51 protein-coding genes and 2 rRNA genes (2 of these 53 only partly in view) are annotated in these 55302 nt (G+C 62.3%); 24 read left to right on the top strand and 29 right to left on the bottom strand.

Going from position 1 to position 55302, the window contains the following annotated elements:
- The 3 genes from ACMGGN_RS16615 to metG form a co-directional block, all read right to left on the bottom strand.
- Positions 1-550 carry the 5' portion of an RnfABCDGE type electron transport complex subunit D gene (locus ACMGGN_RS16615; RefSeq protein ID WP_281870390.1) on the bottom strand. Its footprint begins 422 nt before the window's first position, so 550 of the gene's 972 nt are visible here — the first part of the coding sequence; its start codon is at positions 548-550; the stop codon falls past the left edge of the window.
- An 8-nt stretch (positions 551-558) separates the two neighbouring features.
- The gene (locus ACMGGN_RS16610; RefSeq protein ID WP_115273721.1) at positions 559-1107 is read right to left on the bottom strand and encodes an Rnf-Nqr domain containing protein; all 549 of its coding nucleotides are present in this window, start codon (positions 1105-1107) and stop codon (positions 559-561) included.
- A 92-nt stretch (positions 1108-1199) separates the two neighbouring features.
- A complete protein-coding gene (metG, locus tag ACMGGN_RS16605) occupies positions 1200-3245 on the bottom strand; it encodes a methionine--tRNA ligase (RefSeq protein WP_115273722.1) in 2046 nt (681 codons plus the stop codon).
- A 156-nt stretch (positions 3246-3401) separates the two neighbouring features.
- Between metG and apbC the strand changes: the two genes are divergently transcribed.
- Positions 3402-4496, top strand: coding sequence for an iron-sulfur cluster carrier protein ApbC (apbC, locus tag ACMGGN_RS16600; protein WP_414156136.1), 1095 nt, complete (start codon positions 3402-3404; stop codon positions 4494-4496).
- A gap of 200 nt (positions 4497-4696) precedes the next feature.
- Here the strand turns inward: apbC and ACMGGN_RS16595 are convergent, their stop codons facing one another.
- Positions 4697-4906 carry a cold-shock protein gene (locus ACMGGN_RS16595; protein WP_012273869.1) on the bottom strand — a complete coding sequence of 70 codons (210 nt, stop codon included), beginning with the start codon at positions 4904-4906 and terminating at the stop codon, positions 4697-4699.
- Between the two features lie 330 nt (positions 4907-5236).
- Between ACMGGN_RS16595 and dcd the strand changes: the two genes are divergently transcribed.
- Complete coding sequence (gene dcd, locus ACMGGN_RS16590; RefSeq protein ID WP_012313046.1) at positions 5237-5803, top strand: dCTP deaminase; 567 nt, start codon at positions 5237-5239, stop codon at positions 5801-5803.
- A gap of 98 nt (positions 5804-5901) precedes the next feature.
- The gene (locus ACMGGN_RS16585) at positions 5902-6129 is read left to right on the top strand and encodes a hypothetical protein (protein ID WP_046787747.1); all 228 of its coding nucleotides are present in this window, start codon (positions 5902-5904) and stop codon (positions 6127-6129) included.
- Positions 6130-6142: 13 nt separating this feature from the next.
- Here ACMGGN_RS16585 and pdeM read toward each other — a convergent pair whose 3' ends face one another.
- The 11 genes from pdeM to ACMGGN_RS16530 all read right to left on the bottom strand — a co-directional run bounded on the left by pdeM (position 6143) and on the right by ACMGGN_RS16530 (position 18041).
- Entirely contained in the window at positions 6143-6802 is a 660-nt protein-coding gene (pdeM, locus tag ACMGGN_RS16580; RefSeq protein ID WP_115273724.1) for a ligase-associated DNA damage response endonuclease PdeM, read from the bottom strand.
- Positions 6799-9252: a ligase-associated DNA damage response DEXH box helicase gene (locus ACMGGN_RS16575; protein WP_414156135.1), complete on the bottom strand. Its 2454-nt coding sequence runs from the start codon at positions 9250-9252 to the stop codon at positions 6799-6801. Before ACMGGN_RS16575 ends, pdeM begins: the two co-directional genes overlap by 4 nt.
- Before the next feature lie 68 nt (positions 9253-9320).
- The gene (locus ACMGGN_RS16570; RefSeq protein WP_046787744.1) at positions 9321-10436 is read right to left on the bottom strand and encodes a succinylglutamate desuccinylase/aspartoacylase family protein; all 1116 of its coding nucleotides are present in this window, start codon (positions 10434-10436) and stop codon (positions 9321-9323) included.
- Between the two features lie 97 nt (positions 10437-10533).
- On the bottom strand, positions 10534-12195 hold the full coding sequence (locus ACMGGN_RS16565) for an ATP-dependent DNA ligase (RefSeq protein ID WP_204919909.1): 1662 nt from the start codon (positions 12193-12195) through the stop codon (positions 10534-10536).
- Positions 12192-13208 carry a ligase-associated DNA damage response exonuclease gene (locus ACMGGN_RS16560; protein ID WP_115273727.1) on the bottom strand — a complete coding sequence of 339 codons (1017 nt, stop codon included), beginning with the start codon at positions 13206-13208 and terminating at the stop codon, positions 12192-12194. The genes ACMGGN_RS16565 and ACMGGN_RS16560 overlap by 4 nt, the downstream gene beginning before the upstream one ends.
- A gap of 106 nt (positions 13209-13314) precedes the next feature.
- Positions 13315-13653, bottom strand: coding sequence for a hypothetical protein (locus ACMGGN_RS16555; protein ID WP_115273728.1), 339 nt, complete (start codon positions 13651-13653; stop codon positions 13315-13317).
- 108 nt (positions 13654-13761) lie between these two features.
- Complete coding sequence (locus tag ACMGGN_RS16550) at positions 13762-16203, bottom strand: penicillin acylase family protein (protein WP_414156134.1); 2442 nt, start codon at positions 16201-16203, stop codon at positions 13762-13764.
- Between the two features lie 173 nt (positions 16204-16376).
- Entirely contained in the window at positions 16377-16580 is a 204-nt protein-coding gene (locus ACMGGN_RS16545; RefSeq protein WP_012313055.1) for an SEC-C metal-binding domain-containing protein, read from the bottom strand.
- A gap of 7 nt (positions 16581-16587) precedes the next feature.
- Positions 16588-17064: an LEA type 2 family protein gene (locus ACMGGN_RS16540; RefSeq protein WP_119688369.1), complete on the bottom strand. Its 477-nt coding sequence runs from the start codon at positions 17062-17064 to the stop codon at positions 16588-16590.
- Between the two features lie 2 nt (positions 17065-17066).
- Complete coding sequence (locus tag ACMGGN_RS16535; RefSeq protein ID WP_046787738.1) at positions 17067-17543, bottom strand: YchJ family protein; 477 nt, start codon at positions 17541-17543, stop codon at positions 17067-17069.
- Between the two features lie 3 nt (positions 17544-17546).
- Positions 17547-18041, bottom strand: a complete 495-nt coding sequence (locus ACMGGN_RS16530; protein WP_046787737.1) for a DUF6231 family protein — start codon at positions 18039-18041, stop codon at positions 17547-17549.
- Positions 18042-18200: 159 nt separating this feature from the next.
- Between ACMGGN_RS16530 and ACMGGN_RS16525 the strand changes: the two genes are divergently transcribed.
- The 3 genes from ACMGGN_RS16525 to ACMGGN_RS16515 all read left to right on the top strand — a co-directional run bounded on the left by ACMGGN_RS16525 (position 18201) and on the right by ACMGGN_RS16515 (position 19989).
- A complete protein-coding gene (locus tag ACMGGN_RS16525; RefSeq protein WP_115273730.1) occupies positions 18201-18893 on the top strand; it encodes an OmpA family protein in 693 nt (230 codons plus the stop codon).
- Positions 18894-18980: 87 nt separating this feature from the next.
- Entirely contained in the window at positions 18981-19694 is a 714-nt protein-coding gene (locus tag ACMGGN_RS16520) for an OmpA family protein (RefSeq protein ID WP_046787736.1), read from the top strand.
- Positions 19695-19713: 19 nt separating this feature from the next.
- The gene (locus ACMGGN_RS16515; RefSeq protein WP_012313061.1) at positions 19714-19989 is read left to right on the top strand and encodes a DUF1145 domain-containing protein; all 276 of its coding nucleotides are present in this window, start codon (positions 19714-19716) and stop codon (positions 19987-19989) included.
- A 16-nt stretch (positions 19990-20005) separates the two neighbouring features.
- Here the strand turns inward: ACMGGN_RS16515 and ACMGGN_RS16510 are convergent, their stop codons facing one another.
- Positions 20006-20470, bottom strand: coding sequence for a CopD family protein (locus ACMGGN_RS16510; RefSeq protein WP_046787735.1), 465 nt, complete (start codon positions 20468-20470; stop codon positions 20006-20008).
- A 98-nt stretch (positions 20471-20568) separates the two neighbouring features.
- On the opposite strand from ACMGGN_RS16510, the gene dinG reads away from it, so the two are divergent.
- From dinG to ACMGGN_RS16480, 6 genes are all read left to right on the top strand, one after another.
- Entirely contained in the window at positions 20569-22713 is a 2145-nt protein-coding gene (gene dinG / locus ACMGGN_RS16505) for an ATP-dependent DNA helicase DinG (RefSeq protein ID WP_115273732.1), read from the top strand.
- Positions 22714-22794: 81 nt separating this feature from the next.
- Positions 22795-25062: a beta-galactosidase gene (locus ACMGGN_RS16500; protein WP_414156133.1), complete on the top strand. Its 2268-nt coding sequence runs from the start codon at positions 22795-22797 to the stop codon at positions 25060-25062.
- Between the two features lie 107 nt (positions 25063-25169).
- On the top strand, positions 25170-26315 hold the full coding sequence (locus tag ACMGGN_RS16495) for a serine hydrolase domain-containing protein (RefSeq protein WP_046787732.1): 1146 nt from the start codon (positions 25170-25172) through the stop codon (positions 26313-26315).
- A 99-nt stretch (positions 26316-26414) separates the two neighbouring features.
- Positions 26415-27398: an OmpA family protein gene (locus tag ACMGGN_RS16490; RefSeq protein WP_414156132.1), complete on the top strand. Its 984-nt coding sequence runs from the start codon at positions 26415-26417 to the stop codon at positions 27396-27398.
- A 19-nt stretch (positions 27399-27417) separates the two neighbouring features.
- Positions 27418-28065, top strand: coding sequence for a pyridoxamine 5'-phosphate oxidase (pdxH, locus tag ACMGGN_RS16485; RefSeq protein ID WP_046787730.1), 648 nt, complete (start codon positions 27418-27420; stop codon positions 28063-28065).
- A gap of 200 nt (positions 28066-28265) precedes the next feature.
- Positions 28266-28730, top strand: coding sequence for a glycine zipper 2TM domain-containing protein (locus ACMGGN_RS16480; protein WP_012313068.1), 465 nt, complete (start codon positions 28266-28268; stop codon positions 28728-28730).
- A gap of 77 nt (positions 28731-28807) precedes the next feature.
- Here the strand turns inward: ACMGGN_RS16480 and ACMGGN_RS16475 are convergent, their stop codons facing one another.
- The 7 genes from ACMGGN_RS16475 to ACMGGN_RS16445 form a co-directional block, all read right to left on the bottom strand.
- A complete protein-coding gene (locus tag ACMGGN_RS16475; protein ID WP_174142045.1) occupies positions 28808-30415 on the bottom strand; it encodes an NAD(P)/FAD-dependent oxidoreductase in 1608 nt (535 codons plus the stop codon).
- A 103-nt stretch (positions 30416-30518) separates the two neighbouring features.
- Positions 30519-31193, bottom strand: coding sequence for a COG3650 family protein (locus tag ACMGGN_RS16470; RefSeq protein ID WP_115273736.1), 675 nt, complete (start codon positions 31191-31193; stop codon positions 30519-30521).
- Positions 31194-31416: 223 nt separating this feature from the next.
- On the bottom strand, positions 31417-32118 hold the full coding sequence (locus ACMGGN_RS16465) for an ABC transporter ATP-binding protein (RefSeq protein WP_046787727.1): 702 nt from the start codon (positions 32116-32118) through the stop codon (positions 31417-31419).
- The gene (gene livG, locus ACMGGN_RS16460; protein WP_039604710.1) at positions 32119-32886 is read right to left on the bottom strand and encodes a high-affinity branched-chain amino acid ABC transporter ATP-binding protein LivG; all 768 of its coding nucleotides are present in this window, start codon (positions 32884-32886) and stop codon (positions 32119-32121) included.
- Positions 32883-34139, bottom strand: a complete 1257-nt coding sequence (locus ACMGGN_RS16455; protein ID WP_012313073.1) for a high-affinity branched-chain amino acid ABC transporter permease LivM — start codon at positions 34137-34139, stop codon at positions 32883-32885. Before ACMGGN_RS16455 ends, livG begins: the two co-directional genes overlap by 4 nt.
- Positions 34136-35059, bottom strand: coding sequence for a high-affinity branched-chain amino acid ABC transporter permease LivH (gene livH / locus ACMGGN_RS16450; protein ID WP_008097482.1), 924 nt, complete (start codon positions 35057-35059; stop codon positions 34136-34138). The genes ACMGGN_RS16455 and livH overlap by 4 nt, the downstream gene beginning before the upstream one ends.
- Before the next feature lie 186 nt (positions 35060-35245).
- A complete protein-coding gene (locus tag ACMGGN_RS16445) occupies positions 35246-36361 on the bottom strand; it encodes a branched-chain amino acid ABC transporter substrate-binding protein (protein WP_012313074.1) in 1116 nt (371 codons plus the stop codon).
- 359 nt (positions 36362-36720) lie between these two features.
- Here ACMGGN_RS16445 and ACMGGN_RS16440 point away from each other — a divergent pair, with 359 nt between their 5' ends.
- Both ACMGGN_RS16440 and ACMGGN_RS16435 read left to right on the top strand, forming a co-directional pair.
- Entirely contained in the window at positions 36721-37035 is a 315-nt protein-coding gene (locus ACMGGN_RS16440) for a DUF2288 domain-containing protein (protein WP_046787726.1), read from the top strand.
- A 160-nt stretch (positions 37036-37195) separates the two neighbouring features.
- The gene (locus tag ACMGGN_RS16435) at positions 37196-38083 is read left to right on the top strand and encodes an NAD(P)-dependent oxidoreductase (protein WP_196997594.1); all 888 of its coding nucleotides are present in this window, start codon (positions 37196-37198) and stop codon (positions 38081-38083) included.
- On the opposite strand, the gene ACMGGN_RS16430 is transcribed toward ACMGGN_RS16435, so the two are convergent.
- A complete protein-coding gene (locus tag ACMGGN_RS16430; RefSeq protein WP_414156131.1) occupies positions 37983-40247 on the bottom strand; it encodes a putative bifunctional diguanylate cyclase/phosphodiesterase in 2265 nt (754 codons plus the stop codon). The genes ACMGGN_RS16435 and ACMGGN_RS16430 overlap by 101 nt on opposite strands.
- A 201-nt stretch (positions 40248-40448) precedes the next feature.
- On the bottom strand, positions 40449-43295 hold the full coding sequence (rapA, locus tag ACMGGN_RS16425; protein WP_281870399.1) for an RNA polymerase-associated protein RapA: 2847 nt from the start codon (positions 43293-43295) through the stop codon (positions 40449-40451).
- A gap of 130 nt (positions 43296-43425) precedes the next feature.
- Between rapA and ACMGGN_RS16420 the strand changes: the two genes are divergently transcribed.
- From ACMGGN_RS16420 to ACMGGN_RS16390, 7 genes are all read left to right on the top strand, one after another.
- Complete coding sequence (locus tag ACMGGN_RS16420; protein ID WP_174142079.1) at positions 43426-44121, top strand: M949_RS01915 family surface polysaccharide biosynthesis protein; 696 nt, start codon at positions 43426-43428, stop codon at positions 44119-44121.
- A gap of 108 nt (positions 44122-44229) precedes the next feature.
- Positions 44230-44559 carry a hypothetical protein gene (locus ACMGGN_RS16415; RefSeq protein WP_046787722.1) on the top strand — a complete coding sequence of 110 codons (330 nt, stop codon included), beginning with the start codon at positions 44230-44232 and terminating at the stop codon, positions 44557-44559.
- Between the two features lie 78 nt (positions 44560-44637).
- Positions 44638-44799 carry a hypothetical protein gene (locus ACMGGN_RS16410; protein ID WP_174142042.1) on the top strand — a complete coding sequence of 54 codons (162 nt, stop codon included), beginning with the start codon at positions 44638-44640 and terminating at the stop codon, positions 44797-44799.
- A 135-nt stretch (positions 44800-44934) separates the two neighbouring features.
- Entirely contained in the window at positions 44935-45051 is a 117-nt protein-coding gene (gene ccoM, locus ACMGGN_RS16405) for a cytochrome c oxidase subunit CcoM (RefSeq protein ID WP_008097462.1), read from the top strand.
- A gap of 180 nt (positions 45052-45231) precedes the next feature.
- Entirely contained in the window at positions 45232-47220 is a 1989-nt protein-coding gene (locus tag ACMGGN_RS16400; RefSeq protein ID WP_346640839.1) for an FUSC family protein, read from the top strand.
- Positions 47207-47413 (top strand): DUF1656 domain-containing protein, encoded by a 207-nt coding sequence (locus ACMGGN_RS16395; RefSeq protein ID WP_119688376.1) that lies wholly within the window; start codon positions 47207-47209, stop codon positions 47411-47413. Before ACMGGN_RS16400 ends, ACMGGN_RS16395 begins: the two co-directional genes overlap by 14 nt.
- 11 nt (positions 47414-47424) lie before the next feature.
- Positions 47425-48291, top strand: coding sequence for an efflux RND transporter periplasmic adaptor subunit (locus tag ACMGGN_RS16390; protein WP_414156130.1), 867 nt, complete (start codon positions 47425-47427; stop codon positions 48289-48291).
- A gap of 49 nt (positions 48292-48340) precedes the next feature.
- Here ACMGGN_RS16390 and ACMGGN_RS16385 read toward each other — a convergent pair whose 3' ends face one another.
- Positions 48341-49522, bottom strand: coding sequence for a GAF domain-containing sensor histidine kinase (locus ACMGGN_RS16385; RefSeq protein WP_115273743.1), 1182 nt, complete (start codon positions 49520-49522; stop codon positions 48341-48343).
- 185 nt (positions 49523-49707) lie between these two features.
- Here ACMGGN_RS16385 and ACMGGN_RS16380 point away from each other — a divergent pair, with 185 nt between their 5' ends.
- Positions 49708-50031, top strand: coding sequence for a DUF2025 family protein (locus tag ACMGGN_RS16380; protein WP_115273744.1), 324 nt, complete (start codon positions 49708-49710; stop codon positions 50029-50031).
- Positions 50032-50045: 14 nt separating this feature from the next.
- Here ACMGGN_RS16380 and ACMGGN_RS16375 read toward each other — a convergent pair whose 3' ends face one another.
- From ACMGGN_RS16375 to ACMGGN_RS16365, 3 genes are read right to left on the bottom strand one after another with little or no spacing between them, the layout of a single operon-like run.
- Positions 50046-51131: a diguanylate cyclase gene (locus ACMGGN_RS16375; RefSeq protein ID WP_115273745.1), complete on the bottom strand. Its 1086-nt coding sequence runs from the start codon at positions 51129-51131 to the stop codon at positions 50046-50048.
- A 48-nt stretch (positions 51132-51179) separates the two neighbouring features.
- Positions 51180-51305 carry a hypothetical protein gene (locus ACMGGN_RS16370; protein WP_261981954.1) on the bottom strand — a complete coding sequence of 42 codons (126 nt, stop codon included), beginning with the start codon at positions 51303-51305 and terminating at the stop codon, positions 51180-51182.
- A 49-nt stretch (positions 51306-51354) separates the two neighbouring features.
- On the bottom strand, positions 51355-52251 hold the full coding sequence (locus ACMGGN_RS16365) for a formate/nitrite transporter family protein (RefSeq protein WP_414156129.1): 897 nt from the start codon (positions 52249-52251) through the stop codon (positions 51355-51357).
- Between the two features lie 456 nt (positions 52252-52707).
- On the opposite strand from ACMGGN_RS16365, the gene ACMGGN_RS16360 reads away from it, so the two are divergent.
- Together ACMGGN_RS16360 and ACMGGN_RS16355 are read left to right on the top strand one after the other, a co-directional pair.
- Positions 52708-54244, top strand: a 16S ribosomal RNA gene (locus ACMGGN_RS16360).
- Between the two features lie 318 nt (positions 54245-54562).
- A 23S ribosomal RNA gene (locus tag ACMGGN_RS16355) occupies positions 54563-55302 on the top strand (it continues 2152 nt past the right edge of the window).
- The 16S and 23S rRNA genes sit together here, the layout of an rRNA operon.

Raw genomic sequence — 55302 nt, 5'->3', positions numbered from 1 at the left:
AGCCTGGGTGGCTGGCGAACAGCTCATCGATGGTCAGGCTACGGTTGTGCCTGAGGCCGTCGAGTGCGGTGGGCCCAGCCCACGCATCGATCTGCTCGCCATGGGCAAAGACCAACTGCAGACTGTCGCTCAAGCCTGGCGCTTGTGCCGGCCAGTGGTTCATCTGCAATGGGAAGCTCAGCAGCACGAAGGCGTACCCAACCATCGCCGGGTTGAACACGTTACGGCCGGCCCCGCCGAAAGCTTGCTTGCCCAGGCCTATGGCAACCCCCGCTGCAATCACCGGCAACCACCACGGCGCCCCGGTGGGCAGGGCGAGGGCCAGGAGCACTGCAGTGACCAAGGCGCTACCATCGCTCAGTGCCGATGTGACCGGTTGGTTGCGCAACGCCAGCGCTGCCGCCTCGCAGCAAACAGCGGTGATCGCGCACAGCCCCAGGCTCCAGAGCAGGCCCCACCCCAGTAGCCAGAACGAAGCCAGCAGGCCAGGCAGGCAGGCCAACAAGACCAGGCCCATGGCTTTGCGCAGGCGTGGGTCAGGTGGTGCCATGGTCGGGCTCATTGCGTGAATATGCCGTTGAGGCCAGAGAACGCCATACCCATCACACTGGCGCCAAGCAGGGCGATGGGTAGGCCGCGCAGTGCGCCTGGCACCTGTGCGTGTTCGCAGCGCTGACGGAGGTCGTCGAACAACGCCAGCGCCAGCCAGAAGCCAAGCCCCGCCAGAACCCCCCAGCTCAGCGTGGCCAGCCATTCGCCCTGTTCACCTATTGCCTGAAGTGTCATGCCCAGTGCCATGACATTCCCCAGTATCGGCCACATGAGGCTCTGCGTGGGCCACTGCGGGCGCAGCCTGGCAAGCGTCTGGGGGATGCCCCACGCGAGTAGCGCCTGCCAGGGCAGCAGCAGGAACATACGCAGGTCCTGCAGTTGCCAAGGCGCCACGATCCAGTGTTCAAGCAGTTGGCCGCCGGTGACTGCCAACATTATCGACAACGCGCAGGCCAGGCCGCACACATGTACGCGCAGCCGGGAGGCAGGCTGTCGGTGCAAAAGCAGGTGGCTGACCAGTGCGGCGCTGATCAGAACCAGGACATAGTCGTTCATGCAAATGACGATAGCCGTGAATCGCCTGCGCTGTCCGGCAATGCGCAAGGAGGATGAAAAAGCCCCGGCGGTGAGGCCGGGGCTGAGGGGGGTTACTTGATACGCTGGCCTGGCTTTGCGCCACTGTCAGGGCTGAGCAGGTAGATTTCTTCACCGCCAGGGCCTGCTGCCATGACCATGCCTTCGGAGACGCCAAAGCGCATTTTCCGTGGCTTGAGGTTGGCAACCATCATGGTCAGGCGGCCTTCGAGCCTGGATGGATCAGGGTAGGCCGACTTGATACCCGAGAACACATTGCGGCGTTCGTCACCGATGTCCAGGGTCAGTTGCAGCAGCTTGTCGGCACCCGGCACCGCTTCGGCCTTGACGATCAGCGCCACGCGCAGGTCGACGGCAGCGAAGGTGTCGAATTCGATCTCTGCCGACAGCGGGTCCTTGGCCAGTTCGCCATTGCCGGCCGGTGCCTGCGCCTGGCCTTCGGCTGCCAGCAGGTCTTCCTTGCTGGCGGCAATCATGGCTTCGACCTTGGCAGGTTCTATGCGGCTCATCAGGGGCTTGAACGGGTTGAGCTTGTGGCTTTCCAGGCGCGACAGGTGGTCGCTCCAGGCCAGTGGCGCGACATTCAGGAATGCCTCGGCGTCGGCTGCCAGCACCGGTAGTACCGGCTTGAGGAAGATCACCAGTTGGCGGAACAGGTTGATGCCCTGGGCACAGATCGCCTGCACTTCGTCCTGCTTGCCTTCCTGTTTGGCCAGCGACCAGGGGGCTTTGTCGGCGATCCAGGCATTGGCACGGTCAGCCAGGGCCATGATCTCGCGCATGGCGCGGCCAAAGTCGCGGGCCTCGTAGGCTTCGGCGATGCCCGGGGCAGCAGCCAGGAATGCCTCGGTCAGCTCCGGGGCTGCGTCGCCGGCAACCATCACGCCGTCATTGCCTTTGTGGATGAAGCCTGCGCAGCGGCTGGCGATGTTGACCACTTTGCCGACCAGGTCTGAGTTGACCTTTTGCACGAAGTCCTCAAGGTTCAGGTCGAGGTCATCGACGCCGCGCCCCAGCTTGGCTGCGTAGTAGTAACGCAGGTATTCGGGCTGCAGGTGATCCAGGTAGGTGCGGGCCTTGATGAAGGTGCCGCGCGATTTCGACATCTTCGCGCCGTTGACGGTCAGGTAGCCGTGCACGTTGACCGCTGTCGGCTTGCGCAGGCCCGCGCCTTCGAGCATGGCTGGCCAGAACAGGGCATGGAAGTTGACGATGTCCTTGCCGATGAAATGGTACAGCTCGGCCTTGGAGTCTTTGTTCCAGAACGCATCGAAGTCCAACTCTGGGCGGCGCGCGCACAGGTTCTTGAAGCTGGCCATGTAGCCGATCGGCGCATCCAGCCAGACGTAGAAGTACTTGCCAGGCTCGCCCGGGATCTCGAAACCGAAGTACGGCGCATCACGCGAGATGTCCCACTCTTGCAGCCCGGAGTCCAGCCATTCGGCGAGCTTGTTGGCCACCGCATCCTGCAAGGTGCCGCTGCGGGTCCACTGCTGCAGCATGGCCTGGAAGTCCGGCAGCTTGAAGAAGAAATGCTGCGAGTCGCGCAGCACCGGGGTGGCACCGGAGATGGCCGACTTGGGGTTTTTCAGTTCGGTCGGCGCGTAGGTGGCGCCGCATTTTTCACAGTTGTCGCCGTACTGGTCGTCAGCCGCACACTTTGGGCAGGTGCCCTTGATGAAACGGTCGGCCAGGAACATGCCCTTTTCAGGGTCGAAGTACTGGGTGACCGAACGGGTGGCAATGTGACCGGCGTCGCGCAGGCGCGAGTAGATCAGGCTGGACAGCTCGCGGTTTTCTTCACTGTGGGTGGAGTGGAAGTTGTCGAAATCCACCAGGAAGTCGGCAAAATCGCTGCTGTGCTCGGCCTGTACATTGGCAATCAGTTGCTCCGGCGTGATGCCTTCCTTTTCGGCGCGCAGCATGATGGCCGAACCGTGGGCGTCATCGGCGCAGACGTAGATGCACTGGTTGCCGCGCATCTTCTGAAAGCGAACCCACATATCCGTCTGGATGTACTCGAGCATATGGCCAAGGTGGATGGACCCATTGGCATAGGGCAGGGCGCTGGTGACGAGAATCTGACGTGGCTCGGACATGGTGGCTCGGCTACTTATCTGGCTCGGGGTAAATTGAAGGTGATCGGCCACTATAAAGGGCTGGCGAATATATTTCACCCCATGGACGCAACGGCTGACGATTGACGGGTTAGGATAGGCGCCTGTTCGATCAATCGTATGCCAATGGGAGCCTCCATGAGTGCCGTCACCCGTGCCGCCGTCGAAGGCGTGCTTCGTCAGTACACCGACCCTTATCTGAACCAGGACCCGGTCAGCGCCGGCTGTGTGCGTGCCATCGACATCCAGGGCGGGCAGGTCGCTGTGCAGCTGCAACTGGGGTATGCCGCCGGCTTGTTCAAAAATGGCTGGGCGCAGGTGCTGCAGACCGCAATCGAGAACCTAGACGGTGTCAGCTCGGCCCAGGTAACGATCGACTGCGTGGTCGCCGCGCACAAGGCGCAGGCCCAGGTGCCGGCCATGGCCAACGTCAAGAACGTCATTGCCGTGGCTTCGGGCAAAGGGGGCGTCGGCAAATCGACCACAGCCGCCAACCTGGCGCTGGCCCTGGCTCGCGAAGGTGCGAGGGTAGGCATTCTCGATGCGGATATCTATGGCCCCAGCCAAGGGGTGATGTTCGGCATCGCCGAAGGTACCCGCCCGCAGATCCGCGAGCAGAAATGGTTTGTACCGATCAAGGCGCACGGCGTGGAGGTCATGTCGATGGCGTTCCTCACCGATGACAACACGCCGATGGTCTGGCGTGGCCCGATGGTTTGCGGCGCGTTGCTGCAGCTGGTGACCCAGACAGCCTGGGATGGCCTCGATTACCTGGTGATCGACATGCCCCCGGGAACCGGTGATATCCAGCTGACCCTGGCGCAGAAGGTGCCGGTGGCAGGTTCAGTGATCGTCACCACGCCGCAGGACCTGGCGCTGCTGGATGCCAAGAAAGGTGTGGAGATGTTCCGCAAGGTCAACATCCCGGTGCTTGGCGTGGTGGAGAACATGGCGGTGCACATCTGCTCGAACTGCGGCCATGCCGAACACTTGTTCGGTGAAGGTGGCGGCGAGAAGCTGGCCGCGCAGTATGGTGTCGAGCTATTGGCTTCGCTGCCCTTGTCGATGCTGATCCGTGAGCAGGCTGACAGCGGCAAGCCGACGGCGATTGCCGAGCCGGAAAGCCAGATCGCCATGGTCTACCAGGAGCTCGCCCGTCAGGTGGGTGCGCGGATCGTGCTGCAGGAAGCGGCAGCACCGGCGATGCCGAGCATTACCATCAGCGAGGATTGAATAAGCGGGGGAGCCTGCGCAGCCTGCATGTTGGCGATGATGCAGCTCCACGGGCGACATGGCCCGCCGCATGAAATGCCGGGGCCGCTTTGCGGCCCTTTACGACCGGTCCGGCGCCCCGGCAAGGCAGCCCTTGCAAACGGCCATAAAAAAACCCGCCAGAAGGCGGGTTTTTTTGAAAGCGAGGAAGCTAAATCGACTTAGGCGATTTGAACTTCTTCAGCCTGCATGCCTTTCTGGCCGCGGGTAGCGACGAAAGTAACAGCCTGGCCTTCTTTCAGGGTTTTGAAGCCGTCAGCTTGGATGGCTTTGAAGTGTACGAACAGATCGTCACCCGACTGAGGGGTGATGAAGCCGTAGCCTTTCTCGTCGTTGAACCACTTAACAGTACCGTTTTGACGGTTGGACATTTTTCTGTCTCCTTGGACAAAGTTGATAACGGTCAGGAAAAACCCTGCCCGGGACTGAGCGCAAAGAGAGCAGAAAATTCAGCGTTGGGCCGATCAGGATCGTGCATCAAACTAGAGATTCTCGGTGTCACGTGCAGCACAGTGGTGTCACCTTAACCCACTTTCCGCAACCTGCCAATCACCAAGATGGCCTTTGATGAAATTCAGATCGGCGGCGGGCGCCAAGCCCCATCTGACGCGGGATGTGGTATGGAACTTTAACCTGAGCGCCGGGACCGGTAATATGCGCTTCTCGTTTTTTCACCTCGCAACTCTCAGGACACCCCCGCCATGAGCATCAAATCGGACAAGTGGATTCGCCGCATGGCGCAGGAACACGGCATGATCGAACCGTTCGTCGAGCGCCAGGTGCGCGGCGAGCACGACAGCCGGGTGATCTCGTTCGGCGTCTCCAGCTACGGTTACGACGTGCGTTGCGCCGACGAATTCAAGGTGTTCACCAACATCAATTCGGCCACCGTCGACCCGAAAAACTTTGACGCCGGCAGCTTCGTCGACGTCAAGAGCGATGTCTGCATCATCCCGCCGAACTCCTTTGCCCTGGCCCGCACCGTCGAATACTTCCGCATTCCGCGCAACGTCCTGACCATCTGCCTGGGCAAGAGCACCTATGCCCGTTGCGGCATCATCGTCAACGTCACCCCGCTCGAGCCAGAGTGGGAAGGCCACGTGACGCTGGAGTTCTCCAACACCACCACCTTGCCGGCCAAGATCTACGCCAACGAAGGCGTGGCGCAGATGCTTTTCCTCGAATCCGATGAAGAATGCGAAGTGTCGTACAAAGACCGTGGTGGCAAGTATCAGGGCCAGCGCGGCGTCACCCTGCCACGCACCTGAGCCGACGAGCGCGGGGAATTAGTTTTCGCTCGGGTACTCCAAGCTAATGAACAGTGCCGCCATGCATGATGCGTGGCGGCCCTCGTCAGGAGTTGCCCATGAAACTCGATCCCGTAATCAGTGCGAAGCTGGCTGTGCTGCAGCCCAACCAGATCGGCTTGCTGGCATGGTCCCTGCTGGCCCATCCTGCCCCGATGCATCTGGGCGGCGTACCCGGTCAGCCCGACCCGGATACCCCGCAACCGGCCCAACCTGGCGATACGCCGCCCATGGAGCCGGGTGAGCCAACCCTGCCCGACGAACCTCCACCTGCGCCGGTGGCATGAACGCTCGATGAGATCAGACTTGCAGGGCCCAGACTTGATCTGTGCCCGCAAGGTAGATGCGACTCCCTAGGCCGGGCTCGACAGTCCATCCCCCGGTGAATTCACCGAACGCCGGTAGCAGGCTGACCTGCTGGTCCATCAGGAAGCAGGGCAGCCTGAGCCGCTGACGAGCGCGCCCGCGCAAGACGAATACCGGATGCACATGGCCGCACAGCACCGGGTGATCAGGGTGTGCGACCGGTTCGTGCTGGAGCGCGAACGGTGCCAGCAGCCAAGGGTCTTCCTCCACTTCAATGTCCAGCTGGGCTGGTGGATCGCCGGCATGGCGGTCATGGTTGCCGCGTACCAGCACGATGCGCAAACCGCCGTGCTGTTCTCTCCAGGCCTGTAACTGAGCCATCGTTGCAGGCGCGTGCGCCGTTCGGGCGTGCAGGAAATCGCCAAGAATGATCAATTGTTCGCACTCACAGGCTGCCAGCAGAGCGTCCAGGCGCTTGAGCGTGGTTTGGGTGGTACCGCGCGGCACGGGTTGATGCAGCGCGCGGTAACTGGCGGCTTTGCCGATATGCACGTCAGCGACCAGCAACGCTCGCCGGGCAGGCCAATAGAGCGCGCGGTCCGGCATCAACCACAGTGTTTGCCCGCAATGCTCGATGACCAGGTGCGTACTCATGCCTTCCTGCTCGCTGCTTGTTCAAGGTCCGCGACCATGCGCGCAATGCGATCGGCCAGTTTCTCTGTGGTCAGGGTCTCACGCATGCCTTCGACCAGTAACGTGAAAGCCAGTGGCCCGGGCCATTGCAATTCACGCACATCCAGGCGCAGCTTGCTCATCCTGGCCAATTGACCTTGCAAGCGTTCGATCTCCAGTTCCTCACGCAGCACCTCATCCCGCGCCTGGCCAAGCAGCAGGTTATCGGCGTCATGCTTGCGAAACACCTCGTAGAACAGCCCGCTGGAAGCCTGGATCTGCCGGGTGCTTTTCTGCGCGCCTGGGTATCCGCCGAACACCAGCCCGGAGATCTGGGCGATTTCGCGAAAACGCCGCAAGGCCATTTCACTGGCGTTCAGGCTAGCCAGTACATCGTCCAGCAAGTGCTCGGTGGACATCGCTGCGGGCAGGTGGCCTGCCCAGTCCACAGGGGCCGGGCTAAGCAGTTCGAAGCCGTAGTCGCTGACGGCAATGGATACCGATAGCGGTTGGTTGCGGCTGACTCGCCAGGCAATCAGGTTGGCCAGACCAAGGTTGGCCATGCGGCCGGCAAACGGGTAGACAAACAGGTGCGAGCCTTGGCGTGTGGCAAGGGTTTCGGCCAGCAGCGTCTGCGTGGTAGGCAAGGCCGACCACTGGCCTTGGAGTGCGAGCAAGGGCCGCACCGTGCGCATTTCTGGATCATCGAAATGGCCGCGGGCTGCGGCGTCGAGTTTCTCCACCAGGGCATCGGCCAGTTCGCTGGACAGCGGCATGCGCCCGCCATTCCAGCGGGCTACGGCGGCTTTACGGGCGGTGCTGCGGCGTACATAAGCGGTCATGTTCTCCACCCTCACAAGCTCGAGTATCCGCCCGGCGAACACCAGGGTATCGCCTGGACGCAGGCGGGCGATGAAGGCTTCCTCGACACTGCCCAGATGCTTTCCGCCGCCGCCTTTGCTCCAATACTTGAGCTGCAGGCTGGCGTCGCTGACGATGGTGCCGATGCCCATGCGGTGGCGCCGCGCCAGGCGCTCGCTGACGACCCGCCATACGCCATCGCTGTGGGCCTCGACGCGCTGGTAATCGGGGTAGGCACTGAGCGAGCTGCCGCCGTGGCAGACGAAGTCCAGTGCCCACTGCCACTGGCTGTCGCGCAGATCGCAAAAAGCCCAGGTGCTACGTACCTCGGCGAGTAGCTCAGCGGGGCGAAAGCCGCAGCCCAACGCCATGCTGACCAGGTGCTGAACCAGTACATCCATGCACAGGCGCGGGGAGCGACGGGCCTCGATATGGCCCGCCGCAAGTGCACTGCGAGCGGCTGCGGCCTCGACCAGCTCCAGGCTGTGAGTCGGCACCAGGGTGACCCGCGACTGGCGCCCCGGGGCGTGCCCGGAGCGCCCGGCCCGTTGCATCAGGCGGGCGACGCCTTTGGCCGAGCCAATTTGCAACACCCGTTCCACGGGCAGAAAGTCCACACCCAGGTCCAGGCTGGAGGTACAGATCACTGCCTTGAGCGTGCCCTGCTTGAGGCTCAGTTCCACCCAGTCGCGGGTAGCGCGGGCCAGCGAGGCGTGGTGCAGGGCAATTTGCCCGGCCCAGTCGGGACGGGCGTCAAGCAGGGCCTGGTACCACAGTTCGGCTTGGGCACGGGTGTTGGTGAAAACCAGGCTGCTGGCGCTGCTGTCGAGCTCCCGGGCAACCTGAGCGAGCATCTTCAGGCCCATGTGCCCGGCCCAGGGAAAGCGTTCGATGGCCTCGGGCAGGAGTGTGTCGACGACCAGGCGCTTGTCCTGGCGGCCCTTTATCAGCTGGCCACCCTTTGGCACCAGTACCTCGAGCGCATGCGGCAGGTTGCCCAGGGTGGCAGACAGCCCCCAGGTCACCAGTTGCGGATGCCAGCGACGCAAGCGTGCCAGGGCCAATTGCAGCTGTACGCCGCGTTTGTTCCCGAGCAGTTCGTGCCATTCATCCACCACCACCATGCGCAGGCTGGCGAAATCATCGCAGGCATTCGCACGCGTCAATAGCAGGGTCAGGCTCTCGGGTGTGGTGATCAATGTACTCGGCAGGCGTCGGGCCTGGCGGGCGCGCTCGGCGCTGCCAGTGTCGCCGCTGCGCACGCCGACACTCCAGTTCAGGCCAAGGTCGTCCAGCGGCGCTTGCAATGCGCGTGCGGTATCGGCCGCCAGCGCGCGCATCGGGGTAATCCACACGACCTGCAATGGCGCCGGCTGACGCCCCGCGCGCGGCTTGGCGAAGGTGCGCAGTGCCGCCAGCCAGAGGGCGTAGGTCTTGCCGGCGCCGGTACTGGCATGCAGCAGCCCCGACTCGCCACGGCCGACTGCGGCCCAGGCTTGGCGCTGGAAGGCGAAGGGCTTCCAGCCGCGCATGCGAAACCAGGCATTGGCAATGTCGGGAGGGCTTGGCATGGGGCCGTCGGGTCCTTCGAAGGTTGTGCTTCTACTGACCACCGGCCCGGCGGTTTGGTTTTACCGGGTCAGTTGGCCAGCAGGTAGCCGCTGCGACACACCTGTTCACCGGCGACATGTGCGATGACCATGCCCGTCGTGGCCATGCGCCGAACGCTGCGGGCATACAGCAGGCCAGGCTGGCGGTTGTGCACGGCAGTCACCCGGTCGCTGAGCGGGTCGATGACTTCAGCGACCAGTTGCCCGGCTTCCAGATACTGACCGGGGCGGGCGTGATACACCAGCAGCCCGCCCAGCGGGGCCGATATCGGCTCGACGGCGGCCAACGGGGTCGCAGCCCGGGGCAGGGGTGGCAAGGGCACTGCAGGGCCTTCGATGACTCCGGCGTGAATCAGGTAATCGAGGATCGCCTGGCAGTCATGGCTGGCCAGGTCATGGCTGACATCGGCCTGGCCGCGCAACTCGACAGTTACCGACACGCTACCCAAAGGGATCGGGAAACGCTTGCCGAAGCGTTGCTGCAACTGCCACCAGACCAGGCTGAAGCATTCGTCGAACGACTGCCCGCCGGAGTCGGTGGCCAGCAAACTGGCCTGCGCACCCAGGTAGCGAGCCAGCGGCTCGACCTGAGGCCAGGCTTCCGGGGTGGTGTAGAGGTGTTCTACCGCCTCGAAGTCGCAGTGCAGGTCCAGGACCAGGTCGGCATCGCAGGCCAGCCGCTGCAGGGTCAGGCGCTGGGACTGCAGGGGGGTGTGTGCCGGGTGTGCATCCAGGCCACGGCGCAGGTACTCACGAATCAAGGCAAGGTTGTGGTCGGCGTCCTGGGTCAGATGGCCCTCCACCTGGTCGCCAATGCTGTCGGAAAGGTCGACGAAGTTGCGGTTGAAGTTCTCGCCGCTCTGTAATTCGAAACGACCCAGTGGTGCGTCCAGCATCACTTGCTCCAGGCCTACCGGGTTGGCCACCGGCACCAGGACGATTTCGCGGCGCAGGCGCCCTTGCTGCTCCAGTTCGGCCAGGCGACGCTTGAGGTGCCAGGCGACCAGCATGCCGGGCAACTCATCGGCATGCAGCGAGGCCTGTATGTACACCTTGGCGCCACCGCGCGGGCCGAAGTGGAAGCTGTGGAGTTGGCGAATGATGCCCGGTACGGGCGAGAGCAGGTCGTGTGTCGAATGGTGCATGGTGGTCCTGGCTGCGTGGCGAAAACGGTCTGCGACACGGGTCGGCACAAAGATAGAAGCATAATTTTAGCCAGTATGCTTCACCGTGCTGCCTTCTTCAGGCCAGCAGTGCCTGCAGGGTTGCCAGGTCATCGGCCTCCTCCACAGGTTTATCCAGGCGCCAGCGCAGCATGCGCGGAAAGCGCACGGCTATACCGCTCTTGTGCCGTTTTGACAGGGCGATGCCCTCGAACCCCAGTTCGAACACCAGGGTTGGCTTGACGCTGCGCACCGGTCCGAAGGTCTCTACCGTGGTCTTGCGAATAATTGCATCGACCTTGCGCATTTCTTCATCGCTCAGGCCCGAGTAGGCCTTGGCAAAAGGTACCAAGGCACGCTCGGGGTCGCCGGGTGGCCCGCTCCAGACCGCGAAGGTGTAGTCACTGTACAGGCTGGCACGCCGGCCGTGGCCGCGCTGGGCATAGATCAGCACGGCATCTACGCTGAACGGGTCGATCTTCCACTTCCACCACACCCCCATGTCCTTGGTCCGGCCCACCCCGTACAACGCATCGCGCTGTTTGAGCATCAGGCCCTCGACGCCCAGGCTGCGCGATCGTTCGCGCTGGATGGCAAGCGCGTGCCAAGTCTGCCCTTCGAGCAGAGGCGAAAGCAGTACCGGGGCCAAGGGATAGCTTTCCACGACACGCTGCAATTGCTGGCGGCGCTCATGTTGGGGGCGGCTACGCCAGTCCTCGCCTTGCCATTCCAGCAAATCGTACGCCTGCAATACCACCGGCGCATCGGCCAGCAGCTTCTTGCCCAGCGTCTTGCGGCCAATGCGCTGCTGCAGTAGTGCGAAAGGTTGCACGGCCAGTGCCTGGTCGTTGCCCGAATCAGGCTTCCAGACCAGGATCTCACCGTCGAGCACGACGCCGTCGGGAAGGCTCTGCGCCAGGCTGTGCAGCTCCGGGAAGCGGTCGGTGACCAGTTCTTCGCCGCGTGACCACACCCACACCTGGCCATCGCGCTTGACCACTTGTGCGCGGATGCCATCCCACTTCCACTCGATCTGCCAGGCGCTGGGCGGGCCGAGCAGGGCGTCGAACTGTTCGATGGGGGCCTGCAGGGCATGCGCCAGGAAGAACGGGTATGGTTGGCCACCACGTTGGCTATGTTCGTCGGCCGATTCAGCGGCGATCAGCTTGTGGTAACTGTTGGCTGTCGGGCGATGGCTGATGTCGGTATAGCCCACCAGGCGCTGAGCTATGCGTTTGGCATCCAGCCCCGCCAGCTGCGCCAGTGCCCGGGTGACCAGCAGCTTGGACACGCCCACGCGAAAGCTGCCAGTGATCAGCTTCAGGCACAGCATCAGGCTGGGGCGATCCAACTGTGCCCACAGTGGCGGCAGGCGCTGCTGGACCTCTTCGGCGGGCAGCCCACGCAGTGGCAGCAGATGGGCTTCGACCCAATGGGCCAGCCCGCTCTCGCTACCTTGCTGGTTTTCAGGCAGCAACAAAGAGATGGTTTCCGCCAGGTCGCCCACGGCCTGATAGCTTTCTTCGAACAACCAGCCCGGCAGCCCGGCCAATGCCGTTGCCAGCTCGCGCAGCACCCGGGTGGGCACCAACTGCCGTGGCCGGCCACCGGACAGAAAATAGACAGCCCAGGCGGCGTCCTCGGCGGGGGCTGCGGCAAAGTAGTCGCGCAACGCTTGCAGTTTGGCATTGCTGGAGGTGGTGGCATCCAGGCACAGGTAGAGCTGGGCAAAGGCCTTCATGCCTCAGCTTCCATTGCTGGAGCGTCGTCCTCGTCACCGTACTCGGTAACGAACGCTCGGGCATCGAGGCCACGTTCGCTGAGGTAGCGTACCAGCACGTTGACCGAGCCGTGGGTGACCATAACCCGCTCGGCGCCGGTCTGTTCGATGGCCCATAGCAGCCCAGGCCAGTCTGCGTGGTCGGAGAGTACGAAACCGCGGTCTACGCCGCGCCGGCGTCGCGTGCCGCGCAGCAGCATCCAGCCACTGGCGAAGGCATCGCTGTAATCACCGAAGCGACGCATCCAACTGCTGCCGGCGGCAGAGGGGGGCGCCAACACGATGGCCTGGCGCATGAGCGGGTCATTACGGGGAATATCACCGGCATAAAGGGTTTGTGGCAGGTGTACACCGCCCTCTCGGTATACCTGGTTCAGCGGCTCTACTGCGCCATGTACCAGGATCGGCCCGATGCTCGGATCCAGGCCATGGAGGATTCGTTGAGCCTTGCCGAACGCATAGCAGAACAGCACGCTGGCCTTGCCCTGCTCGCGATTGGCCCGCCACCATTCATTCACCCCCGCTAATACCTGTGCCTGGCTGGGCCAGCGGTAGATGGGCAGGCCGAAGGTCGACTCGGTGATGAATGTGTGACAGCGCACCGGCTCGAACGGAGCACAGGTGCCATCCGGCTCGACTTTGTAGTCCCCGGAGGCAACCCAGACTTCGCCGTCATGTTCCAGGCGCACCTGTGCCGAGCCCAGTACGTGCCCGGCCGGGTGCAGGCTCAGGGTGACGCCGTGGTGGCGGATACGCTCGCCGTAGGGCAGGGCCAGTAGGTCGATATCCTGGCCCAGGCGGCTGCGCAGTATGCCGGCCCCTGGGGCTGCGGTCAGGTAATGAGTGTTGCCACGACGGGCATGATCGCCATGGCCGTGGGTGATGATGGCGCGCTCCACGGGCCGCCAAGGGTCGATGTAAAAATCACCGGGCGGGCAGTAAAGGCCTTCGGGGCGGGCGATGACGAGGTCCATGGCGATGCCTGGCAAGAGGGCTTACAGGCTCAGAGCATCAGCGGGGCGTGGAAGTTCGCGTGGTGTTGGCAGCCAGCCCTGCACGTCAGGGCTGGCTGCGGGCTATTCAGCGCAGGGCCATTTTCCAGGCCGCGCCTTTGGTCTGCGCCACGCTGATTTTTTCGGCGTAGGCGATGTTCTTGATGAAGCCGCCATGCACCAGCCGTGGGGAGGTATGGAAGTAGTCCCAGGTGGTGGTGCCGTCATGGCTCTGCAGGTCTTGACTGTCGTAAGGGATTTCGAGGGTGACTGGCGACGCGGTTGCTGGCGTCGAGAAATCGCCGTCGATCATGCTGTAGCCTGCCTTGTCGTTACCGGCCCACAGCTGAATGTCAATGGTGCTGCCCTCCGGTACGGCCAGCGATGCAGGCCAGGACACTTCGATCGTGAGGGTTTCTTTGCTCATGCTGAACATCCTTTTTTGATGGGTTGACCGCACTCGCTGTCTGAACGAGCGCGGCAAGAAAGGATGCTAAGCACCGAGGCTTGAGGGATACAGATGGAAACGCTGGGCCTATCGGCCTGGCACCAGGGTCAGCCGCTGGTTGCCATAGGCCCGGGCAAAATGCTGCGGCTGTACTGGCAGGCTCATGAACCGTCCCTTGAACCAGGCATCGAGCCCATCGCTGAAATGGGCACTGGCCGGGTTACCGGATTGTCCGGTGCTGGTCAGTACCTGTAGTGGTTCTGCCTGGCCAAAGTCGACGATCATGCGGGCCGAGGCCGGCAGGCGGGTGTCGAAATCGCTGCCCCATGCATAAGGCGTCAGGGCCAGGGTGCTGAAGTCACCGCCAGCCGCCTGTGGCGATCGGCTGAGCGCATCGCCCAGGCCGTGGTAAGCAGGGGCAGGCCAGCGATATTGGTGCAATTTGCCCCATTGCCAGGCGCGACGGTCGGCACCCAGCTGGGCTGTACCTGCATCCACGGCAGCGGCCAGGCAGCGGGCCAGGATGGCCGGTTTGTCTTCCTTCTGCGCCGTGGTGCGATCATCCCAGAACGGGCTGTCTTCGCGGCCAAGCAGGTGGTCTGCCTGGGCCGAGTAGGACAGGCGCGCATTGCTGACGAACGCCTGCCAGGCAGTGCCGGATTGCGGGCCGAGGTCGTCGAGGAAGGTCTGGAGCGCCACTTCCTGTAGGAACAGCTCATACAGCGCGGCATCCGCTGATACCGGGCTCAGGCGACCATCGAACGCCTTGAGGCGGGCCAGCGCGTCGCGGGCCTTGTCGCGCTGGGCGGCTGGCAGGGTGTCGATCGCTTGCTTGAGCGGTTGGGCCATGCCAGGGGCGTCGAACATCTGCTTGAGCTTGTCGGCCAGCAGCGTCTGCTGGTCGTTTTGCAGGGCCATCAGGCTGCGGCTGTCGTGACGGCCATTGCCGGCCAGCTGGCCCAGGCGCTCGGCGCGTTCGGGGTAATACCAGGTGTTGGACAGCTGCATGCCGTAGCCGCGTGGCAAGCTGCGCTGGTTGGCATGGGCGATCCAGCCGGCCGGCGGGTCCTGGTCGTAGGGGTGCAGCATCGGGTCGGCGTAACCGTCCCAGTCGTAGCGACCCTCCCAGCCCGGAGATGGCAGCAGGCCCTGGCCCTCACGGCGGTTCGGGTAGCGGCCGCTGACTTGCCAGCCAATGTGCTCAGGTTCGGCAAACACGAAGTTGAGTGCGGCAGCCGCCACCTCGCGGGTGCTGTCAAACGCGCGTTCCACGGTTTGCGCTCGGGTCAGGTCGAACAGCGCATCCAGGCTGCGATCACCCTTGGGCTGCGGCAAGTTAAGGGCCAGACCAAGGCTGGGGCTGCCGGTCTGGGTGAGCAGGGTACCGTGGCGCGTGTCGTACATCACTTCGCGCAGCGGGCGTTGGCCACGGACGAAGAAGGTTTCGCTGCGTGCGCGAGCCGGCAACCACTTGCCGTCGGCCAGGTAGCTGACCTGGCTGCCCTGATGGCGCAGCCGTTCCAGGTACAGGTCCTGGTTGTCGGCCATCACCGCGCTGCTGCTCCAGGCCAGCTTGCCGTTGTAGCCGGCCAGGACGATGGGCAGGCCCGGCAACGACAGGCCTGCAACCTGGTACTTGCCGGTGTGGATCTGCACCGGGCTCAGGGCCCAGGCTGCGCGGCTGTCGCTTGCCAACAGGCTTTTTCCGCTGCGGCTGCGTTGCGGGCCCAGGGCCAGGTTGGCCGAGCCCGGGCTGCCGAGCAGGTTCAGGTCGGCGAGCTTCTGGCTGGCGGCTGCCAGCGCAGCCAGGCCCGGCAGTTGGCTGCTCAGGTTCAGACCCTTCAGCTTGTCTGCCTCAGCTTCAGCCAGGGGTTCGTCTGGCGCGCCAGGCAGCAGCCAGGGCAGCTTATCGCTGCCGACCTTTTGCGCCAGGGTCAGGGCGCTGAGTTCTTCCTGCAGGTTCACCGACTGGCTGAAGGCATACAGGCTGAAGATCAACGCCGAATCCTCGGGCTTCCAGTATTCCGGGCGGTAGCCGCTGCTGGCGAGGTTGGCCGGCAGTTTGTCGCGGTAGCGGAACAGGTAGGCATTGACCCCGCGGGCGTAGACTTCGAAGAAGCGCTTGAGCCGGGGCGAAGCATCGGCGTACAGCTGGGTGGCGTTTTGCTTGAGGTTGGCGGCGCGCATCAGGCGGTCGATGTCCAGCGCCTCGCTTCCGGCCAGTTCCGCCAGGCGGCCCTGGGCCAGCAGGCGCATGGCGAGCATTTGCCCGATACGGTCGCCGGCGTGGACGTAGCCGAGGCTGAACAGTGCATCATGGAAGCTGCTGCTTTCGATCAGCGGTGCGCCCATGGCGTTGCGGCGCACCGAAACATTCTGCGCCAGGCCTTTGAGCGGCTGCACGCCGGTGGTCGGTGGCACACTGTCCTGATAGCCGCCCATCTGGCAACCGGCAAGCCCGAGCATGCCGAGCAGCGTGGCAGCGGTGGCGAACCGTGGGCGGAAGGGAGGAAGGACGGGGGCGGCCATGACAAGGGCTCCTGCAAGGCGTGGCGGGGTTCGAATGGCGCTAAGGTAGTGAGCGCGCAGGCGCCGTGCAAGGTGCGGTGAAGCTTTATTTACCAGCGGTCGGTAGCTTCAAGCTGCATGAGGTGCGGGCCTGCATTTTCCTGCAACTTGAAGCTTGCCGCTTTAAGGCTTGATCAGGCCCCGTGGCACTTCTTGAATTTCTTTTCGCTGCCGCACGGGCACGGGTCGTTGCGGCCGACGTCCTTCAATGCATTGCGAACCGGCTCCTGATGGCCGTGATTGCAATGCGGGCCGTGCACATGGCCGTGGTCGTGATCGTGGTGATGATCGTGTCCGTGGTTGCAGTCGGGGCCATGAACATGGGGTTGTTGGGTCATTGCAGGGTTACTCCGGTAAGAAATCACCGGGGATTATCTCACCACTGCGCGATAAGTGCAGGTCCCGGTGGATGATCAGCCCGGTCTCGAGTTCGCCCTGCAAGCGGTAGTGCAGCGGCTGCTCGCTCTTGAGCAGTTTGGCCAACGGCTTGAGCTGGCGCCACAGATTGGTCCGCGCAGTGATCTTGAAGGTGCGCCGGGCATGCCCACCGACACTGCGCCAGACACTGGCCTGATCCTCAACCAGCATCAGGTCGTTGAGCCAGACCGAATAAGCCAGGTTACGAATGAACAGGCGGCTGTCATTGGGGTTGTCGACACGCAGGTGCAAGACGAACTCCTGCTCCAGCAAGCGCGCCTTGACTGTCTCGACCCTGACCAGGTGCACCTGCGGGTCGCGCCAGTCATCGTCACCCCATATCGCGCAACCCGCCGGCAACGTCAGCAGAGCGCTGAGCAGGAACAGGCGGGCCAGGGCGATCACGCTCAGTTACCGACGTAGCCGGCGCAGCATTTCTTGAATTTCTGCCCGCTGTTGCAGGGGCAGGGGTCATTGCGGCCAGCCTTGAGCTCAACGGTCGGGTCGATGAAGTACCAGCGCCCGTCATGCTGCACGAAGGCGGAGCGCTCGCGGTGCTGGTGATCACCCTCCAGATCGTGCCAGCGCGCCGTGAACGTGACAAAGGCATGCTCAGGCTGGCCTCCGAGCACCTCGGCGTTCTCCACCTCCAGGCCAAGCCAGGTGCTCTGGGCGCTCCAGGCCGCAATCGCGTTGCGATCCAGACCCGTCTGCTGGGCTGGCAAGGTGGTGCCTACCAGGTAATCGATCAGGCCGAGCACGTAGGCGCTGTAGCGCGAGCGCATCAGTGCCTGGGCATCCGGTGCCGGGGTGCCGGCGTGGTAGTGCCCGCAGCAGGCGTCCAGCAGGTTACCGCTGCCACAGGGGCAAACCGAGACACTCATTGATCACCACCAGTACTTGCCGAAGTTTTCAGGGTTGGCCCAGAACCTGGCGTTGAGCCAGTCGGGGACCTGCTTGTAGTCATGTAGATCATAGGTGAACAGGCTCAAGACCTGCTCGTCGCGTCGGAATTTCTCGCTGGCCGACAGGGCCAGGGCAAAAAAATCGGTCTCCTGCCAGCCACAGGCGTGCAGGTCGGCCAGCACGGCGACACGGCTGGCGTTGAGGTTGCGGATGCCACCCAGCAGTTCCAGGCCAGCGCGTTTGGGCAAATGTTCCAGGCAGTCCACCAGCAATGCCAGGTCGAAGCGTTGTGCGGCAACATGCGCTGCAAGCGCGCCTGGCTGGCACGTCTCGATCGTCACCTGCGGATGTGCCTGGGCAAACGCCTCCAGGGCAGGAAAACGCGTGCCTACCAGCAGCAGACGCTGCGGGGTGAAGCGCTCCAGCAGGGCCGCCAGGGCCTGCTGGGGTGTACGTTGGGAAAAACCGTCGGTCATTGCCAATCCTCGTTCAGGTCTTCCAAGACTAACGGGCTGTCGGCCGTGGGCAAAGCACCGTATGACCCTGTCGTGGCTTATTGCTGGCAGGGATGAGATGCGCGGTCTTTACTCCCATGGATCGGCCTTATGCCGATTCCCCCTAGGAGAAGCTACGAAATGAGCATAGTACGCACAGCGATACCCCTGGTACTGCTCACCAGTGTGTTGACTGGTTGTGCAGGTTTGCAAAAAACCGACTGGCCGAAGTGTGCTGCCGTCGGGGGTGTGGGCGGCGCTGCCCTGGGCGCCATCGAAAGCTCCAGCTGGGCTGGCTGGGGTGCGTTGCTGGGCGGTGGCCTGGCAGCTGGCTACTGCTGGGCCAACGGCGATGGTGACGAGGATGGCGATGGTGTGCCGGACAGCCGTGACAAATGCCCAGGCACTGCGCGTGGTGTTCAGGTCGACGCCAATGGCTGCCCGCCAGAGCCGGCGCCCGTGGTCGAGGAAGTCGTGGTGCAGAAGGAGGAAGTCATCGTCATCCGTGACGTGCACTTCGAGTTCGACTCTGCGCGCCTGACGGCGGCCGACAAGGAACGCCTGAACACCATTTCCACACGCCTGAAGCAGGAAGCGCCGAGCGCTCGTCTGAGCGTCACCGGCCACACCGACAGCGTGGGCTCCGACAGTTACAACCAGAACCTGTCCGAGCGCCGTGCCCACTCGGTGACCGATTACCTGGTCGAGAGTGGTGTGCCACGCGCCAGCTTCGTGTCGGTGGTCGGTGCCGGCGAAACCCAGCCTGTAGCGGACAACGCCACAGCCGATGGGCGTTCGATGAACCGTCGCACCGAGATCAAGATCGAGCGCTGACGGCGTGCGCCCGCGCCTTGAGAAGTGGCGCGGGCGCGTCTTTACTCCTGTAGGCCGGTTGCGGCCAACGACACAGGAGCATTCATCATGAGTGTCATGTCAAAGGCGGCGCTGCCGTTGCTGGTGGTTTCCAGTCTGCTGGCAGGCTGCGCCACCCACAGTGACGGCAGTGCGCCCCTCAATCAACGGACCTGGCCCATCTGCAGCCTGCTCGGTGGGCTGGCCGGCGGTGGCCTGGGCGCTATCGAAAGCTCGAGCTGGGCTGCAGGCGCTGGCGCCCTGGGTGCGATCGCCGGCGGCCTGATCTGTTACGCCCAGGATGGGGACGAAGATGAGGATGGCGTCTTCGATCGCCGTGACCGTTGCCCTGACACGCCTGCCGGCACGGCGGTCGACCACATGGGCTGCCCGCTGCCGCAGTATCCGCCCAGCCAACCTGCGCCTGAGCCCCAGCCAGAGGTGATCTCCCTCGACGATCAGGGCCAGGTGATGTTCGCATTCGACTCTGCCGACTTGACGGTGGGCAGCCAGCAACGGCTGCAAAGCCTGTTGCCCAGGCTCAGCGAGTTGGGTGTATCGCGGATCAAGGTGGTTGGCCATACCGACAATGTCGGGTCTGACAGTTACAACCAGGCACTCTCTGAGCGGCGCGCGGCCAGCGTCGCACAGTATTTGATCAGCCAGGGCCTGGCACCGCAGAAGGTAACGAGCGAAGGGCGCGGGGCTAGCGAGCCGGTGGCAGAAAACGACACCGAACAAGGCCGTGCGCAAAACCGGCGGGTGGACCTGCACCTGAACTGAGCAGCGATGGGAGCGGCAGATGAAATTCATTCTGGGCGTGGGTAAAACCCTGACCATCGCTTTCTGGGGCGTGGTGCTGTTCAACCAGATGCTGCCACAGCCGCTGCCGTTCAATCTGTTGATCAATGCCGCAGGCATCGCCTTGCTGGGGCTGCACGTTCTGGAAGTGCTGTTCTTCAACGGCAGCTTGCGTGGGCGCAGCCACCGCTGGTTCGATCGTTTGCAGATACTGCTGACGGGCATTTTCCACGTGATGTCCATACCGCGGCAGGCAGAGCTGACGCGCCGTGGCTGACCACGGCGCTGCCTCGCTATGTCGGTAGCCGCGAACTGGCCACCGCCACCACCGCCAGCCCCAGCAGGAGGTTGGCCCCGACCATGCGCCGGATCCGGCCCAGTGCCGCAGCACCTGCGGCCCAGTCTTCGGCCTGCACGGCAGCCTTCAGCTCAGGCAGCAACAGCGCCTGGATACGCATGAACAGCGCGAACATGGCGATCCCGCCCCCCATCATCACCTGTACATACCGGGGGGCTGTCTCGAAACCGTTGAAGCGCATGTGCAACATGCCGATACCACTTATCGCCAGAATGGCTACCGCCAGCCAGACCCATCTGAAGAAACGTCGGAAAACTTCCACCCAGAGCCGAAGCCGGGCTGGCCCCTCAAGGGCTGCAACCGTTGCCGGGCGCAGCACCAGCCAGGCGAAGAACATGCCGCCGACCCACACAAGGGCGGCCAGGACATGCAGTGTGTAGGGGAGGGCAAAGGCAAGCATCCGGATCTCCATGCGGCACAATGGGCAATAGCGGGGTATGATAGCCGCCCCATGCGAAACACTGAAAATATATCCAGCCCTTCGGGCGCCTGCAGACCATGATCAGCAACGAACTCAAAGCCACCATCCAGGGCGCCTACTCGCGTTTTCTCGAAGCCAAGAGCCTCAAGCCGCGTTATGGCCAGCGCCTGATGATCGCCGAAGTGGCCAAGGTACTCGGCGACATCGCCTGCGACGACGAAGGCCGCCGCGCGGGCGAGCCTGCCGTGGTCGCGGTCGAGGCGGGTACCGGTACCGGCAAGACGGTCGCCTATAGCCTGGCCGCAATCCCGGCCGCCAAGGCGGCTGGCAAGCGCCTGGTGATCGCCACCGCGACCGTGGCCCTGCAGGAGCAGATCGTCTTCAAGGACCTGCCCGACCTCATGCGTAGCAGCGGCCTGAACTTCAGCTTCGCCCTGGCCAAGGGCCGCGGCCGCTACCTGTGCCTGTCCAAGCTCGACATCCTGCTGCAGGAGGGCCATGCGCAATCGGCCACTGCCCAGTTGTTCGAGGAAGAGGGCTTTCACATCGAGGTCGACGAGCGCAGCCAGAAGCTGTTCAACAGCATGATCGAGAAGCTCGCCGGCAATCGTTGGGACGGCGACCGTGACAGCTGGCCCGAGGCCCTGGAAGACCAGGACTGGGCGCGGCTGACCACCGACCACAGCCAATGTACCGGCCGCCACTGCCCGAACTTCCAGCAGTGCGTGTTCTACAAGGCCCGCGAAGGCATGGGCAAGGTCGATGTGATCGTCACCAACCACGACATGGTCCTGGCCGACCTGGCCCTGGGTGGCGGCGCGGTGCTGCCTGACCCGCGTGACACGATGTACGTGTTCGACGAAGGCCACCACCTGCCCGACAAGGCCATCGGCCACTTCGCTCACTTTTCCCGTTTGCGCTCCACTGCCGACTGGCTGGAGCAGACCGCCAAGAACCTGACCAAGCTGTTGGCCCAGCACCCGTTGCCGGGCGATCTGGGCAAGCTGATCGAGCAGGTGCCGGAGCTGGCGCGGGAAATCCGCACCCAGCAACAGTTCATGTTCACCTTGTGCGAGCAAGTCGCCGACTTCCGTCCCAGCGAGGACGTGGAGGGGCGTGAGCGCCCGCGCTATCGCTTCGAAGGCGGCGTGGTACCCGAGCAGATCCGCGACGTCGGCATCGAGCTGAAAAAGGGCTTCGCCCGCCTCAACGACCTGTTCACTCGCCTGGCCGACCTGCTCAAGGAAGGCATGGACGGCGAGGTCAACATCGGTATCGCCAGCCATCAGGCCGAAGAGTGGTACCCCTTGTTCGGCAGCCTGGTCACCCGCGCCCAAGGCAACTGGGAGCTGTGGACCGCCTTCACTGCCGAGGACCCGCAAGACAGCCCGCCCATGGCCCGCTGGTTGACCCTGGCCGAAAGCGGCGCGCTGTTCGACATCGAGGTCAACGCCAGCCCCATTCTGGCAGCCGAAATGCTGCGGCGCAGCCTGTGGAGCGTGGCCCATGGCGCGCTGGTAACCTCGGCGACGCTGACCGCGCTGGGCAAGTTCGACCGTTTCCGCATGCGCTCGGGCCTGCCGCGCGATGCGATGACCTGCGTGGTGCCCAGCCCGTTCGTGCATGGCGATGCCGGCCTGCTGCGGGTGCCCGACCTCAAGGCCGACCCGCGCGATGCTGCGGCGCATACCGCTGCGATCATCCGCGAGCTGCCGAACATCGTCGAGGACGCCCGCGGTGCGCTGGTACTGTTCTCCTCGCGCAAACAGATGCAGGAAGTCTTCGACGGCCTGGACCGCGACTGGCGCAAGCTGGTGCTGATTCAGGGCAACCTGTCCAAGCAGGAAACCCTGAACAAGCACAAGGCGCGGGTCGATGATGGCCAGCACAGTGTGCTGTTCGGTCTGGCCAGCTTCGCCGAGGGCGTCGACCTGCCCGGTGCCTACTGCGAGCATGTGGTGATCGCCAAGATCCCCTTCGCCGTGCCTGACGATCCGGTCGAGGCGGCACTGGCCGAGTGGATCGAGGCCCGCGGTGGCAACCCCTTCATGGAAATTGCCGTACCCGATGCATCGTTGAAGCTGATTCAGGCCTGCGGTCGCCTGCTGCGTACCGAGCAGGACCGGGGCGTCATTACCTTGCTTGACCGGCGTCTGGTCACCCAACGCTACGGCAAGGCTATTCTCAATGCGCTGCCGCCCTTCCGGCGGGAGATTTCCTGAAGGCCGGAGCATGATGTGCCGGCCCGTTGTCCACCACTCTGTCGCGGGCCCATGAGGGCCTGGAAGGAGAGCCTGAGCCCTATGATCCGCCGCACCTTGCCTGCTGTTCTCACCCTGTTGTTCAGCGCCTCTGCAATGGCCGGGCAGCAGACGCTGTTCAGCTTCGTGCGCCCGGCTTCGGTCGTCAATGTGGCCACTGAGGGGGCCGGGATGCCGCAGTACAACGCAGAACAGACCGCAGAAGGCGAGGTGTTGCGGCGGGTGGTGTTCAACCCGGTCGAACGGCCGACCCTGCGGCTGAGCCCTCACAGTGGCGCATGGGATTGGTCGGCCGGGCAGTTTCTGACCTTGCGCCTGCAAAGTGCCATGGACTGGGCACTGACCGTCGATGTCACGGTGCTGGGCAGCGATGGCCGTACCCTGACCAGCCGTATCGACCTGCCTGCAGGGCCTGCGCAGACGGTCATGGTGCCGCTCAAGGCCAGTTCCCCCCTGAGCCAGGGCATGCGCGCCGGCCCACCGATGCCCTGGACCCATGAAGGGCAACGGTTGCTGCTGACCAGCAGCGCCGGTGAGGTCGATCTCAAGCAGGTGGTATCTGTCAGCTTGAGCATCCCCGGCCCCAAGGTTGCGCAGAACCTGCTGATCGAGAAGGTCGGTATTCAGGACGACGACCTTGCCTACCAGGCGGCCTACCACGCACTGATCGATGCTTATGGCCAGTCCACGCGCGGCCGCTGGCCCGAAAAGGTGGTCAACGATGAACAACTGAAAGCTGCTGACAACCGCGAGCAGCAACAGCTCAAGGCCTGGCTGGCCGAGCATCACAAGCAACAGCTGGACAGCTACGGCGGCCTGTTGGCGGGGCCGGCGTTCGACGCCACGGGTTTCTTCCGTACGGAAAAACGTGACGGCCGCTGGCACCTGGTAACCCCCGAGGGCCATCCGTTCTACTCGTTGGGCGTCAATGCCGTGGCTGCCGATGGCGGGCGTACCTATGTCGCCGGCCGCGAAGGGATGTTCGGCGTGCTGCCGGGCGAAGGTGACGCGCTTGCCGCCTTTTATGGCGAGGGCAACAACGATGATGGCAATGCATCGTCGCAGGGGCGCAACTTCAAGAAGGGGCGTTGGTTCGACTTCTATGCAGCCAACATCCAGCGCGCCCATGGCAAACCTTGCCCGGCAGGGGAGGAGGGGCAACCTGCCGCGCCCTGCCCGCCCCTTGCGCTGTATAGCGCTCGTTGGCAGGCGCATACGCTCGATCGGTTGCAGGCCTGGGGCTTCAACACCCTGGGCAACTGGAGCGACCCCGAACTCGGCCAGGCCAAACGCATGCCCTATACCCTGCCGCTGTCGATCGTCGGTGACTATGCCAGCATCAGCACAGGCATGGACTGGTGGGGGCGCATGCCCGACCCGTTCGATCCGCGTTTCGCCATGGCCACCGAGCGAGCCGTGGCCATCGCCGCCCGTGACCACCGGGATGATCCCTGGCTGATCGGGTACTTTGCCGATAACGAGCTGGCCTGGGCTGCGCCTGGCAATGACCCCAAGGCCCGTTACGGCCTTGCCTATGGCACCCTGCGTCTGACAACCGATGTGCCGGCCAAGCGTGCCTTCCTCAAGCAACTGCGCGACAAGTACCGTAACCAGCAGGGGTTGTCCAAGGCCTGGGGCATCGACCTGCAAGCCTGGGAATTGATGGAAGACCCAGGCTTCGAGGCGCCGCTGCCCAACCCCGAGCACCCTGAGATCGAACGCGATTACCAGCACTTCCAGCAGGTGTTCGCCGAAACCTATTTCAAGACCATCGCCGATTCGCTGAGCTGGCATGCGCCCAACCACCTTCTGCTGGGCGGGCGCTTTGCCGTCAGCACACCCGAAGCGGTCAAGGCCTGCGCCGAGTTCTGCGATGTGCTGAGCTTCAACTTCTATACCCTCAAACCCGATGACGGCTACGACTTCGCCCAGCTGGCGGAGCTGGACAAGCCGGTGCTGGTGTCCGAGTTCCAGTTCGGTTCCCGTGACCGTGGGCCTTTCTGGCCGGGGCCGGTGGAAGTGGCGCGTGAAGAGGATCGGGGCCCGGCCTACGGCAACTTCCTCAAGGCGGCACTGGCGCAGCCGATGATCGTCGGCGCTCACTGGTTCCAGTACCTCGACCAGCCTGCCAGCGGGCGTTTGCTCGATGGCGAGAACGGGCACCTAGGGCTGGTGGCGATCACCGATATGCCATATCCGGGTTTTGTCGAGGCGGTGCGCAAGCGTAACCGGCAGGCCGTTGGTCAGTTGAGCAGCCTGTTGCACGAAGGGAGCTCTACCACGGGCGCGCCAACCGACGAGGCGCCCTGAAAAGGGTGCTTTTCTGCGTGATCATCCAGCCTTGCCCAGTAGGCAAAACCGCCAACTACTGAAACAATGCCTCCCTTTTTCAGCAAGGTCGAACGGAGAACAGGCGGGTGCAGATCCAGGGTCACTATGAGCTGAAGTTCGAGGCAGTGCGCGAAGCGTTTGCGGCATTGTTCGATGATCCCCAGGAGCGCGGCGCGGCGCTGTGCATCCAGGTCGGTGGCGAGACTGTAATCGACCTTTGGGCGGGCAGCGCCGACAAAGATGGCCAGCAGGCCTGGCACAGCGATACCATCGCCAATCTGTTCTCCTGCACCAAGACCTTCACTGCCGTCACCGCACTGCAACTGGTCGGTGAGGGCAAGCTGGCGCTGGATGCTCCGGTGGCGCGCTACTGGCCCGAGTTTGCCCAGGCAGGCAAAGAGAGCGTCACCCTGCGCCAGCTGCTCAGCCACAGGGCGGGTTTGCCCGCCATCCGCGAGCTGCTGCCAGCAGAGGCCCTGTATGACTGGCAAACCATGGTCGATGCGCTGGCCGCCGAAACACCTTGGTGGGCGCCGGGTACCGCGCACGGCTATGCCGCCATCACCTACGGCTGGCTGATCGGCGAGCTGATCCGCCGCGCCGATGGCCGTGGCCCAGGGGAGTCGATCGTGGCGCGTACCGCGCGGCCGCTGGGGCTGGACTTCCATGTAGGCCTGGCGGACGAAGAATTCGATCGCGTGGCCCATATCGCACGCGGCAAGGGCAACGCCGGCGATGCTGCCGCCCAGCGCTTGCTGCAGGTGACCATGCGTGAGCCCGAGGCGTTGTCTACCCGTGCGTTCACCAACCCGCCGGCCATCCTCACCAGCACCAACAAGCCTGAGTGGCGCCGCATGCAGCAACCGGCGGCCAACGGTCACGGCAATGCCCGTAGCCTGGCGGGTTTCTATGCCGGCCTGCTCGACGGCAGCTTGCTCGAGTCCGAATTGCTCGATGAACTGACGCGTGAACACAGCATCGGCGAGGATCGTACCCTGCTGACCCAGACCCGTTTCGGCCTTGGCTGCATGCTGGACCAACCCACAGTGGCCAACGCCACCTTCGGCCTGGGTGCGCGGGCCTTTGGGCATCCCGGCGCAGGTGGTTCGGTCGGTTTTGCCGACCCCGAGCACGACGTTGCCTTCGGTTTCGTGGTCAATACCCTTGGCCCTTACGTGCTCATGGACCCAAGAGCCCAGCAACTGGTGCGTGTCCTTGGCACTTGCCTTTGATCGGGTAACGCGGGTATTGCGCAACCCCTTTGACTATCCTCAATGCCAACGCCTCAAGTGTGTGGGCAAAATTTCTTTCTATTTCATGGTGTATCGCTGATGTCTTCACATAAAACCTTAGCTCTCGCCCTGTGCCTGACCGCTATGACCGGCTGCGCCAGCCATTCTCAGGATGCCTCGAAGGGCGGCCTCAGCAGCTGGTGGCCATTCGGTACGGACGAGGTCGCCGAGCAGGAAGTGAAGCACGCCGTCACCGAAAAAGTCGCCAAGGCCGATGCCAAGTCCGAGAGCGCCAGCCGCTGGTGGTGGCCCTTTGGCGGTGACGACAAGCAGGCCAAGGGCCCGGTTGTACCAAAAATCGACGAAAAGGCCACCCAGGCCTGGCTCGATCAGTACGAGCCAAAACTGCGTGAAGCGATCAAGGACAGCAAACTGGAGCTGGAGCGCCGTGAGAATGTGTTGGTTGTGACCATCCCGGCTGACAGCTCCTACAACCCGGACCGTCCGAACATGCTGTTGCCTATGAGCCTGGGCCCGATTACCCGTGTGGCCAAAGCCGTCGAAGGCGACCCCAAGACTGCCGTGCTGGTGCTGGGCCACGCCGACACCAGCGGCGCTGCTGCTACCAACCAGAAGCTCAGCCTGGAGCGCGCCGCTTCCGTGTCGGCGATCTTCCGTTTGAGCGGCTTGAAGCGTGACCGTCTTTCGCTCAAGGGCATGGGCTCTGAAATGCCGCGCGCGGCCAACGACAGCGTCGAAGGCCGGTCCCTTAACCGCCGCGTGGAGATGCTGTTGACCCCGCAGAACACCATGCTTGCCCTGATGGCCAAATATCAGCGGCCAGCGCCGGCACCGGCCTCGATGGTCGCTGTCCAGGACGCTAAGGCACCCGCTACCAAGGCAGCTGTTACCAAACCAGCCGCCAAGGCAGCGGCCAAACCTGCTGCCAAAAAGCCTGCAGCCAAAGCCAAGGCACCTGCTAAAACCACCGCCAAAAAGAAAGCCGCGCCGGCCAAGCCCGCTGCCAAGAAAGCTACGGCCGAGAAAAAAGTAGCCGCCAACAGCCCTGCGAAGACCAACTGATCGTCAAGGAAACGCAGCCATGACCCAATCCCTGGCCGATATGCGCCGCGACTACACCCGTGATGGCCTGGCAGAAGCCCAGGCGCCGGGCGAGCCGTTCGCTCTGTTCCATCAGTGGTTCGCCGATGCGGTAAAGACCGAGCAGGCACCGGTGGAGGCCAATGCCATGACCCTCGCCACGGTCGACGGTGATGGCCGTCCCCATTGCCGCGTTTTGCTGCTCAAGGGGCTCGACGACCGAGGGTTCACCTTCTTCACCAACTACGACAGCGCCAAGGGCCAGCAACTCCAGGCCAACCCCTACGCTGCCATGACCTTCTTCTGGCCGGCGCTGGAACGTCAGGTGCGCATTGAGGGGCGTGTGGAAAAGGTTACGCCCCAAGAGTCGGATGACTATTACCAGGTCCGCCCGCTGGGTAGCCGCCTTGGGGCCTGGGCGTCACCGCAAAGCCGAGTGATTGCCAGCCGCGAGGCGCTCGAAGGGCTGGTGAAGGCCACTGAGGCCCGGTTCTCCGACACCCAGCCCCACTGCCCCGAGCATTGGGGAGGCTACCGCCTGCTGCCCGAGCGCATCGAGTTCTGGCAAGGGCGGGCGAGCCGGCTGCACGACCGGCTGAACTATCGGTGGGTCGATGGCCAGTGGCAGCGCGAGCGCCTGGCTCCGTGACGTTCATGGGGCTGCGCGGTAGCCCCATGTATGCTGTCACCACTTCAATGCAGTAAACCCTGACTATCCTCTGTCTAGATTTCCAGGCCCGGCTCGGAGACTGTACCGTAGCTGAACGGAAATAATTTTATGGCTTTGCTACCGTGACAGCCGTCGAGGTGCAGCGTCTAATGGACACCTGACTTATGGAGACTTTACCCATGCGTAAATCCGCTTTGCTGGTGGCGACCTTTACCACCATGTCGTTGTTGTTGGGCGGCTGTGCTTCGAGCCTGACCGGCGACAGCTACTCCCGTGATGAGGCCCGTCGCGTGCAGACCGTGCGCATGGGTACTATCGAGTCCCTGCGTCCGGTCAAGATCGAAGGCACCAAAACCCCTATCGGCGGCGGTGCAGGCGCGATTGTCGGTGGTGTTGCCGGCAGTGCCATTGGTGGTGGCCGTGGCAGTATCGTTGCAGCGGTAATCGGTGCCGTGGCCGGTGGCCTGGCGGGTTCCGCTGCCGAGGAAGGCATCACCCGCACCCAAGGTGTCGAAATCACCGTGCGTGAGGACGATGGCAGCATGCGCGCCTACGTTCAGGCCGTGCAGGAGAACGAAATCTTCCGCGTCGGTGAGCGTGTGCGCATCATGACTGTCGACGGTACCAGCCGCGTTACGCACTGACCGCGCCAAAACAAAACCCCGAACTGGCCAGGCCCGTTCGGGGTTTTTTATTTGCCTGCCCTGGCCCTGTCGCCGGCTTACAGCCCGAGCATATCCCGCGCCACGGCTTCGGCAATGCGAATGCCATCAACACCCGCCGAAAGAATGCCCCCGGCGTACCCGGCACCTTCACCTGCAGGGAACAACCCCTTCACGTTCAGGCTCTGGTAATCCTCGCCGCGGGTGATGCGCAGCGGCGAGGAGGTGCGTGTCTCGATGCCAGTCAGCACTGCGTCATGCAGGTTGTAGCCTTTGATCTGTCGATCGAAGGCTGGCAGCGCCTCGCGGATTGCCTCGATGGCGAAATCCGGCAAACTCGGCGCCAGGTCACCCAAGGTCACGCCCGGCTTGTAAGACGGCTCGACGCTACCCAGCGCGGTGGAGGGTTTGCCGGCAACGAAGTCACCCACCAACTGTGCCGGTGCCTGATAGTTGCTACCGCCCATTACATAAGCGTGCGCCTCCAGGCGCTCCTGCAGCTCGATACCCGCCAGCGGGCCGCCCGGGTAATCGCGCTCAGGGTCGATACCGACCACGATGCCGGAGTTGGCGTTGCGCTCGTTACGCGAATACTGGCTCATGCCATTGGTGACGACGCGGCCTGGTTCGCTGGTGGCAGCGACCACGGTACCGCCGGGGCACATGCAGAAGCTGTATACGGAGCGGCCGTTCTTGGCGTGGTACACCAGCTTGTAGTCAGCGGCACCCAGTTTCGGGTGACCGGCATATTTGCCAAGGCGCGCCTTGTCGATCAGCGTTTGCGGGTGCTCGATACGGAAGCCCACCGAGAAGGGCTTGGCTTCCATGAACACGCCTTTGCCGTGCAGCATGCGGAAAGTGTCACGGGCGCTGTGGCCCAAGGCAAGCACCACGTGGCGCGACTGCAGCTGCTCGCCGCTCTCCAGCACCACGCCGCTCAGTTGGCCACCGTCGATCAGCAGGTCGGTGACTTTTTCCTGGAAGCGCACTTCACCGCCCAGGGCGATGATGTCCTGGCGCATCTGCTCGACCATGCCGGTCAGGCGGAAGGTACCGATGTGCGGCTTGTTGATGTAGAGGATCTCGTCCGGCGCACCGGCCTTGACGAACTCTTCCAGTACCTTGCGGCCATGGTGAAGCGGGTCCTTGATCTGGCTGTACAGCTTGCCGTCGGAGAAGGTCCCGGCACCGCCTTCGCCGAACTGCACGTTGGACTCGGGGTTGAGCACGCTCTTGCGCCACAGGCCCCAGGTGTCCTTGGTGCGCTGGCGCACTTCCTTGCCACGCTCCAGGATGATCGGCTTGAAGCCCATCTGGGCCAGCAGCAGGCCGGCGAAGATACCGCACGGGCCGAAGCCGACCACGACCGGACGCTCCTGCAGGTCGGCAGGGGCGTGGCCAACGTACTTGTAGGTGACATCCGGCGCGACGCTGATATTGCGATCGTCAGCGAACTTGGCTAGTAGCTCCGCTTCGTTGCTGGCTTCAAGGTCGATGGTGTAGATGAACAGCAATTCGCTGTTCTTCTTGCGCGCATCGTAGCTGCGCTTGAACAGGTTGAAGCTGAGCAGTTGCTCATCGCGGATGCCCAGGCGCTGGACAATGGCTTCGCGCAGCGCTTCGTCGGGATGGTCCAGGGGCAGCTTCAGTTCGGTGATTCGTAGCATGGCAGGGTCCAGTATCCCGGCCATGGGCGGCCGGCGGCTTTACACAAACCGCCAAGTATAAGCTGTTCGCCGCCCTGACTGGCAGGATAAAAGTGCCCGGCGATCAGTTGTCGCGTGCACCGCCGTAGTAGCCGCAGCCCTGCAGGGTCTGGCCATCGATGCTCAGCTCGGCGCGCAGGTGGTGCACGGCACCGGTGGCAGTATCGACGCAACGCTGCGGGGCGACCCACAGTTCCACCTGCTGGCCGTTGGCTTCGCTGCTCAGGGTCAGGCCGCCGCCGGGCACTTCCTCTTCCAGGAAGGGCAGCGGCAATGGCTCCTTGCCAATGCGGTTGAGCACCATGCCTTTGCCACTGGCCTTGATGTCCCACTCAGGCTCATGGCCGCTGGCGCGCAGGGTCAGCTGCTTGAAGTTGGGATCTTCGCAGGCGCGGGTGGACGGGTCCAGGCGGTACAGGCGGCGCACCTCGAGCTGGCCGTCGCTGTTGGCCTGCTTGCTGCCGGTGAGGCGCCCGCGCACATCGGCGAACAGTTTGTCACCGGCGTCGTCTGCCAGGTTGGCGGCTTCCTGCAAAATGCCGGTGCCGGCCACATCCTTGATCACGAAGCGACGGGGTTCATTGCAGGGCTTGAACAGCAACTGGCCGCCCCCGGCGCTCAATTCGCCCTGCATGCGCACAGTGCCGATGTTCGGATCGCTTGGTGGGGCGGCCAGCATCTGGCAGCCGGCGAACAGGGGCAGCAGGGCGGTGAGTAGCAGGGAAGGGGTGAGGCGCATGGGACGGGGCTCCGGGATGCTTGCATGAAGTGCAGGCCACGGTACCCATGCCAGGCGCTGATCACAAGAGAAAGCGATTTGGGGCCGCTTTGCGGCCCATCGCCGGCAAGCCGGCTGCTACAGGAACAGCGCTGACCCTGTAGGCGCTGGCTTGCCGGCGATGGGCTGCGTAGCAGCCCTGATAAAGCTAACTGACTGGCCTGAACCCGAAGCCCTTTGCCAGTCAACCGCCCAGGTAGGCGTCACGCACTTTCGGGTCGGTCAGCAGCGCCTCCCCCGTGCCTTGCATTACAACCCGGCCATTCTCCAGCACATAGGCCCGATCGGCGACCTTCAACGCCTGGTTGGCGTTCTGTTCCACCAGGAACACCGTCACGCCATCGCGGCGCAACTGTTCGATGATGTCGAAGATCTGCTGGATGATGATAGGCGCCAGGCCCAACGAGGGCTCGTCGAGCAGCAGCAGCTTGGGCTTGCTCATCAGCGCCCTGCCGATGGCCAGCATCTGCTGCTCGCCGCCGGACATGGTGCCGCCGCGCTGGAGATAACGCTCTTTCAGCCTCGGGAACAGTTGCAGGACTTTGTCCAGTTGCTCCTGATAGTCGCCTTTGTCGGTGAAGAAGCCGCCCATGGCGAGGTTTTCCTCGACGGTCAGGCGGGCGAACACACGGCGGCCCTCCGGGACCACGGCGATGCTCTTGCGCATGATGTGCGAAGAAGGCTGGCCGACCAGCTCTTCACCCAGGTACTTGATGCTGCCGCTGTGCGCCTGCGGCGAGCCGCACAGGGTCATCAGCAAGGTTGACTTGCCCGCACCGTTGGCACCAATCAGGGTGACGATCTCACCCTGATTGATCTCGACGTTGACGCTGTGCAACGCCTGGATCTTGCCGTAGAAGGTGGAGACGTTCTCGAACTTCAGCATTTACGCTTCCCCCAGGTAGGCTTTGATCACGTCAGGGTTGTCGCGAATTTCCTCCGGTGTGCCGTTTGCCAGGGGCGTGCCCTGGTTGATGACGACGATATGGTCGGAAATGCTCATCACCAGCTTCATGTCGTGTTCGATCAGCAGCACGGTGACGTTGTGCGACTCACGCAGATAGGCGATCAACGCCTTGAGGTCCTCGGTTTCCTTGGGGTTCAGGCCCGCTGCCGGCTCGTCCAGCATGATGATCCGCGGCTGGGTCATCATGCAGCGGGCGATTTCCAGGCGGCGTTGCTGGCCGTAGGCGAGGGTGCCGGCGGTACGGTTGGCGAACTCGGTCAGGTTGACCTTCTCCAGCCAGTACTGCGCGCGCTCCAAGGCCTCTTTCTCGCTGCGGCGGAAGCTTGGGGTCTTGAACAGGCCGGCGAAGAAGTTGGTGTTGAGGTGGCGGTGCTGGGCGATCAGCAGGTTTTCCAGCGCGGTCATCTCTTTGAACAGGCGCACGTTCTGGAAGGTCCGCACCACGCCCTTGCGGGCGATCTGGTGGCCGGCCAGGCCTTGGATCGGCTGGCCGTCGAGCAGGATGGTGCCGCCGCTGGGCTTGTAGAAGCCGGTGAGGCAGTTGAACACGGTGGTCTTGCCAGCGCCGTTCGGGCCGATCAGCGCCACTACCTGTTTTTCCTTGACGGTCAGGGCCACGCCGTTGACCGCCAACAAGCCGCCGAAGCGCATGCTCAGGCCGCTGACTTGCAGAATTTCGCGGCTCATCGACGCAGCTCCATGTGTGGACGTTGCATAGGCAGCAAGCCTTGCGGACGCCAGATCATCATCAACACCATCAGCGCACCGAACATCAACATCCGGTATTCGCTGAACTCACGCATCAGCTCAGGTAGCAGGATCATCACGATGGCCGCGAGGATCACGCCCAGTTGTGAGCCCATGCCGCCAAGCACGACGATGGCGAGGATGATCGCCGACTCGATGAAGGTGAACGACTCGGGTGTCACCAACCCTTGACGGGCGGCGAAGAAGCTGCCGGCGAAACCGGCGAAGCAGGCGCCCAGGGTGAATGCCGAGAGCTTGATCACAGTCGGGTTCAGGCCCAGCGCGCGGCAGGCGATCTCATCTTCACGCAGCGCCTCCCAGGCGCGCCCGATGGGCATGCGCAGCAGGCGATTGATGACGAACAGCGCCAGCAGTGCCAGCAACAGTGCCACCAGGTAGAGGAAGATGACCTTGTTGATCGAGTTGTACGGCAACCCGAAGTACTCGTGGAAGGTCTGCATCCCCTCGGCAGCACGCCGCTCGAAGGTGAGGCCGAAGAGCTCCGGTTTGGGGATGTTGCTGATGCCGTTGGGGCCGCCGGTCCAGTCGGTCAGGTTTCGTAGGAACAGGCGGATGATCTCGCCGAAGCCCAGGGTCACGATCGCCAGGTAGTCACCGCGCAGGCGCAGCACCGGGAAGCCGAGCAGGAAGCCGAAGGTCGCGGCCATCAGGCCGGCGATCGGCAAGCATACCCAGAAGCTCCAGCCCAGGTAGTGCGACAGCATCGCATAGCTGTAGGCGCCGACAGCGTAGAAGCCGACGTAACCCAGGTCCAGCAGGCCCGCCAGGCCGACCACGATGTTCAGGCCCAGGCCCAGCAACACGTAGATCAGGATCAGCGTGGCGATGTCGACGGCGCCGCGCGAGCCGAAGAACGGCCAGACCAGCGCCACCACGATCAGCCCGATGATGATCCAGCGTTGTGTCTTGGGCAGGGTCAGGTAATTGCTTACCGCGGGCGAGATCAGCTTGCGATCCGAGCGGCGGCCCATCACCGAGCTCCACTGCCTGTCGAACAGCACGCGCAGGAACATCAGCACCGAGCAGGCGGCGATGATGCCGATGGTGAACGAGCCCTGGCTGTGCACCACCAGGCTGATGCCATCGATGCTCAGTTTCAGGCCCAGCACCGGGAAGGCCACGGCCCACACCAGCAAGGCGCTGAAGAACGCCTGTTTGAGATTTCTGTTCATACTTTTTCAACCTCCGGGCGGCCGAGGATGCCGGTCGGCCGGAACAGCAGGACAAGAACCAACAGGCCGAATGCCACCACGTCCTTGTACTGGTCGCCGAAGATATCAGCGCCAAAGGCTTCGGCCACGCCCAGCACCAGGCCACCGAGCATCGCGCCCGGAATGCTGCCGATGCCACCCAGTACCGCCGCCGTGAAGGCCTTCAGGCCCACCAGGAAACCGGCGTTGGGGTTGATCACGCCGTACTGCATGCTCAGCAGCACAGCCGCCACCGCCGCCAGCGCGGCACCGATGACGAAGGTCAGGGCGATGATGTTGTTGGTGTTGATGCCCAGCAGGTTGGCCATCTTGATGTCCTCGGCGCAGGCGCGGCAGGCGCGCCCCAGGCGAGAGCGGGAGATGAACAGGGTCAGCAGGGTCATGGCCACCAGGGTGACCACGAACACCAGGATCTGCATGTAGCTGATCAGGACTTCTTCAGCACCGCCTGGCCCGAAGGAGAAGCTCCCGGGGATCAGGTTAGGGATGGATTTGTCCTTGGAATCCTGCGACAGCAGCACGGTGTTCTGCAGGAAAATCGACATGCCGATGGCGGAAATCAGCGGGATCAGACGGTTGCTGTTGCGCAGGGGGCGGTAGGCAACCCGTTCGATGCTGTAGCCATAGGCGCTGGTGACGAAGATCGTCGCGACGAAGGCAACGGTCATCAGGATCGGCAGCGAATGGATACCCATCATGGCCAGCCCTGCGAGGGCGATGAAGGCCACATAGGAACCGATCATGTACACCTCGCCATGGGCGAAGTTGATCATGCCAATGATGCCGTACACCATCGTGTAACCGATGGCGATCAAGGCATAGGTGCTGCCGATGGTCAATCCATTAACCAGTTGTTGGAAGAAATGGTAGATCTCAGGCATTACAGCGCTCCTAAAAACCTGATTTGCATTTCGCTGGCGGGGGTAGGCCAGGAAACCGCGAGTGACGGTTTTAAGATTTTCAGGTGAACCGGCCCCCGGATCGCGGGAATCAGGTCCATGAACCTCGTAAAACAAAGCCCACTGCTCGCACAGTGGGCTTTTACGGTCAGCTATTCAGTCACGCAGTTACTGAGGGGAGACTTCGGTCTTCGGCTTGCCGAAGTGCCATTCGTAGACCACGAACTTGAAGTCTTTGAGGTCGCCTTTTTCGTCGTACGACAGCGTGCCGGTCGGGGTCTTGAACGAGCCGGCGTGGATGGCGGCTGCCACCTTGTCGGTGTCTTCGGACTTGGCAGCCTCGATGCCTTTGGCGATCAGCTCCACGGCGGAGTAGGCCGGGAACACGAACGGACCGCTCGGGTCCTTGCCGTCAGCCTTGATGGCATCGACGATGGCCTTGTTCTCAGGGTCGGCGTCGAACGACTTCGGCAGGGTGACCAGCAGGCCTTCGGAGGCGTTCTGGGCGATCTGCGAGATCGAGTCGTTGCCTACGCCTTCTGGCCCCATGAACTTGGCTTTCAGGCCTTTTTCCTGAGCCTGGCGCAGGATCAGACCCAGCTCTGGGTGGTAGCCGCCGTAGTAGACGAAGTCGACGTTGTTCTGCTTGAGCTTCTGGATGATCGAGGAGAAGTCCTTGTCACCGGCGTTCAGGCCTTCGAAGACGGCAACCTTGGTGCCTTTGCCTTCCAGGGTCTGCTTGACGGCGGTGGCGATGCCTTCACCGTACTGCTGCTTGTCGTGCAGCACTGCAACGACCTTCGGCTTGACGTGGTCGGCGATGTAGTTGCCGGCCGCAGGGCCTTGGGCGCTGTCCAGGCCGATGGTGCGGAAGATCAGCTTGTAACCACGGGCGGTGATTTCCGGGCTGGTGGCGGCCGGGGTGATCATGATCACGCCTTCGTCTTCGTAGATGTCGGACGCTGGCTGGGTGGAGCTGGAGCACAGGTGGCCGATGACGAACTTGACGCCGTCGTTGACCACTTTGTTGGCGACTGCCACGGCCTGTTTAGGGTCGCACGCGTCGTCGTATTCCTTGGCTTCAAGCATTTTGCCATCGACGCCGCCCTTGGCGTTGATGTCCTTGATGGCCTGTTTTGCGCCGATGAACTGCATGTCGCCGTACTGGGTCACAGGACCGGTTTTCGGACCGGCGATGCCGATCTTGATGGTATCGGCGGCAAACGAATGGCTGGCTACCCCGGCCAGTACCATTGCGGCGAACAGCTTGGAAATCTTGATCATAGTGCTCCACTCATTCTGTTGTAATTCTTATAGTCCTGGCGGCCAGGGCTACAGACCGGGCGGGATTTGCGGTATGGCCACGCCACACTGCATGCCCACCTTCCCCCGGAACATGTCCCGGAACTGTACCGGTACAGTGTAGAGCGCTGCCCGAGCGCTTGAAAAGCGGGCGAAAAGCGCCTGTTTCGCGGGTTGTCGCATGATCGACACAAAGATACAGAAAGGCGCCATTACATCGCCTGCATCTTCGGCCCTACCCCACAAGTTCTGGGCCAATCGACCAAATTACATATTTGAAACCGGGTTTTTCTGCAAAAATGCCGGCCTTTTTTATTGGCCGATATTTGCGGTAAAAACCCATGACTGATCAAACAAGCACCCTCTATGCCAAATTGCTCGGCGAGACGGCAACTATCGAGTGGAAGGCATTGGAGCGTTTTTGGGCAAAGGGTGACCTGATTTGGGTCGACCCCAGCCTGGACTTGATAGCGGTTGCCGAAGTGATGGCGCAGAATCGCAGCGAGATGTTCGCCAAGTGGCGTGATGATGGCACCGTGGGCCCTGTCACGGCCGAACAGGCGCTCGACCTGCAAACCCGCGATCCAGAGATATGGGCGGTGGTGGTTTCGCCGTTCATCGTGATTCAGGTGAAGAGCGCCAAATCCGCCGGATGATTTTGGTGCGCGAAAATGCGCAGCCGCCCCATTCTGGTGCTCGATGGCGTTCAGGTGGGGTGGAGGTAGGTAACAATTCGGCGTGGCGGTAACAGTTTACGGGATGCGTAATGGGGCCGTGGTACGGCCCGGATAACTATCGGATTTGCCAGGAGTCGTTATGAGCACTGAACTGCCTTCGCTTGGATTCGCCGGGATTGGTCTGATGGGGCTGCCGATGTGTCGGCGCCTGCTGGCCGCAGGTTACCCGCTGACCGTCTGGAACCGCAGCCCGGAAAAGTGTGCCGAGCTGGTCGCGGCTGGCGCGCAGCTGGCTGCCGACCCTGCCGGGTTGTGCCGGGGCAGCGACATGGTGCTGCTGTGCCTGGCCGATACGGAGGTGGTACGCGAGGTGGTTTTCGGCGAGCAGGGTATCGCCCAGGGTGGGCGTAGCGGGCAACTGCTGGTCGACTTGTCCAGCCTTGAGCCGACCGCTACCCGCGAGATGGCTGCCGAACTGGCCGCCCTGTGTGGCATGGCGTGGCTGGATGCGCCCGTCTCCGGTGGCACGCCGGGCGCCGAGGCCGGCAGCCTGGCGATCATGGTCGGCGGCGAGGTTGCCGACCTGGAACGAGCGCGCCCGGTATTGCTTACCCTTGGCCAGCGGGTCACGCACATGGGCGGGGTGGGGGCGGGGCAGGTGACCAAGGCCTGCAATCAGATGATCGTGGCCTGCAATGCCTTGGTGGTTGCTGAAGTCGTGGCGTTGGCCGAGCAGTCAGGTGTGGACGCAACGCTCATCGCCCAAGCCCTGGCCGGTGGTTTTGCCGACTCCAGGCCGCTGCAGATCCTGGCACCGCAGATGGCCGAAAGCCGTTTCGAACCGGTGAAATGGCATGTGCGCACGCTGCTCAAGGACCTCGACGGTGCGGTCAAGTTCTCCCGCGAACAGGGCACGGCGACCCCCCTCAGTGGCCTCGCCGCGCAATTGATGCGCCTGCACGGTAGCCAGGGTTATCTGCAAAAAGATCCGGCGACCCTGGTAGAGCTGTATCGCAACAAGCGCTGAAGGCTTCTTCCTGGCGGTCGAGCCGTTCCAGGATCGGCCGCAGGTCCGCCAGCGGTACCGGCCGGCTGAGCAGGTAGCCCTGCAGGTAGTCGCAGCCGTTGGCGGCCAGAAACTCATGCTGCTCGACAGTTTCTACACCCTCGCTGACCACCTGAAGATGCAGGGTATGGGCCATTGCGATGATCGCCTGGACGATCTCACGGTCCTTCAGGCTGGCAGGCACGTCCTGAAGAAAGCTACGGTCGATCTTGAGGACGTCCAGAGGCAGGCGCTTGAGGTAAGCCAGTGACGAGTACCCTGTGCCGAAGTCATCGATCGAAAGGCTGACACCTTGGCCACGAATTCGCTTGAGCAGGCTGAGCGTGCGCTGGATGTCACCCATCAGGGCATTCTCGGTGACCTCAAGTTCCAGGTGTCTAGGTGCCAGGCCCGCTTGGAACAGTGCCATTTCCACTTCTTTGGGCAACCCGTCATGGCCCAGTGTCACCGCTGAGCAGTTGACCGTGAGCTTGAGGTCGGCGAAGCCATGGCGATGCAACTGCGCCAGGTCATCACAGGCGTGGCGCAACACCCACAGGTCCAGGTCGACGATCAGGCCGTTGGCTTCGGCAATGCCGATGAACCGGTCCGGGCTCAGCAGCCCATGCTGGGGGTGCTGCCAGCGTACCAGCGCTTCAAGCTTGGCTACCTGTCCGGTACGCAGATCGTAGATGGGCTGGTAATGCACGCGCAGCCCACGCTCTTCAAGCAAGGCGATGCGCAGTTCTTCTTCGAGTTGCAGTTCAAGGGTGGCGCGATTTTTCAGGCCGCTGTTGAAAAAGTGCAGGCTGTTGCGCCCGCTGCCCTTGGATTGATAGAGGGCAAGGTCGGCGTGCTTGAGCAGCTCTTCAGCGGTGAGGCCGTCGTCGGGGTAAATGCTGACGCCGATGCTGGTGGTCATGACCATGCGCCGCCCGCCCAGGTCGATGGGGTCCTTCATGCGCTGCATGATGCGCTGCGCCAGATGGCGAGCTTCGTCAGGCCCATTGAGGCTGGTAACCACGCAGAACTCGTCGCCGCCGAAGCGTGCCACCAGGTCGTGGCTGCGTGTGGCCGCTTTGATATGGCTGGCGATCACCTTGAGCAGTTGGTCACCGGCGTCATGGCCGAGGCTGTCGTTGATCCTTTTGAAATGGTCGATGTCTAGGAACATCACCGCCAGGCGGTGCACTTCGGGGTTCTGTTCGGCCAGACGTTCGGCGAACACCTGGTTGAAACCTCGGCGGTTGACCAGGCTGGTCAGTGCATCGTAGTGAGCGGCTTGCTGCAAAGAGGCGCGGGCCTGGTCCAGTTGGCTGAGCAGCATATTCACCCTGCGCAGGTCGTGTTCCTTGCTCTGCAGCTTTTTGTCGGCCAAGGCAGCGCTGATGCTGCTTGCACTGATCAGCAGGGTGATGAAGGCGACGGTCAGGCCCAGTTGCAGGCTGTTGTCGGCTGAGGGCAAGCGCAGGGCGGTGTCGGCAGGAATGACCAGCGTCATCGCGGCCATTGCGGTGAAATGGGTGGCAACGATGCCGCCGGCCATGAGCAGGCTCGCGCCATATTTCAGGGCTTGATGCACAGTGCCGCTGCCGTTGCGGAAGTAGCGGGCCATCAGCAGTGCGGCCAGGCTGGTCAGCAGTGCGATGGCCGTGCTGGCCAGCAACAGTTCGGTCTGGTAGTACTGCTTGGCCCCGGTCTGCAACGCCGCCATGCCGACAAAATGCATGAGGATGATACCCAGGCCGATCAGCATGGCGCTTTGCAGGTAATGCTGCGACCCCATGCGCTCGCGATCGAGGCTGGTCATCGCCATCCAGGCCACACCCAGTGCAATCAGCAGCGAAAGGCCGCTCAGTGAGGCGTCGTAGTGCATTTCCAGCGGTGCCCTGAACGCCAGCATGCTGATGAAATGCATCGCCCAGATCCCTCCAGCCAGGCAGCAAGCACCCAGCATGCGCCATTGCCTCTGGGCAGCCGGTTGTTCGCTGTGGGATTGGCGCTCGGCCATGTCCAGGGTGGCAAAGCAGGCAGCGCTGGCCACAGCGAAGGCGATCAGGATCAGTAGTGGTTCATGACGGCAGTCGATGACGATGCTACCGCTAGCCGGCACATCGGAGAACAGTTGCAGTCCCAGCCATTCCATTGCTTGCCCCATGGTCGAGTTCGCACTGGTCTCCAATCAACCCCCAAGGAGACTATCCAGAAAGGAGTATAGGAACGGGTGTTTAAACCTTCCGGGGTAATGGCTCTTTGATTGCAACGATTTGGTTATTGGGGTGATAACGCGCGGGTATAAAGGAGAGGGGAGGTGCATGGGCACCTCCCCAATGGCTGCAATCCAGTCTTAGCCAGCCACCAGCACGCGGATCGCCTCCAGGCGCAGTGCGGCCATTTCGAGCATTGCCAGGCCATCTTCGCGCTGCTTGCGCAGGGCGTCGATTTCGCTGTCGCGTACGCTCGGGTTGACGGCTTTCAGAGCGGTCAGGCGCGCCAGTTCTTCGTCGGCTTCGGCGGCCAAGCGGCGTTGCGCCTCTGCCACACGCTCGACGTGGGTCGGCATGATCTTGGCTTCACCGCCACTGATGCGCTTGGCCAGCACATCACGCTGGGCCTGTACGAACTTGTTGGCGCTGGCCCGAGGCACGCTTTCGAGCTGCTCGTTGAGCGTTTCGAAGGCCACGCGCGAGGCCAGGTCGTTGCCGTTGGCATCGAGCAGGCAGCGCAGCGCCGCAGGCGGCAGGTAGCGGCCCAGTTGCAGGCTGCGCGGCGCCACCACCTCGCTGACGAACAGCAGTTCAAGCAGCACGGTGCCAGGCTTGAGCGCCTTGTTCTTGATCAGCGCGACGGCGGTGTTGCCCATCGAACCGGACAGTACCAGGTCCATGCCGCCCTGCACCATCGGGTGTTCCCAGGTGAGGAACTGCATGTCTTCGCGCGACAGCGCCTGGCCACGGTCGTAGGTGATGGTGACGCCTTCGTCATCGCCCAGCGGGAAGCTGGCGTCGAGCATCTTCTCGCTCGGCTTGAGGATGAGGGCGTTTTCCGAGTGGTCTTCGCTGTCGATGCCAAAGGCGTCGAACAGGGTTTCCATGTAGATCGGCAGAGCGAACTGGTCGTCCTGCTCAAGGATGTCCTCGACCAGCGCCTGGCCTTCGCCGGCACCGCCGGAGTTGAGCTCCAGCAGGCGGTCGCGGCCGCTGTGCAGTTCTGCTTCCAGGCGTTCACGCTCACCTTTGGCTTCGGCTACCAGGGCATCCCAGGCCTTGCTGTCCCCGCCTTCGAGCATCGGCAGCAGGCGCGGGCCGAACTGGTGCTGCAGGGCGTTGCCGGTCGGGCAGGTGTTGAGGAAGGCGTTGAGTGCTTCGTGGTACCACTGGAACAGGCGCTCTTGCGGGCCTTCCTGCAGGTAGGGGATGTGCAACTGAATGACGTGCTTCTGACCGATCCGGTCAAGGCGGCCGATGCGCTGCTCGAGCAGGTCCGGGTGGGCCGGCAGGTCGAACATCACCAGGTGGTGGGCGAACTGGAAGTTGCGCCCTTCGCTGCCGATCTCGGAGCAGATCAGCACCTGGGCGCCGAACTCTTCGTCGGCGAAATAGGCTGCGGCGCGGTCGCGCTCAAGGATGCTCATGCCTTCATGGAACACCGAGGCCGGAATGCCGGAGCGCACGCGCAGCGCGTCTTCCAGGTCCATGGCGGTTTCGGCGTGGGCGCAGATCACCAGAACCTTGGTGCGCTTGAGCATCTTCAGGGTGTCGATCAGCCAGTCGACGCGAGGGTCGAAACGCCACCAGCGCTCTTCGTCGCTGACTTCACCTTGTGCCTGGAACGCGACTTCCGGGTACAGCTCGGCGTGCTCGCCGGCTGGCAGGTCGCGGTACTGTTCCGGCATTGGCAGCGGGTAAGGGTGCAGTTCGCGCTCCGGGAAACCCTGGATGGCCGCACGGGTGTTGCGGAACAGGACGCGGCCAGTGCCATGGCGGTCGAGCAGCTCGCGGATCAGGCGGGCGCTGGCCTGGCTGTCGCCATCGCTGACTGCAGCCAGCAGGGCTTCGCCCTCGGCACCCAGGAAACCCTGGATGGTGGCGTGGGCCTTGGGTGACAGGCGGCCTTCGTCGAGCAGTTCCTGTACGGCTTCAGCCACCGGGCGATAGTGCTCGCTTTCGGCACGGAAGGCTGCCAGGTCATGGAAGCGATTGGGGTCGAGCAGGCGCAGGCGGGCGAAGTGACTGTCCTGACCAAGCTGCTCGGGGGTGGCGGTGAGCAACAGTACGCCCGGGATGACCTGGGCCAGTTGCTCGACCAGGCTGTATTCGGTGCTGGCCTTGTCTTCGTGCCATACCAGGTGGTGGGCTTCATCGACCACCATCAGGTCCCAGCCTGCGGCGAACAGCGCGTCCTGAGCCTTTTCGTCCTCGACCAGCCACTCCAGGGCGACCAATGCCAACTGGGCGTCCTCGAACGGGTTGCTGGCGTCGCTTTCAATGAAACGTTCGGCGTCGAACAGTGCCACCTGCAGGTTGAAGCGCCGACGCATTTCCACCAGCCATTGGTGCTGGAGGTTTTCCGGTACCAGGATCAGCACGCGGTTGGCACGCCCGGTCAGCAACTGGCGGTGGATCACCAGGCCGGCTTCGATGGTTTTGCCCAGGCCCACTTCGTCGGCCAGCAGTACGCGAGGTGCGCTGCGGTCCGCCACTTCGCGGGCGATGTGCAACTGGTGGGCGATCGGCTGCGCGCGGCAGCCTCCCAGGCCCCACAGCGACGACTGGACCTGCTTGCTGGTGTGCTGCAGCGTGTTGTAGCGCAGGCTGAACCAGGACAGCGGGTCGATCTGACCGGCGAACAGACGGTCGCTGGCCAGGCGGAACTGGATGAAATTCGACAGCTGGGTTTCCGGCAGGGTGCGCGGCTGGTTCTGGCCGTCGAGGCCGTGGTAGACCATCAGCCCGTCGATGTCCTCGACTTCGCGTACCGTCAGCTTCCAGCCTTCGAAGTGGGTGATCTGGTCACCTGGCGAGAAGCGCACGCGGGTCAGCGGCGCATTGCGCAGGGAATACTGGCGGGTGTCGCCAGTGGCCGGGTAGAGCACGGTCAGCAAGCGGCCATCCTGGGCCAGGATGGTCCCCAGGCCGAGCTCCGCTTCGCTGTCACTGATCCAGCGTTGCCCCGGTTGATACTGCTGCGCCATACTGCCTGAACTCCCGCGATGAAAAGCCGGCTATGTTAACGGATAGGCCCGGCGGACCATAGAGTTGAAGTCCAAGAGTCTAGCTGTTTCATCGCAGAACACCGTCTTGCCGATGAGGGCTACGCACGCCATGCCGCTCAAGCACCGCTGGTTGAACGCCTCTCTGGCCGTGGGCAGCCTCGCGCTGCTGGCCGCTTGCGAGCAGAAAAACTTCGAAAGCCTGCCGGCGATCCCGGTGGAGCAACTCGAGGTGCTGGGTGTGCAGACGCCGATCAAGAGCGTGCATTTCCGTGACCGTGACGGTGAAGGCCTGCTGGTGCTCAGCCGCAGCGATGGCCAGGCGGTCGATGCCGAGTCCGAGCAGGAAGTGGACAAGGTAGAACTCAAGGCCACGCTGTACGGGCGAGCCACCGAGGGCGACGGGTTCAAGCCGCGCTGGCAGATCGAGCAGGAAACCACCTGCCCTGGCCTGGACCTCGATGTCGACTTCTACAACGATGTCAGCGATGTAGGTGACCTGAACAAGGACGGCATCGCCGAGGTGACGGTGGCCAGCCATTCGTTCTGTGGCGGCGGCATCGACCCGCATGACATTGCCATCGAGATGCGTGAGGGCCAGGCCAGTTACACCATCACTGGGCAGTCGCTGATCACCCCGGCAGGCGAAGACCCGATCGGCGGTGAGCGCGAGGACAGTGCCTCGCTGAAGAACGCGGCGCCAGTGCTGCGCGAGCACATGAACGCCGTCTGGCAGCAGGTCTTCAAGCGCCCTTGGAGCGAGGCCAGCCCGCCAAGTGATGACGACCCTGACAACGAAGCTCCATAGCTGCTGTCTATACTGGCATGACGTGGCCGGTTTCGGCCGCATTACCCTATTCGCCGACCCTCAAGGCGGGTGACAACCGGCCGATACACTGGGCACAGGAGAATTCTCATGCTGCCGCCGATCATTCCGCTCAGTGCCGCCCCAGTGACCTCGCAACAGGACCCGGTCAAGCCGACCCCGGACATCAAGCCCGTGGTCCCCACGCAGCCTGCCTCAGGGGAGAGCGCCATTGACCTCAAGCAGCAACGCGACCCGCAGGAGCAGGTCTTGCTGCTGCGTGAGGAGCAGCGCCGGCAGCAGCGGCGTAATAAACAGGGTGGCGACGAGCGCTACAGTGCCTTGCCGGGTGAAGAAGTCAACGGCGACAACACCGTACCGGTGGCCCCGCTCATGGGCGAGCAGCCGCGCCAGGGCCTGCTGGTCGATATCGAAGTCTAGGCGCCCTGTGCCGCAGGGCTGGTCATGGCCAACGCCTGGCGGCATCATGCAAGTCTCTGTTGATCCTCGAGCCCGCCCATGAGCCAAGACAACCTCATCGACTTCGATGCCGAACGTGCCAAGCGCGTGCACGACCTCAAGGAAAAGCGCCTGAACGAAGTGCGTCAGGCGTTCGAGCAAGCCATGCCGCTGGGCAAGGCGAAGAAAAAGAAGCCCAAGAACAAGCCCAAGAAGCGCTGAAACTTGACGCAGGTCAACCCTGCACCCGCCTCGCGTGCCCGGCTCCGGGCACCATTGACCTCGATCAATTTCCCCGTCCCCCGTATTCGTTACCTTGCATCCATCGGACAACGGCAAACGAATCGGGAGGCCAACATGTTCTTCGACAATGTGGTTATCGCTGGTGTGGTAACGGTCGGGTTGATGTTCGCATTCTTTGCCGGTCTTGGCATTTTCATCTGGAAGGACTCGAACAAGCGCAAGCCGCGCTGACCTTCCAGGTTCACGGGCACGCAAGGCATTTAGGGCGACTTCGGTCGCCCATTTTTTTTTGCCTTGATCGGTTGATATGACAGCGCCTAAAGATGATTAGCTAGCTAATTATTTGTTTCAGCATTATCCTTCCCTTCATTGTCTATCGTTTACCAGATCATCCCCCGCCAGGTCCGTTTCGTGCCCATCACCTTCCAGGCCCTGTTCGCACCCAGCAGCCTCGCCATCAAATTCGCCATCAAAACCCTGCTTGGCGGCGGCCTTGCCCTGTGGCTGGCCATGCGCTGGGGGCTGGAGCAGCCGGCCTGGGCGCTGATGACCGCGTTCATCGTGGCCCAACCCCTGTCGGGCATGGTGATACAGAAGGGCCTTGCTCGCTTGGCCGGGACCTTGGTCGGCACCTTCATGTCAGTGCTGTTCATCGGCCTGTTCGCGCAGACGCCATGGCTTTTTCTCATCACGCTGGCGTTGTGGCTGGCCCTGTGTACCGCGGCTTCGACCCAACTGCGAAGCGCCTGGGCTTATGCCTTCGTGCTGGCCGGCTACACCGCAGCGATCATTGCCTTGCCCGCGATCGACAAGCCCCTGCAAGTGTTCGATCAGGCGGTGGCGCGCTGTACCGAGATCTGCCTGGGGATCTTCTGTGCAACGGCCACCAGCGCGTTGCTTTGGCCGATGCGCGTGGAGCAGCAACTTGCCGGGCAGGCGCGCCAGGCCTGGCACAGCGGTTTCCAGACGGCCAGTGCCATGCTTGGCGGTGAAGACCAAGCGCGCGAAGGCCTGCTGGAGATCCTGGGGCGTATCGTTGCCATCGATACCCAGCGCGAACATGCCTGGTTCGAAGGCCCGCGTGGGCGCCAGCGGGCAAGGGCCATTCGTGGCCTGAGCCAGAAACTGATGGTGCTGCTGCGGATCTCACGCTCGGTGCGTCGCCAGTGGCGGCAACTGGATGAGCAGCAAACCCTGCGTCTTGGCCCATGGCTGGAAGAAGTGCGCGCCCTGTTGGCCAAGCCCGATCAGCCGAGCCTGTTGTTGTTGCGTCAGCGCATCTGGGACGCCGCGCATGACGAGCAGATCAGCTCTGCCGAGCATTTTTGCCTGGCCCGCATGACCCTGCTACTGGACTACGCCATGGCTGCCACCCAGGCACTCGATGATGTCGAAGTGGGCAGGGCGCCGAAGGATGTGGCGCAGGGGCTGGCTGCCCACCGCGACTGGTCGCTGGCGTTGCTGTTCGGTTCACGCAGTGCGCTGGCATTTTTGGTGATGAGTGGTTTCTGGCTCGCCACTGCCTGGCCCTCTGCGCCCGGTGGCCTGGTGTTGACGTGTGTGGTCTGCAGCCTGTTCGCCAGCCGTGAAAATGGTGCGCAGATCGGGCTGAGCTTCTTGCGTGGCATCCTGCTGGCGATCCCGACGGCATTGCTGGTGGGGCAGATCATCCTGCCGCAGTGGAGCAGTTTTGCAATGCTTTGCCTGGGGATGGGCGTACCTCTGTTCTTTGGGGCTATGGGTATGGCTCACCCGCGCACCGGGGCCACGGCGACTTCTTATTGCCTGCACTTCATCGTACTGGTGTCGCCGCTCAATGCCATGCAGTTCGGTGTGGCGAGCATGCTCAACAGTGCGCTGGCCATGCTGGTGGGTGTAGGTGCGGCGGTCATGGCGTTTCGCCTGCTGGTGTTCCGCCACCCGGCCTGGCTTGGCCGGCGCCTGCGCGCGGCGACCCAAAGCGACCTGGTGCGCCTGGCCCGGCGCGACCTGCGAGGTGCCGACAGCTGGTTTGGCGGGCGCATGGCCGACCGTCTGATGCAATTGGCACGGCACGCCGGCGAGCTGCCCGAGGCCGAACGCAAGCGTTGGGACGATGGCCTGCATGGCCTGGACATCGGCGACGAACTGCTGCATTTGCGCATGTGCCTGGCAGTCGCCCAGGCGCCGCTGGGTGATGCCGAACGTGAATATCTGCAGCAACTGGAGACAGCCCTGGCCAGCGGGCCGGCAGCCGGACGAGGGCAGCGCCTGGATGCCGCCAGCGAGCGATTCATCGCGGCGCTGCAACGCCTGCCGTCGAGTGACCCGTTACGCCTGGCCGAAGGGGCGGTATTGCAGTTGCAGAAAAGCTGGGGCAAGTGGTGCCGCTGGCAGGAGGAAGCCCATGGGGTTGCGTGAGTGGGCGTTGGGCGGCGTGCTGCTCAGCCCTTTTCTGATCTATGTGCTGATGGCCCTGGTGCTTACCGGTTTGTTGCGCCTTGTCGTGCACGCCACGCCGTTGGGGCGCTGGATCTGGCATGAAGCGCTGTTCGACGCAGCGCTGTTCGTTTGTGTGCTGTACCTGGTAGTCCGCCTGCTGGGGCCTTTGTAAGGAGTGATTCGATGCGTGCTGTCGTCCGTTCCCTGGTGACCCTCTGCGTGGTCGCCATCGCCGTTCTGGCCGGCTATAAACTCTGGCAGTACTACATGCTCACCCCATGGACACGTGATGCACGGGTGCGGGCCGACGTAGTGGTCATCGCGCCCGACGTGTCCGGCTGGGTGCGTGAGCTCAAGGTGCAGGACAACCAGCGGGTCAAGGCTGGCGACCTGTTGATGAGCATAGATCGTGAGCGCTTCCAGGCCGCGTTCGATCAGGCCAGCGCTGTGGCAGAAACGCGTGCCCAGCAGTTGCACCTGCGCGAGCGCGAAGCTGCGCGGCGCACGGCATTGGGGCCCGGGGCGATCAGTGCCGAGCTGCGCGAAAACGCGCAAATCAATGCCGCCATTGCCCGCGGTGAGTTGCATGAGGCGCAAGCTCAGTTACAGGTGGCGAAAATCAACCTTGCGCGCAGTGAAGTGCGAGCCCCCCGCAGTGGGCACATCACCAACTTGCGCCTGGCTCAGGGCAACTATGTGAATGCCGGCCAGTCGGTAATGGCCCTGGTGGATGACTCGACCTTTTTTATCCAGGCCTACTTCGAGGAAACCAAATTGCCGCGCATACGCGTGGGCGATTCGGTGAAGGTCTGGCTGATGGGGGCAGGAGAGGCCATGCAGGGGCATGTGGAAAGCATCAGCCGGGGTATCACCGACAGTAACAGTAACCCTGACAGCCAGTTGTTGCCGGAGGTTGAGCCAACCTTCAACTGGGTAAGGCTGGCCCAGCGGATACCTGTGCGCATCAGGCTGGACGACATTCCCGAAGGCATGAACCTCAGTGCGGGGATGACGGCCAGTGTGCAGGTTCACGAGGATTCGCCCGAGTGATCATGGGCAATGCATGACAGGCTGATTGTCGACGGCCCCGGCATCTGCCTCAGGCATTGGCCGGCAAGTGAAAGCTGAATAGCGTGCCGCGTTGCTCATCGGAGATGACCTCCATGCGTCCGCCATGGGCCAGGGCAATCTGATTGGCTATATAAAGGCCAAGGCCAAGCCCCTGTCTTGGCGCCGCAGACAGAGGCCTGGTGAAGGGCTGGAACAATTGGTTCAGGGTTTGTGGGGCGATGGGGTGCCCGTTGTTGTGCACGCTAAGCACGAACTCCTCATCGGCAATCGCCGCCCTGACCGTCACCGGCCCGTCAGGCGCACCATGGGTCAGCGCGTTGGCGATAAGGTTGGAGAGTAGCTGGGTCACCCGTTCGCGGTCACAGTACAGGCCGCCGATATCACCGACCTGCAGGACGATCTGCCGCTGTGGGTGTACGTGCTGCAGTTCTGCAGCGACATGCATGAGGCCTTCGGACAGGTCCGGGCAGGGCTGCAGGTTCAATGGGATGCCGCTGCCGAGCCGGCCTCGGGCGAAATCCAGCACGTCGCGCACAAGCTGTGAAGCCCGCTGCCCGCAAGTGTGAATGTGGCGGGCGATCGCGCGGTTCTTGTCCTCGTCCAGGCGCTGAGTCAGCAGTTCGGCGCCTGCGGTGATGGCAAACAGCGGATTGCGCAGATCATGGCCTAGCACCGCGATGAACTGTTCGCGCACTTCGGCCATCGCCCGTTCCTCGCGCAGGGCGCTCTCGGTGTGCTGGGCACTCTCCTCACTCTCGATCTGGATGGCCAGCAAGCGTGCGAACGACTCCATCATGGGCTGGATTGATTGGCCTTTGAGCGAGGCCGGATTCGGGTCCAGGGCGCAAATGGTGCCGAAGAAGCGGCCATCTGTGCGGAACACCGGCACGGATATGTAGCTTTCGAAGCGATAGCGCTGCGGCGTTTGGTGCCGGCAGTAGCGTTCATCCTCGCTGGCCTTGTCGATCACGATGGTCTGGTGAGAGCTGCGAATCTCGTGGCACAACGTGGTTGCCACCTCGAGCTCGCCGCCCACCTCAAGGCCAAAGCCCAGGTTGTCGAGTACGGCGCAGGCAGTCCAGTTGCATTCGGTAACCCGTGCCACGGCGGCGAAACGCATGCCGCTGGATTCGCAGATGACCTGAAGGATGGCGGGCACGGCACTGATGCGTCCGATGGTGGCGATATCGGCGCTGATGGCGTTGGTCATGAACGGTCCCAAAATTGGCGACGGAATAGGGTAGCGCATCAGTCTAGCGGGGCGGTTGGGCCAGTGGCGAAAAACCTTGGCAAAACGGCCTGCGATTGAGCTAGGCTGGCCTGGCGCGTCGCCCTGTAGAGGCGACCGTTGCCCGCCTGGCGTGTGTCACTTCCAATCATTTGCGAGGTTTCGACATGGCCATCACATCCCAGGACATCTGCAGTGCTGCCGACCAGCTCAAAGGCTTTGTCGGCTTTCATGGCAAACGCGGCGTCCATATCGTGCGTTTCTCCGAAGACGCGTTCGGTATGGACGTGGCTGACGAGAGCATCATCCCGTGCAGTGAATTCGTCTGGCGGCCGGAACAGGACGCGCGCATGGCGCTGTGTCGGCAGCGCCTGGCGCTGCTGCTGGAGCAGCATGTGGACGATCGGCTGAATATTGGCGAACCGTTGCGCCAGTATCTGCGGCGCACTGACCTGCCGGAAATTCTGGCGCAGCGCTCGTTGCGCTGCTGACAGCGCAACGGCGGTCAGCGAGGATATTCTGCCTGGGATACCGGCTGAAGCGCCGTGGTCTCGTCATGTTCGAAATTGACCTGATCGCGACCGCGTCGCTTGGCGCAATAGAGTGCCTTGTCGGCCTTTTCCAGCCAGTGTTCGGGGGATTGGAGGTCTGCCCGGAAGGCTGACATGCCGATACTCAGGCTGATTTTCAAATGCGGCAGTTGTGGGTCACGGTAGCAAACGATGCGCTCGCGCAGACGCTCCATGGCCTGCCTGGCCTCACTCTCACTGGTATCGGGCAGAATCACGCAAAATTCGTCGCCACCATAGCGCCCCGCCAGGTCGCCCGCCCGCAGGTTGCGTCTGAGCTCATCGCTCATCTTTCGCAGCACGCAATCGCCGACCACGTGGCCGAACGTGTCATTGATGGTCTTGAAATGGTCGATATCGATCAGGGCAATCACTGATGGCATCTGCAAGTTCTGGCAAGCCTGGAAGCGCAGCAGGAGCAGGTCCTTCCAGGCACCGTGATTGAGCAGCCCGGTCAGACTGTCGGTCAGGCTCAGGTCGCGAAGGCGGCGCTTGTGCTCGGCGAGCTTGATCGCCAGGCGGTAACACACCCAGCCCAGGGCCAGTGGATAGAGTGTCAGCATTGGCAGGCAGGCAAAGATCTGCAGTGGTGTGGCGTTGAGCTGCAGCCCTGTGCCCAGCAGTGCGCTGGCCAGCAGCATGCCGACCAGTTGCGCCACTAGCCCTCGCATGACCAAGCGCTTGCCGCCAGCGGCCACATTGTTCATGGTCATCATCGAGAGCACAGTGACGCAGGGCAGGGGGTTGAAATGCATGGCTGCGGTCCAGAAACCACCCATCAGTGAATCCAGCAGCAGGTTGCGCTGTTCCGCCTGGTACGGTGCAATCGACCGCCGTGCCCACTGGTAGGCCACATGGGGCCAGAGCAAGCCGTTGAAGAGCAGCAGCAACCATGCCCAGGTGGGGGGCGAAAGTGGCGCGACCGCTGCAGCGACGCTGAACAGGCCAATGCCCAGGCCGATCATGCGCGGCAGGTAGATACGCCTGACGAAAGAAAGTCCCTTGCCGCTGCGGTTGTCCATGATGGTGGTCGTTCTTCTGCTGAGTCGCCGTTTATCGCACAACTCACGTCAATAGTGTTCAACAGTCTGCCATTGACGAAGAATGACCTTGCAAGCCAATTCACGGTTGATGCGGCCCCTATGGATGACCGCGTGTTTTTTTGTGCCTGTGGGCTTGCCACTCACGATGCTCATGGTGGATTCCATTGGCGGGCCTGAACCTGCTGCGGCGGTGCGCTGAAGGTCATTGCTTGGTGTCCTGCTTGCCGAATGAAGACTTTTTTTCATCCTTTAATAGCTGCGAAGGTGGCTTGCCGCTGTCGCTGCGCACCTGCGCGTGGCTGATCAGGGCGAAAATGAAGCTGCCTCCAATGATGTTCCCGGCCAGGGTCGGCAGGGCAAACTCAAGCCAGAAGCTGCGCCAGGTTTCGTCTCCGGCCCAGACCAGATAGGACACCTCGACCGAGCCTACGACGATGTGAGTGAAGTCGCCCAGGGCCATCAGGTAGGTGATCATCAGGATGATCCAGATCTTGGCGTGCTCCATGGACGGGATCATCCACACCATGGTCGCTATCATCCAGCCCGATACGATGCCCTTGGCGAACATCTGGCTGATATCGTTCTCCATCACCTTGCGGCCGATCTCGAGGAAGGCGACATCCGTCTTGCTGTCGAAAATGGGTAGTTCGAGCATGACCCAGGCGACCAGCAAGGTGCCTGCCAGGTTGCCGACCAGCACTACGCCCCACAGCCGCAAAAGGCGCCCGAGGTTGGCGAAGGTCGGCGTTGTCATGATCGGCAGCACCGCTGTGATGGTGTTTTCAGTAAACAGTTGCTGACGCGCCAGGATCACCGCAAGAAAGCCTGCGCTGTAGCCAATGCTGGCGACAACCTGGGCACTCTCACCCTCCGGCAGGCGAGCGTAGAACAGCCCCATGGCCATGAATGAAAGGCCCATGGTCAGGCCTGCTGCCAGGGCCGACCACCACAGCGCCGCGAGGGTGCGCTCCAGTTCCTGGTCGCCCTGGTAGCGAATGATCTCGTGCAGAACCGCCGCCCTCGGGGGTTGGTTATGGCTGACTTCCTTCTCTTCATCAGCCGACAGGCCAGGGGTCTTCTCGCTCTGCGCATCGCTCATGCCATTGCCCTCCACGGAGTGTTTATCTACAGAGCGATGGTTCATGCATTTAGTTGCCGGGCGGCTGCAAAATGCATCTTGAAGTTTTTTAGATCAAGGTGTTGACTCAAATTTCAAACCGCGTATTATTCGCCTCCTCGCAGCGTTGAACGCAACGAGGCAGGCGGTAAGTTGTTGAAGTTCAAGGCTTTTGAAAGAAAGCAGATTCAAAAAAACTTCAAAACAAACGCTTGACAGCAAATGAGGAAAGCGTAGAATGCGCGCCTCGGTTGAGACGAAAAGCTCTTAACCAAACGCTCTTTAACAAATCGAATCAAGCAATTCGTGTGGGTGCTTGTGAGTATGGACTGATAGTCAGAAAGATTATCAGCATCACAAGTGACCATGCGAGAAATCACATAGTCATTTGAGATTGCTGAGCCAAGTTTAGGGTTTCTTAAAAACCCAAGCAGTATTGAACTGAAGAGTTTGATCATGGCTCAGATTGAACGCTGGCGGCAGGCCTAACACATGCAAGTCGAGCGGATGACGGGAGCTTGCTCCTTGATTCAGCGGCGGACGGGTGAGTAATGCCTAGGAATCTGCCTGGTAGTGGGGGACAACGTTTCGAAAGGAACGCTAATACCGCATACGTCCTACGGGAGAAAGCAGGGGACCTTCGGGCCTTGCGCTATCAGATGAGCCTAGGTCGGATTAGCTAGTTGGTGGGGTAATGGCTCACCAAGGCGACGATCCGTAACTGGTCTGAGAGGATGATCAGTCACACTGGAACTGAGACACGGTCCAGACTCCTACGGGAGGCAGCAGTGGGGAATATTGGACAATGGGCGAAAGCCTGATCCAGCCATGCCGCGTGTGTGAAGAAGGTCTTCGGATTGTAAAGCACTTTAAGTTGGGAGGAAGGGCATTAACCTAATACGTTAGTGTTTTGACGTTACCGACAGAATAAGCACCGGCTAACTCTGTGCCAGCAGCCGCGGTAATACAGAGGGTGCAAGCGTTAATCGGAATTACTGGGCGTAAAGCGCGCGTAGGTGGTTTGTTAAGTTGGATGTGAAAGCCCCGGGCTCAACCTGGGAACTGCATCCAAAACTGGCAAGCTAGAGTACGGTAGAGGGTGGTGGAATTTCCTGTGTAGCGGTGAAATGCGTAGATATAGGAAGGAACACCAGTGGCGAAGGCGACCACCTGGACTGATACTGACACTGAGGTGCGAAAGCGTGGGGAGCAAACAGGATTAGATACCCTGGTAGTCCACGCCGTAAACGATGTCAACTAGCCGTTGGAATCCTTGAGATTTTAGTGGCGCAGCTAACGCATTAAGTTGACCGCCTGGGGAGTACGGCCGCAAGGTTAAAACTCAAATGAATTGACGGGGGCCCGCACAAGCGGTGGAGCATGTGGTTTAATTCGAAGCAACGCGAAGAACCTTACCAGGCCTTGACATGCAGAGAACTTTCCAGAGATGGATTGGTGCCTTCGGGAACTCTGACACAGGTGCTGCATGGCTGTCGTCAGCTCGTGTCGTGAGATGTTGGGTTAAGTCCCGTAACGAGCGCAACCCTTGTCCTTAGTTACCAGCACGTTATGGTGGGCACTCTAAGGAGACTGCCGGTGACAAACCGGAGGAAGGTGGGGATGACGTCAAGTCATCATGGCCCTTACGGCCTGGGCTACACACGTGCTACAATGGTCGGTACAGAGGGTTGCCAAGCCGCGAGGTGGAGCTAATCTCACAAAACCGATCGTAGTCCGGATCGCAGTCTGCAACTCGACTGCGTGAAGTCGGAATCGCTAGTAATCGCGAATCAGAATGTCGCGGTGAATACGTTCCCGGGCCTTGTACACACCGCCCGTCACACCATGGGAGTGGGTTGCACCAGAAGTAGCTAGTCTAACCTTCGGGAGGACGGTTACCACGGTGTGATTCATGACTGGGGTGAAGTCGTAACAAGGTAGCCGTAGGGGAACCTGCGGCTGGATCACCTCCTTAATCGACGACATCAGCCTGCTGATGAGCTCCCACACGAATTGCTTGATTCTTTGTAAAAGGCGATCAGGACCTAAATATAGGTCCAGCGCTGTTCCTGATCAGAACTCAGGAATGAACATTTGGCTTGAATGTTGATTTCTGACTTTTGTCAGATCGTTCTTTAAAAATTCGGATATGTGATAGAAATAGACTGAACACCAGTTTCACTGCTGGTGGATCAGGCTAAGGTAAAATTTGTGAGTTCTGCTCGAAAGAGCAACATGCGAATTTTCGGCGAATGTCGTCTTCACAGTATAACCAGATTGCTTGGGGTTATATGGTCAAGTGAAGAAGCGCATACGGTGGATGCCTTGGCAGTCAGAGGCGATGAAAGACGTGGTAGCCTGCGATAAGCTTTGGGGAGTCGGCAAACAGACTGTGATCCAGAGATCTCTGAATGGGGGAACCCACTCAGCATAAGCTGAGTATCTTGTACTGAATACATAGGTGCAAGAGGCGAACCAGGGGAACTGAAACATCTAAGTACCCTGAGGAAAAGAAATCAACCGAGATTCCCTTAGTAGTGGCGAGCGAACGGGGACCAGCCCTTAAGTTGATTTGAGATTAGTGGAACGCTCTGGAAAGTGCGGCCATAGTGGGTGATAGCCCCGTACACGAAAATCTCTTATCAATGAAATCGAGTAGGACGGAGCACGAGAAACTTTGTCTGAACATGGGGGGACCATCCTCCAAGGCTAAATACTACTGACTAACCGATAGTGAACCAGTACCGTGAGGGAAAGGCGAAAAGAACCCCGGAGAGGGGAGTGAAATAGATCCTGAAACCGTATGCGTACAAGCAGTGGGAGCCTACTTTGTTAGGTGACTGCGTACCTTTTGTATAATGGGTCAGCGACTTATATTCAGTGGCGAGCTTAACCGAATAGGGGAGGCGTAGCGAAAGCGAGTCTTAATAGGGCGTTTAGTCGCTGGGTATAGACCCGAAACCGGGCGATCTATCCATGGGCAGGTTGAAGGTTAGGTAACACTGACTGGAGGACCGAACCGACTACCGTTGA

Origin of the sequence: Pseudomonas sp. BNK-30, from assembly GCF_047456185.1 — a bacterium.
Taxonomy (GTDB): Bacteria; Pseudomonadota; Gammaproteobacteria; order Pseudomonadales; family Pseudomonadaceae; genus Aquipseudomonas; species Aquipseudomonas putida_E.
This window is presented reverse-complemented; position numbering and strand designations above follow the sequence as displayed.

What these genes read in the sequence shown, in the direction of transcription:
- ACMGGN_RS16610 (WP_115273721.1), bottom strand. Translation starts at nt 1,107, where the DNA reads ATGAACGACTATGTCCTGGTTCTGATCAGCGCCGCACTGGTCAGCCAC.
- metG (WP_115273722.1), bottom strand. Translation starts at nt 3,245, where the DNA reads ATGTCCGAGCCACGTCAGATTCTCGTCACCAGCGCCCTGCCCTATGCC.
- apbC (WP_414156136.1), top strand. Translation starts at nt 3,402, where the DNA reads ATGAGTGCCGTCACCCGTGCCGCCGTCGAAGGCGTGCTTCGTCAGTAC.
- ACMGGN_RS16595 (WP_012273869.1), bottom strand. Translation starts at nt 4,906, where the DNA reads ATGTCCAACCGTCAAAACGGTACTGTTAAGTGGTTCAACGACGAGAAA.
- dcd (WP_012313046.1), top strand. Translation starts at nt 5,237, where the DNA reads ATGAGCATCAAATCGGACAAGTGGATTCGCCGCATGGCGCAGGAACAC.
- ACMGGN_RS16585 (WP_046787747.1), top strand. Translation starts at nt 5,902, where the DNA reads ATGAAACTCGATCCCGTAATCAGTGCGAAGCTGGCTGTGCTGCAGCCC.
- pdeM (WP_115273724.1), bottom strand. Translation starts at nt 6,802, where the DNA reads ATGAGTACGCACCTGGTCATCGAGCATTGCGGGCAAACACTGTGGTTG.
- ACMGGN_RS16575 (WP_414156135.1), bottom strand. Translation starts at nt 9,252, where the DNA reads ATGCCAAGCCCTCCCGACATTGCCAATGCCTGGTTTCGCATGCGCGGC.
- ACMGGN_RS16570 (WP_046787744.1), bottom strand. Translation starts at nt 10,436, where the DNA reads ATGCACCATTCGACACACGACCTGCTCTCGCCCGTACCGGGCATCATT.
- ACMGGN_RS16565 (WP_204919909.1), bottom strand. Translation starts at nt 12,195, where the DNA reads ATGAAGGCCTTTGCCCAGCTCTACCTGTGCCTGGATGCCACCACCTCC.
- ACMGGN_RS16560 (WP_115273727.1), bottom strand. Translation starts at nt 13,208, where the DNA reads ATGGACCTCGTCATCGCCCGCCCCGAAGGCCTTTACTGCCCGCCCGGT.
- ACMGGN_RS16555 (WP_115273728.1), bottom strand. Translation starts at nt 13,653, where the DNA reads ATGAGCAAAGAAACCCTCACGATCGAAGTGTCCTGGCCTGCATCGCTG.
- ACMGGN_RS16550 (WP_414156134.1), bottom strand. Translation starts at nt 16,203, where the DNA reads ATGGCCGCCCCCGTCCTTCCTCCCTTCCGCCCACGGTTCGCCACCGCT.
- ACMGGN_RS16545 (WP_012313055.1), bottom strand. Translation starts at nt 16,580, where the DNA reads ATGACCCAACAACCCCATGTTCATGGCCCCGACTGCAACCACGGACAC.
- ACMGGN_RS16535 (WP_046787738.1), bottom strand. Translation starts at nt 17,543, where the DNA reads ATGAGTGTCTCGGTTTGCCCCTGTGGCAGCGGTAACCTGCTGGACGCC.
- ACMGGN_RS16530 (WP_046787737.1), bottom strand. Translation starts at nt 18,041, where the DNA reads ATGACCGACGGTTTTTCCCAACGTACACCCCAGCAGGCCCTGGCGGCC.
- ACMGGN_RS16525 (WP_115273730.1), top strand. Translation starts at nt 18,201, where the DNA reads ATGAGCATAGTACGCACAGCGATACCCCTGGTACTGCTCACCAGTGTG.
- ACMGGN_RS16520 (WP_046787736.1), top strand. Translation starts at nt 18,981, where the DNA reads ATGAGTGTCATGTCAAAGGCGGCGCTGCCGTTGCTGGTGGTTTCCAGT.
- ACMGGN_RS16515 (WP_012313061.1), top strand. Translation starts at nt 19,714, where the DNA reads ATGAAATTCATTCTGGGCGTGGGTAAAACCCTGACCATCGCTTTCTGG.
- ACMGGN_RS16510 (WP_046787735.1), bottom strand. Translation starts at nt 20,470, where the DNA reads ATGCTTGCCTTTGCCCTCCCCTACACACTGCATGTCCTGGCCGCCCTT.
- dinG (WP_115273732.1), top strand. Translation starts at nt 20,569, where the DNA reads ATGATCAGCAACGAACTCAAAGCCACCATCCAGGGCGCCTACTCGCGT.
- ACMGGN_RS16500 (WP_414156133.1), top strand. Translation starts at nt 22,795, where the DNA reads ATGATCCGCCGCACCTTGCCTGCTGTTCTCACCCTGTTGTTCAGCGCC.
- ACMGGN_RS16490 (WP_414156132.1), top strand. Translation starts at nt 26,415, where the DNA reads ATGTCTTCACATAAAACCTTAGCTCTCGCCCTGTGCCTGACCGCTATG.
- pdxH (WP_046787730.1), top strand. Translation starts at nt 27,418, where the DNA reads ATGACCCAATCCCTGGCCGATATGCGCCGCGACTACACCCGTGATGGC.
- ACMGGN_RS16480 (WP_012313068.1), top strand. Translation starts at nt 28,266, where the DNA reads ATGCGTAAATCCGCTTTGCTGGTGGCGACCTTTACCACCATGTCGTTG.
- ACMGGN_RS16475 (WP_174142045.1), bottom strand. Translation starts at nt 30,415, where the DNA reads ATGCTACGAATCACCGAACTGAAGCTGCCCCTGGACCATCCCGACGAA.
- ACMGGN_RS16470 (WP_115273736.1), bottom strand. Translation starts at nt 31,193, where the DNA reads ATGCGCCTCACCCCTTCCCTGCTACTCACCGCCCTGCTGCCCCTGTTC.
- ACMGGN_RS16465 (WP_046787727.1), bottom strand. Translation starts at nt 32,118, where the DNA reads ATGCTGAAGTTCGAGAACGTCTCCACCTTCTACGGCAAGATCCAGGCG.
- livG (WP_039604710.1), bottom strand. Translation starts at nt 32,886, where the DNA reads ATGAGCCGCGAAATTCTGCAAGTCAGCGGCCTGAGCATGCGCTTCGGC.
- ACMGGN_RS16455 (WP_012313073.1), bottom strand. Translation starts at nt 34,139, where the DNA reads ATGAACAGAAATCTCAAACAGGCGTTCTTCAGCGCCTTGCTGGTGTGG.
- livH (WP_008097482.1), bottom strand. Translation starts at nt 35,059, where the DNA reads ATGCCTGAGATCTACCATTTCTTCCAACAACTGGTTAATGGATTGACC.
- ACMGGN_RS16445 (WP_012313074.1), bottom strand. Translation starts at nt 36,361, where the DNA reads ATGATCAAGATTTCCAAGCTGTTCGCCGCAATGGTACTGGCCGGGGTA.
- ACMGGN_RS16440 (WP_046787726.1), top strand. Translation starts at nt 36,721, where the DNA reads ATGACTGATCAAACAAGCACCCTCTATGCCAAATTGCTCGGCGAGACG.
- ACMGGN_RS16435 (WP_196997594.1), top strand. Translation starts at nt 37,196, where the DNA reads ATGAGCACTGAACTGCCTTCGCTTGGATTCGCCGGGATTGGTCTGATG.
- ACMGGN_RS16430 (WP_414156131.1), bottom strand. Translation starts at nt 40,247, where the DNA reads ATGGAATGGCTGGGACTGCAACTGTTCTCCGATGTGCCGGCTAGCGGT.
- rapA (WP_281870399.1), bottom strand. Translation starts at nt 43,295, where the DNA reads ATGGCGCAGCAGTATCAACCGGGGCAACGCTGGATCAGTGACAGCGAA.
- ACMGGN_RS16420 (WP_174142079.1), top strand. Translation starts at nt 43,426, where the DNA reads ATGCCGCTCAAGCACCGCTGGTTGAACGCCTCTCTGGCCGTGGGCAGC.
- ACMGGN_RS16415 (WP_046787722.1), top strand. Translation starts at nt 44,230, where the DNA reads ATGCTGCCGCCGATCATTCCGCTCAGTGCCGCCCCAGTGACCTCGCAA.
- ACMGGN_RS16410 (WP_174142042.1), top strand. Translation starts at nt 44,638, where the DNA reads ATGAGCCAAGACAACCTCATCGACTTCGATGCCGAACGTGCCAAGCGC.
- ccoM (WP_008097462.1), top strand. Translation starts at nt 44,935, where the DNA reads ATGTTCTTCGACAATGTGGTTATCGCTGGTGTGGTAACGGTCGGGTTG.
- ACMGGN_RS16395 (WP_119688376.1), top strand. Translation starts at nt 47,207, where the DNA reads ATGGGGTTGCGTGAGTGGGCGTTGGGCGGCGTGCTGCTCAGCCCTTTT.
- ACMGGN_RS16390 (WP_414156130.1), top strand. Translation starts at nt 47,425, where the DNA reads ATGCGTGCTGTCGTCCGTTCCCTGGTGACCCTCTGCGTGGTCGCCATC.
- ACMGGN_RS16385 (WP_115273743.1), bottom strand. Translation starts at nt 49,522, where the DNA reads ATGACCAACGCCATCAGCGCCGATATCGCCACCATCGGACGCATCAGT.
- ACMGGN_RS16380 (WP_115273744.1), top strand. Translation starts at nt 49,708, where the DNA reads ATGGCCATCACATCCCAGGACATCTGCAGTGCTGCCGACCAGCTCAAA.
- ACMGGN_RS16375 (WP_115273745.1), bottom strand. Translation starts at nt 51,131, where the DNA reads ATGGACAACCGCAGCGGCAAGGGACTTTCTTTCGTCAGGCGTATCTAC.
- ACMGGN_RS16370 (WP_261981954.1), bottom strand. Translation starts at nt 51,305, where the DNA reads ATGAGCATCGTGAGTGGCAAGCCCACAGGCACAAAAAAACACGCGGTC.
- ACMGGN_RS16365 (WP_414156129.1), bottom strand. Translation starts at nt 52,251, where the DNA reads ATGAGCGATGCGCAGAGCGAGAAGACCCCTGGCCTGTCGGCTGATGAA.